Annotated in this window: 48 protein-coding genes and 2 pseudogenes (2 of these 50 cut by a window edge); 46 read left to right on the forward strand and 4 right to left on the reverse strand. The window is 39.9% G+C overall.

Features of this window, described 5'->3' with window-relative positions:
• From CZ382_RS16945 to CZ382_RS16965, 4 genes are all read left to right on the forward strand, one after another.
• Positions 1 to 1,212, forward strand: partial view of a M6 family metalloprotease domain-containing protein gene (locus CZ382_RS16945; protein WP_088052384.1) — the 3' portion only. The gene continues 1,032 nt to the left of window position 1, outside the view; only the last 1,212 of its 2,244 coding nucleotides appear in the window; its start codon lies beyond the left edge, outside the window; it ends in the stop codon at positions 1,210 to 1,212.
• Between the two features lie 110 nt (positions 1,213 to 1,322).
• Positions 1,323 to 2,795 carry a serine hydrolase domain-containing protein gene (locus CZ382_RS16950; RefSeq protein WP_235000465.1) on the forward strand — a complete coding sequence of 491 codons (1,473 nt, stop codon included), beginning with the start codon at positions 1,323 to 1,325 and terminating at the stop codon, positions 2,793 to 2,795.
• A gap of 367 nt (positions 2,796 to 3,162) precedes the next feature.
• A complete protein-coding gene (locus tag CZ382_RS16960; protein ID WP_088052386.1) occupies positions 3,163 to 4,284 on the forward strand; it encodes an endonuclease/exonuclease/phosphatase family protein in 1,122 nt (373 codons plus the stop codon).
• A gap of 170 nt (positions 4,285 to 4,454) precedes the next feature.
• On the forward strand, positions 4,455 to 4,898 hold the full coding sequence (locus tag CZ382_RS16965) for a hypothetical protein (protein WP_088052387.1): 444 nt from the start codon (positions 4,455 to 4,457) through the stop codon (positions 4,896 to 4,898).
• Between the two features lie 6 nt (positions 4,899 to 4,904).
• Here the strand turns inward: CZ382_RS16965 and CZ382_RS16970 are convergent, their stop codons facing one another.
• Positions 4,905 to 5,750: a helix-turn-helix domain-containing protein gene (locus CZ382_RS16970; protein WP_088052388.1), complete on the reverse strand. Its 846-nt coding sequence runs from the start codon at positions 5,748 to 5,750 to the stop codon at positions 4,905 to 4,907.
• 168 nt (positions 5,751 to 5,918) lie between these two features.
• Here CZ382_RS16970 and CZ382_RS16975 point away from each other — a divergent pair, with 168 nt between their 5' ends.
• The 6 genes from CZ382_RS16975 to CZ382_RS16995 all read left to right on the forward strand — a co-directional run bounded on the left by CZ382_RS16975 (position 5,919) and on the right by CZ382_RS16995 (position 12,555).
• Positions 5,919 to 7,268: a carbohydrate ABC transporter substrate-binding protein gene (locus CZ382_RS16975; protein ID WP_088052389.1), complete on the forward strand. Its 1,350-nt coding sequence runs from the start codon at positions 5,919 to 5,921 to the stop codon at positions 7,266 to 7,268.
• 243 nt (positions 7,269 to 7,511) lie between these two features.
• Positions 7,512 to 8,327, forward strand: a complete 816-nt coding sequence (locus tag CZ382_RS16980; RefSeq protein ID WP_407701328.1) for a carbohydrate ABC transporter permease — start codon at positions 7,512 to 7,514, stop codon at positions 8,325 to 8,327.
• 21 nt (positions 8,328 to 8,348) lie between these two features.
• Positions 8,349 to 9,230, forward strand: a complete 882-nt coding sequence (locus tag CZ382_RS16985; RefSeq protein WP_088052391.1) for a carbohydrate ABC transporter permease — start codon at positions 8,349 to 8,351, stop codon at positions 9,228 to 9,230.
• 9 nt (positions 9,231 to 9,239) lie between these two features.
• Entirely contained in the window at positions 9,240 to 11,411 is a 2,172-nt protein-coding gene (gnpA, locus tag CZ382_RS16990; RefSeq protein WP_088053516.1) for a 1,3-beta-galactosyl-N-acetylhexosamine phosphorylase, read from the forward strand.
• Entirely contained in the window at positions 11,401 to 11,568 is a 168-nt protein-coding gene (locus tag CZ382_RS23985; RefSeq protein ID WP_200809541.1) for a DUF6903 family protein, read from the forward strand. The genes gnpA and CZ382_RS23985 overlap by 11 nt, the downstream gene beginning before the upstream one ends.
• A gap of 84 nt (positions 11,569 to 11,652) precedes the next feature.
• Positions 11,653 to 12,555, forward strand: a complete 903-nt coding sequence (locus tag CZ382_RS16995; protein ID WP_088052392.1) for an ROK family protein — start codon at positions 11,653 to 11,655, stop codon at positions 12,553 to 12,555.
• 198 nt (positions 12,556 to 12,753) lie between these two features.
• Here the strand turns inward: CZ382_RS16995 and CZ382_RS17000 are convergent, their stop codons facing one another.
• The gene (locus CZ382_RS17000; RefSeq protein WP_088052393.1) at positions 12,754 to 12,951 is read right to left on the reverse strand and encodes a twin-arginine translocase TatA/TatE family subunit; all 198 of its coding nucleotides are present in this window, start codon (positions 12,949 to 12,951) and stop codon (positions 12,754 to 12,756) included.
• A gap of 523 nt (positions 12,952 to 13,474) precedes the next feature.
• Between CZ382_RS17000 and CZ382_RS17005 the strand changes: the two genes are divergently transcribed.
• From CZ382_RS17005 to CZ382_RS17030, 5 genes and pseudogenes are all read left to right on the forward strand, one after another.
• A complete protein-coding gene (locus CZ382_RS17005) occupies positions 13,475 to 13,849 on the forward strand; it encodes an ArsR/SmtB family transcription factor (protein ID WP_088052394.1) in 375 nt (124 codons plus the stop codon).
• A 2-nt stretch (positions 13,850 to 13,851) separates the two neighbouring features.
• Positions 13,852 to 14,721: an aldo/keto reductase gene (locus CZ382_RS17010; protein WP_196406289.1), complete on the forward strand. Its 870-nt coding sequence runs from the start codon at positions 13,852 to 13,854 to the stop codon at positions 14,719 to 14,721.
• A 1,328-nt stretch (positions 14,722 to 16,049) separates the two neighbouring features.
• Complete coding sequence (chbG, locus tag CZ382_RS17020; protein WP_088052397.1) at positions 16,050 to 16,784, forward strand: chitin disaccharide deacetylase; 735 nt, start codon at positions 16,050 to 16,052, stop codon at positions 16,782 to 16,784.
• A 35-nt stretch (positions 16,785 to 16,819) separates the two neighbouring features.
• Positions 16,820 to 16,980 (forward strand): annotated as a pseudogene (locus CZ382_RS17025) (PTS lactose/cellobiose transporter subunit IIA); the annotation flags it as partial.
• A gap of 11 nt (positions 16,981 to 16,991) precedes the next feature.
• Positions 16,992 to 18,326: a 6-phospho-beta-glucosidase gene (locus tag CZ382_RS17030; RefSeq protein ID WP_088052398.1), complete on the forward strand. Its 1,335-nt coding sequence runs from the start codon at positions 16,992 to 16,994 to the stop codon at positions 18,324 to 18,326.
• Positions 18,327 to 18,679: 353 nt separating this feature from the next.
• On the opposite strand, the gene CZ382_RS24345 is transcribed toward CZ382_RS17030, so the two are convergent.
• Complete coding sequence (locus CZ382_RS24345) at positions 18,680 to 18,958, reverse strand: hypothetical protein (protein WP_155554214.1); 279 nt, start codon at positions 18,956 to 18,958, stop codon at positions 18,680 to 18,682.
• 641 nt (positions 18,959 to 19,599) lie between these two features.
• On the opposite strand from CZ382_RS24345, the gene CZ382_RS17040 reads away from it, so the two are divergent.
• Positions 19,600 to 20,547, forward strand: a complete 948-nt coding sequence (locus CZ382_RS17040) for an ROK family protein (protein WP_327366152.1) — start codon at positions 19,600 to 19,602, stop codon at positions 20,545 to 20,547.
• A gap of 257 nt (positions 20,548 to 20,804) precedes the next feature.
• Here CZ382_RS17040 and CZ382_RS17045 read toward each other — a convergent pair.
• Positions 20,805 to 21,949, reverse strand: a protein-coding gene (locus CZ382_RS17045) for an IS3 family transposase (RefSeq protein WP_200809510.1) whose coding sequence is annotated in 2 segments (ribosomal slippage) — positions 20,805 to 21,691 and positions 21,691 to 21,949 — 1,146 coding nt in all. Because the reading frame shifts where the segments join, the coding sequence is not laid out codon by codon here.
• Between the two features lie 358 nt (positions 21,950 to 22,307).
• Here CZ382_RS17045 and CZ382_RS17050 point away from each other — a divergent pair.
• The 30 genes and pseudogenes from CZ382_RS17050 to CZ382_RS17195 form a co-directional block, all read left to right on the forward strand.
• On the forward strand, positions 22,308 to 24,107 hold the full coding sequence (locus CZ382_RS17050) for a sodium:solute symporter family protein (RefSeq protein WP_088052400.1): 1,800 nt from the start codon (positions 22,308 to 22,310) through the stop codon (positions 24,105 to 24,107).
• A gap of 56 nt (positions 24,108 to 24,163) precedes the next feature.
• Positions 24,164 to 25,165, forward strand: a complete 1,002-nt coding sequence (locus CZ382_RS17055) for a Gfo/Idh/MocA family protein (protein WP_088052401.1) — start codon at positions 24,164 to 24,166, stop codon at positions 25,163 to 25,165.
• Positions 25,166 to 25,497: 332 nt separating this feature from the next.
• Positions 25,498 to 26,762: pseudogene (locus CZ382_RS17060) on the forward strand (Gfo/Idh/MocA family protein).
• A gap of 178 nt (positions 26,763 to 26,940) precedes the next feature.
• Complete coding sequence (gene tnpA, locus CZ382_RS17065; protein WP_088052402.1) at positions 26,941 to 27,339, forward strand: IS200/IS605 family transposase; 399 nt, start codon at positions 26,941 to 26,943, stop codon at positions 27,337 to 27,339.
• Between the two features lie 11 nt (positions 27,340 to 27,350).
• Positions 27,351 to 28,463: an RNA-guided endonuclease TnpB family protein gene (locus tag CZ382_RS17070; protein ID WP_088052403.1), complete on the forward strand. Its 1,113-nt coding sequence runs from the start codon at positions 27,351 to 27,353 to the stop codon at positions 28,461 to 28,463.
• A 228-nt stretch (positions 28,464 to 28,691) separates the two neighbouring features.
• The gene (locus CZ382_RS17075; protein WP_088052404.1) at positions 28,692 to 29,684 is read left to right on the forward strand and encodes a LacI family DNA-binding transcriptional regulator; all 993 of its coding nucleotides are present in this window, start codon (positions 28,692 to 28,694) and stop codon (positions 29,682 to 29,684) included.
• A 459-nt stretch (positions 29,685 to 30,143) separates the two neighbouring features.
• The gene (locus tag CZ382_RS17080; RefSeq protein WP_088052405.1) at positions 30,144 to 33,422 is read left to right on the forward strand and encodes a TIM-barrel domain-containing protein; all 3,279 of its coding nucleotides are present in this window, start codon (positions 30,144 to 30,146) and stop codon (positions 33,420 to 33,422) included.
• A 219-nt stretch (positions 33,423 to 33,641) separates the two neighbouring features.
• A complete protein-coding gene (locus tag CZ382_RS17085; protein ID WP_230855996.1) occupies positions 33,642 to 34,358 on the forward strand; it encodes a GntR family transcriptional regulator in 717 nt (238 codons plus the stop codon).
• Between the two features lie 110 nt (positions 34,359 to 34,468).
• Positions 34,469 to 35,644 (forward strand): SIS domain-containing protein, encoded by a 1,176-nt coding sequence (locus CZ382_RS17090; protein WP_088052406.1) that lies wholly within the window; start codon positions 34,469 to 34,471, stop codon positions 35,642 to 35,644.
• Positions 35,645 to 35,745: 101 nt separating this feature from the next.
• Positions 35,746 to 36,228, forward strand: a complete 483-nt coding sequence (gene agaV / locus CZ382_RS17095; RefSeq protein WP_088052407.1) for a PTS N-acetylgalactosamine transporter subunit IIB — start codon at positions 35,746 to 35,748, stop codon at positions 36,226 to 36,228.
• A gap of 144 nt (positions 36,229 to 36,372) precedes the next feature.
• Positions 36,373 to 37,152 (forward strand): PTS N-acetylgalactosamine transporter subunit IIC, encoded by a 780-nt coding sequence (gene agaW, locus CZ382_RS17100; RefSeq protein WP_088052408.1) that lies wholly within the window; start codon positions 36,373 to 36,375, stop codon positions 37,150 to 37,152.
• Positions 37,142 to 37,957: a PTS system mannose/fructose/sorbose family transporter subunit IID gene (locus CZ382_RS17105; protein WP_088052409.1), complete on the forward strand. Its 816-nt coding sequence runs from the start codon at positions 37,142 to 37,144 to the stop codon at positions 37,955 to 37,957. Before agaW ends, CZ382_RS17105 begins: the two co-directional genes overlap by 11 nt.
• Positions 37,958 to 38,022: 65 nt before the next feature.
• Positions 38,023 to 38,439, forward strand: a complete 417-nt coding sequence (locus CZ382_RS17110; RefSeq protein ID WP_088052410.1) for a PTS sugar transporter subunit IIA — start codon at positions 38,023 to 38,025, stop codon at positions 38,437 to 38,439.
• 118 nt (positions 38,440 to 38,557) lie between these two features.
• On the forward strand, positions 38,558 to 39,706 hold the full coding sequence (nagA, locus tag CZ382_RS17115; RefSeq protein ID WP_088052411.1) for an N-acetylglucosamine-6-phosphate deacetylase: 1,149 nt from the start codon (positions 38,558 to 38,560) through the stop codon (positions 39,704 to 39,706).
• Between the two features lie 36 nt (positions 39,707 to 39,742).
• Entirely contained in the window at positions 39,743 to 40,675 is a 933-nt protein-coding gene (gene pfkB / locus CZ382_RS17120) for a 1-phosphofructokinase (RefSeq protein WP_088053518.1), read from the forward strand.
• Between the two features lie 22 nt (positions 40,676 to 40,697).
• Positions 40,698 to 41,684 (forward strand): tagatose 1,6-diphosphate aldolase, encoded by a 987-nt coding sequence (locus tag CZ382_RS17125; RefSeq protein ID WP_088052412.1) that lies wholly within the window; start codon positions 40,698 to 40,700, stop codon positions 41,682 to 41,684.
• Between the two features lie 221 nt (positions 41,685 to 41,905).
• Positions 41,906 to 42,487, forward strand: coding sequence for a hypothetical protein (locus CZ382_RS17130; RefSeq protein WP_088052413.1), 582 nt, complete (start codon positions 41,906 to 41,908; stop codon positions 42,485 to 42,487).
• A gap of 314 nt (positions 42,488 to 42,801) precedes the next feature.
• Entirely contained in the window at positions 42,802 to 43,509 is a 708-nt protein-coding gene (gene araD / locus CZ382_RS17135) for an L-ribulose-5-phosphate 4-epimerase (RefSeq protein ID WP_088053519.1), read from the forward strand.
• Positions 43,509 to 45,200: a ribulokinase gene (locus tag CZ382_RS17140; RefSeq protein ID WP_088053520.1), complete on the forward strand. Its 1,692-nt coding sequence runs from the start codon at positions 43,509 to 43,511 to the stop codon at positions 45,198 to 45,200. Before araD ends, CZ382_RS17140 begins: the two co-directional genes overlap by 1 nt.
• 24 nt (positions 45,201 to 45,224) lie before the next feature.
• The gene (araA, locus tag CZ382_RS17145; RefSeq protein ID WP_088052414.1) at positions 45,225 to 46,709 is read left to right on the forward strand and encodes an L-arabinose isomerase; all 1,485 of its coding nucleotides are present in this window, start codon (positions 45,225 to 45,227) and stop codon (positions 46,707 to 46,709) included.
• 128 nt (positions 46,710 to 46,837) lie between these two features.
• The gene (locus CZ382_RS17150) at positions 46,838 to 47,968 is read left to right on the forward strand and encodes a GntR family transcriptional regulator (RefSeq protein ID WP_088052415.1); all 1,131 of its coding nucleotides are present in this window, start codon (positions 46,838 to 46,840) and stop codon (positions 47,966 to 47,968) included.
• A 278-nt stretch (positions 47,969 to 48,246) separates the two neighbouring features.
• Positions 48,247 to 49,326, forward strand: coding sequence for a multiple monosaccharide ABC transporter substrate-binding protein (chvE, locus tag CZ382_RS17155; RefSeq protein ID WP_327365727.1), 1,080 nt, complete (start codon positions 48,247 to 48,249; stop codon positions 49,324 to 49,326).
• A gap of 79 nt (positions 49,327 to 49,405) precedes the next feature.
• Positions 49,406 to 50,941 carry a multiple monosaccharide ABC transporter ATP-binding protein gene (gene mmsA, locus CZ382_RS17160; RefSeq protein WP_088052416.1) on the forward strand — a complete coding sequence of 512 codons (1,536 nt, stop codon included), beginning with the start codon at positions 49,406 to 49,408 and terminating at the stop codon, positions 50,939 to 50,941.
• A gap of 3 nt (positions 50,942 to 50,944) precedes the next feature.
• Complete coding sequence (gene mmsB, locus CZ382_RS17165; protein ID WP_268811329.1) at positions 50,945 to 52,105, forward strand: multiple monosaccharide ABC transporter permease; 1,161 nt, start codon at positions 50,945 to 50,947, stop codon at positions 52,103 to 52,105.
• 262 nt (positions 52,106 to 52,367) lie between these two features.
• On the forward strand, positions 52,368 to 53,294 hold the full coding sequence (locus CZ382_RS17170; RefSeq protein ID WP_088052417.1) for an ArsR/SmtB family transcription factor: 927 nt from the start codon (positions 52,368 to 52,370) through the stop codon (positions 53,292 to 53,294).
• Between the two features lie 314 nt (positions 53,295 to 53,608).
• Positions 53,609 to 54,871: an extracellular solute-binding protein gene (locus tag CZ382_RS17175; protein WP_088052418.1), complete on the forward strand. Its 1,263-nt coding sequence runs from the start codon at positions 53,609 to 53,611 to the stop codon at positions 54,869 to 54,871.
• 116 nt (positions 54,872 to 54,987) lie between these two features.
• Entirely contained in the window at positions 54,988 to 55,908 is a 921-nt protein-coding gene (locus tag CZ382_RS17180; RefSeq protein ID WP_088053523.1) for a carbohydrate ABC transporter permease, read from the forward strand.
• An 18-nt stretch (positions 55,909 to 55,926) separates the two neighbouring features.
• Entirely contained in the window at positions 55,927 to 56,769 is an 843-nt protein-coding gene (locus CZ382_RS17185; protein WP_088052419.1) for a carbohydrate ABC transporter permease, read from the forward strand.
• 15 nt (positions 56,770 to 56,784) lie between these two features.
• Positions 56,785 to 57,192: a hypothetical protein gene (locus tag CZ382_RS17190; protein WP_088052420.1), complete on the forward strand. Its 408-nt coding sequence runs from the start codon at positions 56,785 to 56,787 to the stop codon at positions 57,190 to 57,192.
• A 25-nt stretch (positions 57,193 to 57,217) separates the two neighbouring features.
• On the forward strand, positions 57,218 to 57,671 hold the 5' end (the start) of the coding sequence (locus CZ382_RS17195; RefSeq protein ID WP_088052421.1) for a glycoside hydrolase family 2 protein. Its footprint extends 1,286 nt past the window's final position; the window shows 454 of its 1,740 coding nt (coding positions 1–454); the start codon lies at positions 57,218 to 57,220; its stop codon lies off the right edge, out of view.

Raw genomic sequence — 57,671 nt, forward strand, 5'->3', positions numbered from 1 at the left:
CCTTCCCATCATATGTTACGTAACAAGATAAAACAGGGATTTTTATCAGAGGATCAGTACCTGAAGATTGATCGTGATGAACTTGATGAAACTGGACCAGTGTTCGCGGATATTCTGGCACGGGAAATCCCAACCGGAAGTGAGTTTGGCCGAACTGGGCTGTCTGGTATTAACATTACGATGGAAGATTTAACGCCGGCAAATTCACTTGAAGATGATTGGCGTGCGGATATGCAACGTGGGGAAAAGTGGTATGACAACTACACGGTAGAGGTTGTCGATCGTGTTGGATTCGATTCCTTTACCCCTGATTCCGGTGTTTTGCTGGCCAAAACGAAAGATGAAGAAAGTGCACCAAATATATGGGTAGTAGATTCACATCGGGATGATATTAATAAGGTTGATTTTACCCGTCCAGATGGAACAGAGGCAATGTACTCCAAAGGGGATTACCGCCAGTTAGCTGATGCTTTATTTAAGGCCGGGACCAGCGAGGGTGTCGTTAGTGAGTATAAAGATGAGTATAACCGGTTGCATTTCTATATTTTGGATAAAAAATATGACGAGGAAGGTGCACTATCGTATCGGGTCGCTGTACGTCATATGGATGGTGCGGGAGACTATGCTCGTGGTGTAACCGTTAAGAATAGTAGAGATGAACGTACGACCCCAGGCCGTGTAGCTGTTCATCATTTTAACGTAACTAACACAGGTGAGGCGACGGACCTTATCCGACTTCAAGCGGAAACGGATGCTGGTTGGAAAACGCAGCTGCAGCACAACGTTATTGAAGTAAAAGCTGGAGAGACTGTAACCGTACCTGTATATGTGGAGATTCCGAAAGAAAAAGGTGATCAACCTGCAGAGCTTGTGTTTACAACTGCTTCGGAAACGGATTCCAATCAGACTGCAACGGATACAGATGTTTTATTGAACGATATAAGTGCACCTGGATTAAAAATGCTAGTTTCTTATTTTGCAGATAACGAGGAGATAACGGATCCTGATTCTGTACACGCTTTAAACCTTCACTTAACAGCAGTAGGGCAGTTTGCAGAACAAGGTGCAAATGAGAAGGTTGTGAAGCACATGAATGGGTTTAAGACCTTACTAAACAAACAGTTGGAAAATGGATTGATTTCAGAGGATGCTGCCAATGCCCTTCATGATTATGCTGACTTTGTAATAGCGGAATGGGAGATTGATGGATAGAATTGAGCCATTAAAAAAGAGAGAACCTTCATCTAGATTTAATTAAGCAACCCCCTCTTTTCGTTAGAGTTAGAAGAGGGGGTTCTATTTATACAAGGGAGGCGAAACCGTTGAAAAATAAAAGTCTTTTAACAATTGTATTTGGTATGATCCTATTTTTTGCCGTGTTTTCCCAGCAAAACGGCAAAACATTTGCAAAGGCAGCGGAGCTTGTACCAGGTGATCCCGTAAGTGTACAAATGCTTGAGCAGCCCCTATCCGATATTGATGATGAAATCGCAGAGGCAATGGCGAATAAGGAAATGCCGGGAGCAGTTGTACTTGTTGCCCGGGATGGAAAAATAGTGAAGCAAAAAGCATACGGCTACGCACTTCGCTATGCTGACTTGGATTTTACGGAAGTTGAGAACCCAGTGAAGATGGAAAGTGATACCATTTTTGATTTAGCTTCTATTAGTAAACTGTTTACCACGACTGCTGCCATGCAGTTGTACGAGGAAGGAAAATTTGAACTTGATGATCCTGTCGCGGAGCATATACCGGCGTTTGCGGAAAACGGGAAGGAAGATGTGACAATTCGTCAGCTTATGACACATACTTCCGGATTCACGGCATGGATTCCGCTTTATAACATGACCGATAACCGGGAGGAAGCAATTGATATTGTTTTAACCTATCCATTGAAGAACGAACCGGGTACCCATTACGAGTACAGTGATCTAAACCTGATTACTTTGGGAGCCCTGGTTGAAAAGTGGTCTGGCCAACGTCTGGATGAATATGTCGCGGAAAATATTACGGAACCGCTTGGTATGACGGACACGATGTATAATCCGCCAGCATCTTTAATCGACCGTATAGCTGCGACAGCGTACGTTCCTGGCAGGGGAATGGTCCGTGGTGTTGTTCATGACGGCAATGCGCTTGTCCTTGACGGTGTTGCTGGACATGCAGGTGTGTTTTCAACCGCAAATGATATGGCTGTTTTCGGGCAAATGATGTTAAATAAGGGAATCTATCAAGGTATTCGTATTTTGAATAAGGAAACAGTAGACTTAATTACGAAAAACCATATTCCGGAATTTCCTGGAGATGACCATGGCTTGGGGTGGGAGCTAAATCAGGACTGGTTTATGAGCGGCTTAGCTGAGCCAACAACAATGGGTCACACAGGGTTCACCGGGACGTCTATAGTAGTCAGCCCATCACAAAATTCGATAACCATTTTACTCACGAACCGTGTTCATCCAACAGATGTGACACCGTCTACGAATCCAATTCGCCAAGCAGTAGCACAGAAAACAGCGGATGCGATGTATGCGTGGAATGCCGAAACACTGCAAACACTTGTCACAAAACTTAAGGACAAGGGTGAATTAACGGAAGATTCCACACATCGGTTGAACGTCCATTTAACTGCGGTACATCGCTTTGAGGAAAAAAATAATGCGGAGAAAGTGCTAAAACATATGGAGGGCTTCATGTTGTTGCTGAACAAGCAAAAAGATAATGGAATTATCGACGAAGATACCTATCAGACGCTTAACACGGATGCAGCGTATTTGATTGGGAAGTGGCAATAGACCTTTTTAAAAGGGTGATAACACATTTAGCGCTTTTTACGCTATCGATGTTCGCGTTTCCGGTTACGGGAAACGCGAACATCAACAGTAAAGCTAGGAACATCAACAGTAAAGCTAGGAACATCAACAGTAAAGCTAGGAACATCAACAGTAAAGCTAGGAACATCAACAGTAAAGCTAGGAACATCAACAGTAAAGCTAGGAACATCAACAGTAAAGCTAGGAACATCAACAGTAAAGCTAGGAACATCAACAGTAAAGCTAGGAACATCAACAGTAAAGCTAGGAACATCAACAGTAAAGCTAGGAACATCAACAGTAAAGCCAGGAACTCGTTGTCTGACAATTATTACGGGAGGTGCTTTGGATGAAAAAATGGGCGTTCGTACTTATTTTTATGCTGTTGCTATTACCGCTGAATACGGTGTTTGCCAAAAATGACACACAAGAAGGCAGGGAGCTTACAGCCACGGTGGCAACGTACAATTTGCATGCCGGGATTGGGACGGATGGAAAGTATGATCTTGATCGAATCGCGGCAACGATCCGAGATATGGATGCAGAAGTTATTGGCCTGCAGGAAGTTGATGTGCATTGGGGTGACAGGAGCAATAACGAGAATACTATAAAGCTATTGGCAGAAAAATTGGACATGGAATATTTCTTTGCACCGATTTATGACTTTGATCCAGCGAGTGCCGGTGAGCCACGGAGACAATACGGTGTGGCAATTTTGAGCAAATATCCAATTGTAAGTGCGGCAAATCGCAATATAACGAGATTATCTACACAAGACCCTGATCCGGAACCAAAACTTGCACCAGGATTCCTGGAAGCACAAATAAATATCAATGGTGCAAATGTATGGTTTTATGTAACACATCTGGATTACCGGGGAGATCCAAGTGTTCGTGAAATGCAAGTGCAGGACATGCTTAAGGTAATGAGCGAGCATCAATACAATATTTTGGTCGGTGATATGAATGCTGCAGCTGAGGCTGATGAATTACAACCGCTTTTTCTTTGGTTTAGCGATTCATGGGCAATGACCGAAAGTGGTAATGGATATACCTACCCGGCTGCATCACCTGAAAAAAGGATTGATATGATTTTAGCCTCACCTAGAATGAAGGTGAATAATGTGCAGGTGTATTCCTCCCTTGCATCCGATCATCTGCCGGTTGCGGCTGATATAACCTTGGTCCGCGGCAGTCATTCGCTAACGACTGATGGGATGAAAATACTTGTCGAAGCATTTTTAGAAAATGATGAGATTGCAAGCGAAGAAGCTGCACACGCATTGACCATGCATTTGCAGGCTTTACATTATTATGAAAGTCACGGCATGAAAGATAAAATGATCAAACACTTGGGAACGTTTGCAGGATTGCTTCAGCAGCTAAAGATTAATGAAGCTATTTCAGAACATGCGTACACAACCTTGCAGGAGGACGCGGAGTATTTGCAGGAAAAGTGGGAGAGCAAGTAAAAACAAGACGCGTATTCACTACCCGTTTATGAAAAATCAGCGGGGAGGAAAATTATCCTCCCTGTTGGTAGACTGTTAGGGAGAAAGGAAGAAGTCCCTTTATCGAAAGCGGGAATTCGCTGATCGAAAGTGGGAAGTCGCCGATCAAAAGTGGGAAGTCGCTGATCGAAATGGAGAAATCGCTGATCAAAAGCGGGAATTCGCTGATCGAAAGTGGGAAGTCGCCGATCAAAAGTGGGAAGTCGCTGATCGAAATGGAGAAATCGCTGATCAAAAGTGGGAATTCGCTGATCGAAAGTAGGAAGTTGCCGATCAAAAGCGGGAAGTCGCTGATCGAAAGCGGGAATTTGCTGATCGAAATGGAGAAACCGCTGATCGAAAGTGGGAAGTCGCCGATCAAAAGTGGGAATTCGCTGATCGAAATGGAGAAACCGCTGATCGAAAGCGGGAAACCGCTGATCGAAATGGAGAAACCGCTGATCGAAAGCGGAAATTCGCTGATCGAAAGTGGAAAAGCGCTGATCGAAATGGAGAAACTGCTGATCAAAAGCGGAAATTCACCGACCAAAACCGAAAAGGTCGCTGATCCCAAAACAAGCAGCCGATCCAGTTAGCAGGTTCTATTTACCTTCCACCTCTTTCCCAGCTTTTTTCCGATATTTAGATGGTGTTTGCCCGGTTGCGCGTTTAAATGCCTGGGCAAAAAAGGATTGGGAAGAAAAGCCGATGAATTCAGCTATGTGGGCAATATTATAATTGGTTGTCTCCAGCAGAATTTGCGATTCCCTGATTCTGACCTGGTTTAAATATTCGATGGGGGAAATTCCGATATCCTTTTTAAAGGTATGGGCCAAATAATATTTATTAATATGTCCTGCCTTGGCCAATGTATCGAGTGTAATCGGATCACGGTAATTTTGATTGATATAATACTTAATGAAAGCAACTGCTTTATTGATGTTTTTAGGCTGCGTTTTTTCAATGGTAAATTTTTTGCCGCGACGCAATTTGACAATGAGTATTTCAATGATATTTTGGCAGATGACTTCATATTCATCATGATTATGCTGAATTTCATCCAATAATTTGTTAAGGTAGAATAGAATATCCACGCGATCACCTTGATACGTATACAACCCCATTTGTGAGTCCTTTTCCTCCGGGAGCGAGAAAGACAATCCTTCAATTCCCAATGCAATGTATTCAAGTGAATCCTGATGATTGGACTTTTCCGTATGCTCAACGTTTGGATTAATAATGACCAAATCGTTTTCTTTAACCGGGATATCATGATCCGGCAGTATAAAGGACCCTTTCCCTTTTACGATATAGAAAAGTTCCGTAAAGTGATGGGTATGTTGTGTGCTGTGCCACCCTTTGTCATATTCCGACCGTGTAACATACAAAAGTTTAAAAGGCATCTTTTTAGTAGAAAAATCCTTCATTTTATAAACCTCGTAGGACATTTTCACCCCTCCTTAATTAGCAAACTTTTCCCATAACTTTTATTTTATTGGTGTTCGACATAAAAAGCAAGATATATAAAAATCTCGACAAGATGTTTATTGTGAAAGCGTTTTAAGATGTGTACGATAAAAACGAAAAGTAAAATTAAAAATAGGGGGCACCCAATTATGAAGATGAAGAGTCTTTTATTTGGTATATCAATTATCTTGATAACACTTAGTTTAGCTGCATGTTCGGGTAAGGATAACAGCGGATCCAAGAAATCTGCTGATGGAGCAGCAGGATCGGAAACGACTTTACATGTTGCTGCTTTAGAATCGGCATATGGTCCGGATATGTGGGATGAGATCGTTAAATCCTATGAAGCTGCTAATAAAAATGTCAAGGTTGAGTTGACCGTTAAAAAGAACCTTGAAGAAGTAATCCGGCCAAATATGCAGGCAGGCGAGTATCCGGATGTTGTTTTACTGGCAACTGGCAGACCTGAAGCACTTACTGAAACGTTAATTAAGGAAAACGGATTGGAAGATATTACGGATGTTCTCGGGATGGATGTGTCTGGTGAAGATGTAAAGGTAGAGGATAAATTACTGGATGGGTTTACCGATACACTTGCTACCAATCCGTACGATGATGGCAAAACGTATTTGGCACCGATGTTTTATAGCCCGACTGGATTGTTCTATAATGCTGGATTATTTGAAGAAAAAGGCTGGGAAATTCCGCAGACTTGGGATGAAATGTGGGAATTGGGTGATAAAGCTGCCGAAGAGGGGATTTCACTCTTTACGTATCCGACAACCGGATACTTTGACACATTCATTGGTTCCATGTTGTATGCTTCCGGTGGTCCTGAATTTTTTAATTCTGCAATGACCTATGAAGATGATGTTTGGGAGTCGAAAGAAGCAACACAGGTATTTGAAACGGTTAAAAAGTTAGCAGATTATACGCATCCCAATACAGTTGCAAACGCCAATCCAAATGACTTTACCAAAAACCAGCAAATGATTTTGGACAATAAAGCATTGTTCATGCCGAATGGGAACTGGGTTGTTGATGAAATGAAGGATGCCCCAAGAGCAGATAACTTTGAATGGGGGATGATGCCGATTCCTGCATTTAAAGATGGTGGAGACCGGTACGCATTTACCTTCTTTGAGCAAATGTGGATTCCGTCTGCTGCTGAAAATAAAGATGCCGCAAAGGATTTTATTACGTACATGTATTCAGATGATGCAGCTCAGGCGTTCTTAGAAGCTGGTGCAGTACAGCCAATTAATGGTATGACCGATCAATTGGATGGCCAAAAGCAAACCTTCTATGGCATCTATGAGGAGGAAGGAGCACTTCCGGCTATGGGGACATTTGCTTCAACTAAACCTGTTCCGGGAGTCAACATGGGAGATACATTATACGGTTCAATTGATAGTTTAATGAGCGGTGATATTTCCTATAAGGAATGGCAAAAAAACGTTGAAGAAGCTAGTGACAAACTAAGACCAGCTATGAATTAAGCCGTTTCTAGTGTTTATATCTGATGATAAAGTTAAACGGTGAGAAGTTATGTCTCACCGTTTTATTCCGTCATCATCAGCTCCGGTGCACCCAGCGGCCAGTCTGGCAGGGTGCAGTGAGCCAGCTGCTGCCTAGAAATCCACTTTTGTAGAAAGAGGTGAAGTTTTTTGAGTAAAAAGAAGTCCAGGAATCTGTTTATTGGCGTATGTATTGCGCCGGCATTACTATTACTGATTCTTTTTATGGTGGTACCGACAATCGAAGTTTTCCGCATGTCGCTTTATCAATGGGGTGGGTTTTCGAATCATCAGCAATTTGTAGGTTTTGATAATTTCAAAGTTTTGTGGAATGATATGAACTTTATTCGTTCATTTCAAAATTCCATTTTACTAATCGTGATCGTAGCCCTTGTAACCCTGGTTATTGCACTCTTTTTTGCGGCTGTTTTAACAAAAGAGAATGTGCGAGGTGGAAACTTTTTCCGGGTTATATTCTACGTCCCTAACATTCTATCGATAGTCGTAATTGCCGGTATCTTTTCGGCTATTTACGACCCGTCAAGCGGATTGTTGAACAGCATTCTTGATGTATTCAGTTTGGAAAGCTTGCAGCAGATGTGGCTAGGCAACCAGGATATCGTTATCTTCAGTGTTGGGGCTGCTTTGATCTGGCAGGCAATTGGTTATTACATGGTGATGTACATGTCGAGTATGGCTAGTATTCCAGCAAGCTACTATGAAGCGGCTTCACTGGAGGGCGCAAGTAAAATGAAACAGTTTACTAGTATTACATTGCCGCTCATATGGAATAATCTGCGTACCACATTAACATTCTTTATTATCAGTACGATTAATTTGAGCTTCTTGCTCGTTAAAGCGATGACAGGCGGAGGGCCTGATGGGTCAACAGAAGTCTTCCTGTCTTATATGTACGATCAGGCTTATGGAAATTCGACATATGGTTACGGCATGGCAATCGGTGTCGTTGTCTTCCTTTTCTCATTTGTCCTTGCCGCCATTGTTAGTCGCATTACAAAGCGCGACGTCCTGGAGTATTAAGGAAGGAGGTTCTACTATTTCATGAAAAAATCAAAAGGTCTCAGCACAGATACACTTGTTAAACTGTTTATTTATGTTGCTTTAATTGCCTTGGCCATTTCGATTATTGTGCCAGTCGCATGGGTTTTTATGGCTTCCGTCAAGGGAAATTCGGAATTCTATGGGAGTCCCTGGACGCTGCCGGATGGTTTTCATTTTGAAAATTTTATAGAAGCATTTCAGGCGGCAAAAATGGGGGAATACTTGCTTAATTCCGTAGTTGTTACCGCCCTGGCTTTATTGATTTTGCTAGTTGTGGCTTTGCCCGCAGCATATGTGCTATCCAGATTTAAATTTAAGGGGAGCAATTTTCTTAATTCCTTTGTAAAAGCGGGTCTGTTTATTAATGTCAGCTATATTGCGGTACCAATTTTTCTCATGCTGCTGGATTGGGATACGGTTATCAAAGGTATATTGGGGGATGGTTTCTTTTTAAACAATCGATTTATGCTTGCCCTTATCTATGCTGCCACAGCACTGCCGTTTACAATCTATCTCTTATCCAGCTATTTTGAGACATTGCCATCTGATTTTGAAGAAGCAGCAAGCATTGATGGTGCGGGATATTACCGGACGATGTTCTCGGTTATGCTGCCAATGGCAACACCAAGTATTGTGATCGTTATTCTCTTTAACTTTCTGTTGTTTTGGAATGAATATATTTTGGCACTGACGCTAATGCCTGGGGGAAATCAAACGCTCCCGGTTGGGCTGTTGAACTTGATGGCTGCTGAACGATCGGCAGTTAACTACGGACCGTTATATGCCGGCATGGTAATCGTCATGATGCCTACATTAATTTTATATATCATCGTTCAAAAGCGGTTGACACAAGGTATGACTGTTGGAGGAGTGAAAGGATAGGTGCAGGAAATGAAGAAGTCAAAAGGGAGAGTTACGCTGCCAAGTGAGCAAAACTTCTTGGAGGAAACAAAAGAACTGATGGAACGCTGGGGAGCAGATGCACTCCGTGACAGCGATGGAACGAAACTCGACGATGAAATAAAACAACTGGATGCAAAAATATATACAACTTATTTTGTGGCGCGCAGCCACAATGAATTTGCCGAGCAGCATCCAGAAGAAGTACAGCAGCTGTATCTGATGTCACAGTACAATACCGCGAAGGATACAGAACTGGAAATCGCATTTATGAACGGGTATTTTACCGAGCAAATCGAGCCTGATTATATACATGACCCTAAAGTTTGGTGGGAGGTCATCGACCGGACAACCGGGGAAGTAGTTGATACGGATAATTGGGAGGTCAAAAAAACTGCGAATCTGCTGCTGATTCGAAATGCAGTACCTTGGCACGAATATACGGTTTCGTTTTTAGCCTATATGAAATGGGATCCGACACAAATGTACAACCATATAACGAATGACTGGGGAGATAAACCGCATGAAATTCCATTTGATGCCCGCCAGCCGCATTCGAATCAGTTTATTAAAACCTATTTAAAAAAATGGCTGAAGGAAAACCCGGATACAGATGTCGTCCGATTCACCACCTTTTTCTATCATTTTACATTGGTATTCAATCATTTAGGCAAAGAAAAATTTGTGGACTGGTTTGGATATGGAGCAAGTGTATCTGTAGCTGCATTGGAAGCATTTGAACAAGAAAAAGGGTATCGGTTAAGACCGGAAGATATTGTTGACCAAGGCTATTACAATACAACGTTTCGGGTCCCATCAAATGCCTATTTGGATTATATGGACTTTATTCAGCAATTTGTTGCGCGGGAAGTAAAGGAACTGGTGGAGTCGGTCCACGAAAGTGGCAAGGAAGCCATGATGTTTTTAGGCGATAACTGGATTGGAACGGAGCCATATGGTAAGTATTTTGCGGAAACAGGAATCGATGCGGTTGTCGGAAGTGTCGGCGATGGAACAACATTGCGAATGATCGCCGACATCCCGAATGTAAGATATACAGAGGGAAGATTTTTGCCTTACTTTTTCCCAGATACGTTTTACGAAGGTAACAACCCAGTAATTGAAGCGAATGAAAATTGGCTGACTGCCAGAAGAGCACTGATGCGCAAGCCGCTTGACCGGATTGGCTATGGTGGATATGTAAGTTTAGCCTACAAATTTCCTGACTTTGTTAATTATGTCGAGCATATTACGGATGAATTCCGTGATATTTACAGCAAAATCAAGGATGTGAAGCCATATGCCGGAATCAAAGTTGCTATCTTAAATGCCTGGGGCAAACTGAGAACGTGGCAGTCACACACAGTAGCACATGGGAAATGGTACAAACAAACCTATTCGTATCATGGTGTTTTGGAAGCACTCAGCGGTTCTGCTGTAGATGTTACGTTCATTCGTTTTGATGATGTGATCGAACATGGCGTTCCTGAGGATGTGGATGTCATCGTTAATGTGGGCGACGCTGGTACTGCCTTCTCCGGTGGTGAGCGATGGCTTGATGAAGCATTGACCGCAAAAATAAGAGAGTGGGTATACAATGGCGGCGGTTTTATCGGTATTGGAGAACCAACCGCATGCCATCATGAAGGGCGTTATTTCCAGCTTGCCAATGTATTGGGCGTCGATAAAGAATTAGGCTTCAGTTTATCAACAAATAAATACTTTACAGAAGCGGTCGATTCCCATTTTATTGCAGAAGATAGTAATGGGTATGATTTTGGCGAAAGTATGAAAAACATCTATGCATTATGTGATGAAACGGAAATTATTGAGTACACTGACGGGGGAATCCATCTTTCCAGTTCCCCATTTGGAAAAGGTCGCGGTGTATATATCGCCGGTCTTCCTTTCAGTCATGAGAATACACGGTTGCTGATGCGGGCATTGTTTTATGCAGCACATAAGGAGGACCAATTTAAAATTTGGTATGCTTCCAATATACATTGCGAGGTTCATGCATACCCGGAAATTAAAAAATATGCAGTAGTTAACAATTCAACAGAAAAACAAGTCACCGATGTCTACGATGGTTATGGTAAAAAACATAGCGTGAAATTGGCACCAAGTGAAATAATATGGGAGGAATTTTCAGATGAAGGATAATATCTTTCGGATCTTAAAAATTGTCTTCTTTCTCTTTTGCATGTTTTTAATTATTAACGGACAACGGACAGTTGGCAGGATGGAGTTGTTCACCCAATTAATCGGCCTTGCCGGACTACTGTTTTTGCTTTGGAATTATAATCGGAAGTTTACTTGAAAATGGGTAAAAGGGCAAAACCTTGGGGTAGGTCTGGTTTGCCCTCCCTTTTGATTTCTGGAAAAAATGAAGGTAGGGATTTAGATGAAGTATGCAATCGGAATCGATATCGGCGGAACAAAAATTGCCTCCGGAATCGTCAATGAAAAAGGGGATTTGATCCAAAAGGAAGTAGTAAAAAGCGACCCTTCTGACAAAGAGCGGATGTTTTCACAAGTCATCACATCTGTGGAAGCTCTCTTAAATCATTCCAGTATTCCGGCTAATGAAATTTATGGGATTGGTGCAGGAATTCCCGGAAAAGTTGACCGGGAAAACGGTATTGCTGTTTTTCAAAATAATTTGCCATGGAGTAATTTCCGATTTGTCAATCGAATACAAGAAGCGCTGCAGATTGATAGGGTTGTCATCGATAATGATGTCTACATGGCGGCATTTGCCGAGTGGAAGGAAGCAGGTCTAGGGGAAAAGGAATTATTCGTTTACATAACCATAAGTACAGGAATTGCTTGTGCGATTATTCAGGGAGGGCAATTTATTCGCGGGGCGGGCTTTGCTGGTGAAATTGGTTTAGTTCCGGTATATGCGGGGGATCGGGGTAAACATTTGGAGCGACTTGAATGGACTGCCTCGGGTCCTGCTGTACAGGCCCGTGCGAGAGAAGAATATGGGGATGATTCCTTAACAGCGAAGGAACTCTTTTCAGCATTTTATAGTGGCGATGCTAAAGTAAAACAGCTAATTGATGAAATGGCATCATCACTTACGCATGGCGTTTACATGATCCATAGCTTATTGGATCCGCATAAAATTGTTTTTGGCGGAAGTGTTGCGACGCACAATCCTTATTTGCTAAATGTAGTAAGGGAAAAATTGGCTAGTTATTTGATTGAAGAACAGAAACATATTCTGGATGAGATGGACATTAGCAGGTTGGGTAATGAGCAAGGGGTTATTGGTGCGGGGTTAAGGGCACTTGAACTTTAATTATAGGGATTTTGTTTTTTGCTATAAGCCGCGTTTCATATAATAATGAGTGTAGTGACACGCACTTTTTGTATAGCTCTTAAAAATACACTAGAAAAGATGAGTTTTGTTTCCTCTCTTCTAGTGTATTTTTATCACGCATTATCGGGCTGTAATACCCCCACCGAAAGAAGAAGTTCCACTTTATCTTTGGTCATTTTATGGCTTTTCCTTTTTCTTGTTCGCCAAGTTATCTTCGTCACCATCACTGATCAAATCACTGGCTGATTGCTTAAATTCATTTAATGTTTGGCCGGCAGCCTTACCGATTTCCGGCAGCTTCCTGGGCCCGAAAATAATCAGAGCCAGAATGATAATGAGAATTAAGCCCGGAATGCCGATATTAGCTATCCCCATAAGGTTCACCTCTTTACCGAATTTCTAAAACGTACGGTTAGTTTAACCTGTTTGCTTTTGTTTTATCCAAAGAGCGTTTGGCATCAATTTTTAACCAGTAATTCACCACTGTCCAACAAAAATAAAGTTGCATAATTTTAACGAGCGAAAGCCGCATTCTTCCAACCCAAATTGCGGCTGCCTTAAAAATAGTTGTTTAATTTTCATGTTCGATTCCCGTTACGAACAGAATTTGTGATAAAAAAGTTGTAAAAAACTGCTCCACAATCGCGCCCTTTTGAGGAACATCCTTATTGTAACAGAAGTGTCTTTAATACCAACGAATGGCAGGTTTGGTAGCTTCAAAAGTCAATGATCTCGATTTTCTTTCTCGATGTGGCTTAAAAATAAGAACCGTGATATTCTTATTTCGTCGAAGGAATTAATTCATTAATCCAATTGAAAAAAGCAGCTACCGAAGACATTGGAGAAGAGGATTTTATTGGCTTAAAAATATAAACTATCTTATGGGGAGAGGAAAAAAATGATTAATCATGGAGACGGAGAAAATCTGGTAAACAAATTCAATGAAAATCAGGATATATTGTTTGCAATCGGAGATCAAACCAGGCAAGCCATCCTTATTACCCTAATGCAAGGACTACAACATCCCGGTATGCGGGTGGGAGAGATTACGGCAAAAACACATCTTTCACGCCCAACTGTATCCCATCATTTAAAAATCTTGAAGGATGCACAGATCATTAGTGTGCATAAAGTTGGAACCATGAATTATTATCACCTGGACTCCAAAAGCAAGTTCAAGTCACTTAAAGGTCTCATCGATCAGATTGAGGAAATGTTCTTGAAATGTGAATCAGACACTATCCTATATCAGGCCGAAAGGAACGGGGTATGAAAATGACTGTAGAAACTAAGACAAATGAAGCGGTTAATGGCGTGAAAATCCCTCAATTGGGTTTCGGGGTGTACAAAATTAAGAAAAAAGAAGAGTTTGAAAGGGCGATTCGTGAGGCTATACGGGTAGGATATCGCCATTTTGATACGGCAAAAATTTATGGAAATGAAAAAGCATTAGGAACAGCCATTGAAAAAAGTCAGATTCCCCGAGAACAATTTTTCATCACTTCTAAAGTGTGGAATACGGATCACGGCTACAAAGCGACCAAGAAGGCGTTTGATCAAACCTGTAAAAAGCTGAATGTAAGGTATCTGGATATGTACCTCATCCATTTTGCTTCCTCTCACTATCTGGAAACATGGAAGGCAATGGAGGAACTATACATGGAGGGAAGGATCAAGGTCATTGGCGTTGCGAATTTTGAAATTCAACACCTTGAAAACATCAAGAAACATTCCGAAATCCCACCGATGATTAACCAGATTGAAACGCACCCGGAGTTCCCGCAAAATGAACTTCACGACTACCTCAAGAATCATCACATCTTACATGAGGCTTGGGGACCTTTAGGACAAGGGAATAAAGCGTTATTAGAACATCCAGAGTTAAAAATCATTGCCCGTGATCATCAGAAAACGGTAGCCCAAGTCATTCTACGTTGGCATCTACAACGAGGCATTATTATTATTCCAAAATCATCAAATCCAAAAAGAATTAAGGAGAACAGCGAGATTTTTGATTTTGTGTTAACCCATGAAGAAATGGGGAAAATCAGCCAACTCAACACGGGAAAAAGGTATTCGATAAACCCCACTGGTTACATGATTCATCCATTTTACAATAGATTGATGAAAATTTTCATGAAGTAGGCCAGTATATAATTTTAATGCCATTACAGATTTGAGCGTTTTTCTTTTTCAAGAAAAACGCCCACTTCAGGAAGAAATTTATTCCTGAAATGCGCCCAATAAATGAATAAATGTTCCTCTTTAACCCATTATCTTAAACGAAAATATCTCCAAATAAAAAGTATCATTGTACCAAATGAAGACGGGGAACCAGCTATCCCCTTCGCCATTTATGCTGATGGAGTTGTGGTGGGGTTTTTGATGTATTCTTAAGTTATAGGAAAGTATAAAAATTTAGGTTGCGTTAATGTCACTTTCTGCGAGAGCCACGTCCGGCTCCAGCGCCCAGCAACTAGCAAACTTCACACTTCTCCACTACGATAAGTCAACATCGGTTCGCTTCCAGCTCACCGTGTTTCCTTTATCTCATTGCGAAGTGCTCCAGTTTGTACGTTGCTAAACGGGCGCTTGCGCCTTTGTTCTGATATATTGGATCATGAATCATTTGAAAATGAAATTTTTTACAGGGAGATGGGCTAATCATTTTTATTCTCCTCTCCTAAGACAAGTCACTTCCAAACATAGTCTAAAACATTCCAAGTATCATTACCATTATTCTCAAAATAGGGTACATAAAATATTCATCAATGCTAAACTCTTCTCTCCCTGTGATCTCTAATCCTTGTTCCGCAAAATGGCCCAGATTCTGGAGGATTAAGGATATGAATTATACAACTTTATTACGCTTAACCACTTTTTATAGTAAGGTGGTAGAAGTGAAGGTTGTTTTCTTTGGCTACATTCTTTCTTCAACCTTGTTTAAGTCAGATTGACCATACTTGCTTTTAGAGATATATTTCAAAATAAAAATACATTTCCCACGGAATACCTTCACGTAATGAGATATCGATAGAGAATCGCAGCTCGAATTTCCGATTTTAAATAAAACCTATTTTGGTGAATAGAATTGATCATATGCGAAACAATCGAATGACAACTATATTGAGAGAACTAAATGTCAGCAAAATTTCCAATAACATGTGGATACTTGCTAATGTTATCTAGGTAGCTCACAGAACAGTCAGGAATGATATAATGGAACTAAATAGTGTTATCTCTAAATATGGAAGCAAGATCAAATCAATGCAAGGGATTGGATATAAGCTAAGCTTGAAGTTTTGGCCCACTAGATGTTTCTTAAATTGTTTCAACGGGTTTTTTAGGACTGACTGTTTACAAATAGATCCAATCCCAATTCTTTCTGAAGAGCGAGTTGGAATGGCAATGATTTGAAAATGCCGCGAATCATTAGTTGTAAATAATCAGGAAAAGTAGAGAGGGTGTGGGATATGACAAAGTTAATTATCAATGCGGACGATTTTGGTTATTCCAAGGGCGTTAATTTGGGAATTATTGAAGCGTATAAAAATGGTATCGTAACATCAAGTACAATGATGACGAATATGCCGTTTGCCGATGATGCTGCAGCACTCGCTAAAGTGAACCCTGGGCTCGGAGTAGGTGTACATCTTGTATTAGACTGTGGATTTCCGGTTAACAATAATGTACCTTCCCTCATCGATAAAGAGGGAAAGTTTCGTAAAATCGATGGAATGAGTTGGAATGCCGAGGAAAGGGATATAGAGAAAGAGTATACAAGTCAAATCGAAAAATTTCTTTCATTTGGTCTAGTTCCTACACACCTCGACAGTCACCATCATTTACACGGTCATGAAAAGGTGTTTCCTATTGTAGAAAAGCTGGCAAACAAGTACAACCTGCCAATTCGAAATGTAACTAATCACTCAGGAGCAACCCAGTTGAATATGGTTCAGTATTTTGACCAACGTTTTTATGGGGATCAATTAACATCTGATGTTTTGTTGAAAATACTAGATAAAGTAGGCTCATATGATTCAGCAGAAATTATGACACACCCGGCGTATATAGATGAAGCTTTGCTTTCGGGAAGCTCCTATGCTCTACAACGTGCCAGAGAATTAACTATACTAACGGACAAAAAGATACTTCAGAACATTTTAGATAAAGATGTAGAGCTCGTGACGTATAGGGATATAGGATGATAAGTATTTTTTGGAGTCACTTAGATGTGTCTTGCAAGGCACATAGATTTCAGACTGATTTAATTTAGGGGGAGCAAGAGGGGAAAAGAAAGAAGTAAGATTACTGCTTGTGCATGCGCAGGATCATTTGATGAATGCGATAACAGTTATTGATCTGGCTGGAGAGTTAATCGCTATTCAGAAAAAACTTGCTTAGGGGGATCAACTATGAGTAAAAAAATCAAAATTGCAACAATCGGTGGAGGCTCCAGCTACACACCGGAACTTGTCGAGGGATTTATTAAACGATATGAGGAGTTTCCGTTATCAGAGTTGTGGTTAGTTGATATTGAAGAGGGAAAAGAAAAATTGGAAATTGTCGGGAACCTGGCTAAACGTATGATTGCTAAGGCTGGACTGCCAATCGATGTTTATTTAACACTAGATCGCAGGGAAGCATTAAAAGACGCTGATTTCGTTACTACTCAATTCCGTGTAGGGCTGCTTAATGCACGGGCAAAAGACGAGAGAATCCCGTTGAAATATGGTGTCCTTGGTCAGGAAACAAATGGCCCTGGCGGATTGTTTAAAGGGTTACGGACTATTCCGGTTATCTTGGACATTTGCAAGGAAATGGAGGAATTATGTCCGAATGCCTGGCTTATTAATTTTGCTAATCCAGCGGGAATGATAACGGAGGCTGTACTGCGTTATTCAAATATTGAAAAAGTAGTTGGGCTTTGCAATGTGCCGATTGGTATGGAAATGGGTATTGCGAAATTATTAGATGTGGATCATTCCCGTGTTCGCATTGACTTTGCCGGGCTAAATCACATGGTTTATGGTTTGGATGTTTATGTTGATGGTGTCAGTGTAAAGGAACAGGTGATGGAAAAATTAACCGATCCTGAGAACAGCAGCTTCGTAAAAAATATTGAAGGTCAGGGTTGGGAGCCGGAGTTCTTACGGGCGTTAAATGCACTGCCATGTCCGTACCATAACTATTATTATAAATCCAAAGATATGGTCGATAAGGCCTTGAAAAGCGCTGAAACAGAAGGTACTCGTGCTGAAGTGGTGCAAAAGCTTGAGAATGAACTATTTGAATTATATAAGAACCCTGATTTGGTAATTAAACCACCACAATTAGAAGAGCGCGGCGGTGCTTATTATTCCGATGCTGCAGTGCGATTGATTACCTCTATTTACAATGATAAACGGGATATTCAGCCTGTAAACACGATGAACCGTGGTGCAATTGCCAGCATTCCGAATGATTCAGCGGTAGAGGTAAGCTGTATTATCACAAAGGATGGTCCAAAGCCGATTACCGTCGGAGATTTGCCAGTTCCTGTTCGTGGACTTGTTCAGTCAATTAAATCATTTGAACGTGTAGCGGCTGAAGCGGCAGTAACTGGTAATTATAATACAGCAGTTCTTGCGTTAACGATTAATCCACTTACACCATCTGATACGATCGCTAAACAAATCGTTGATGAAATGCTTGATGCGCATAGAGAATATTTGCCACAGTTTTTTAAAGAGACTGTTGAAACAAAATAGAAAAGACAATAACGGTTCTAGTGCTGTGTGTATTAGTAGCCGTTATTGTTTTTTTATGAAAATAACCGCCACTAATTTGTTATATTAAACTCCAATTAATTGAATAGATTTCGAATAGAATTTACTCGGAACTTCTCTAATTTCTTTTATCCATTCTGATGGCCATTCTTGTGGTAACAGTATTTGATCGCCATCTCCGTCTAGTAATGTTCCTGTTTTGATATATTGCTTTTCAACTCTACCTATGTTTAAAACCTTACCCTTTGGAACTTCTATTACAGCTTCATACTGTCTAGTATTTCCTCAACAGTATTTTATTTTTGCGTTTATTCTATTACCACCTGAACTAGTAGTTACAATGCCCCATTAGCTCTTGCTCCACCACCAAAAGATCTATAAAAAGTTATGTTTTCTTTTGTTACTACAGTTCTATAAACGCTGTCTGTAAATGACTCACTTATCCAATCAGGTAAATCCTCTTTTTCAATTACTTTTACTTTGTCATCAATATTAGTAGAATACTTACCAAATTTACCATTATCTGTCCGCTTAATCCCTCCCATATTCCTCTCGTTTCCCCACAAACTCTCTGCCTTCAAAATCAACTGATATTTATAGCGTTTTTGCTTCAATCTACAGCGAATCCCGGACAATCTACAGCGATTCTGGCTCGTTCTACAGCGATTATCCATCAATCTACAGCGCACCGCTCAAGTCTACAGCGTTTTTACTTTAATCAGCGCATAATCTGGCATATTAGTATTAATTATATAAATTTTAAGGAATGGCGATCTCCAAGTCCAGCTGCTTAGTGGCTTGTGTACAACACCCGCCTCCATTGGATAAGACAACACCTATGCAGGGTATGCTGCGTTAATAACCGGCGTCGAACTAGCTTACATCCAGCAGATCCGGTTCTTTTTAGATGATTTTACTTTCAACAATGGCTATAGACTTGTTCTTAGATCTTCGTAGATTGTTCACTGACTGCTTCTAGTTTATCATGTACCAAGTTTACCCTGATTTATTTTCATCACTATCAAGAATGCCCTCTCTTTTTCCATCCTTTCTCTTTATAGTAGTTCACCCAATTTTGGACAATACTTTTCCATTATACCGAATTTTTATTCAAGTTTTTATAGACAAAAATATAACTCCGTGATATTATTAAAAAAATTAGTAAATGTTTTATTATATTTATTTACTAAATAATTTATTTAATTTTTGAAAGCGCATTCTAGCTTGATTTATGAAATAAGAGGTGAACAACTTGGTGTATGCATTAGGTGTTGATATAGGTGGTACGAAGGTTGCGTCTGTTGTGATTAATCAGCAAGCTGAAATATTATATCGATCAGAGGTTAAAAGCAACCCGACAGATAAAGAAGCAATGTTTAAACAGGTAGTTTTAAGTATTGAAAAGGTCCTAGCGAAATCGCAAATGGAAAAAAATAACATGATAGGAATGGGGGTAGGAGTCCCAGGGAAAGTAGACCGCCATAATGGGATTGCTGTATATCAAAATAACCTGCCCTGGCATCACTTTCCGATAGTTAAGCGGTTACGTGATTACTTTTCGATAAAGAATATAACCATTGATAATGATGTCTACATGGCGGCATTTGCAGAATGGAAGCAGGCAAATGTAAACGATCAAAATACTTTTGTATACATAACGGTGAGTACTGGAGTGTCCTGTTCCATTATTCATCAGGGGTCATTTGTACGCGGGGCAGGATTTGCGGGGGAAATTGGATTGTTCCCGGTTCTGGCAAAATCCTCTCTAAATGGGATTGCTAATTTAGAAAAATCCGCGTCCGGTCCGGCAATTCAGAAACTAGCTGAAAAGAACTTTAAAGATAGGAAAATTTCAATAGCAGATTTTTTTCAGGAATATCATAACGGTAACGCCATTGCGCTTTCTGCAATGGATGAAATTGTTGAGTCATTAGCTCATGGTATTTACTCCATCATTTGCTTATTGGATCCACATAGAATTGTATTTGGCGGAGGAGTAATGAATAACAACCCATTTCTTTTAGATTTGCTAAAGGATGAACTCCAAAACTACTTAATACCTGAACAGTTTGGGATTCTGGAGAGGATGACACTAAGTATCTTAAAAGAAAATGCGGGAATTGTTGGGGCTGGTTTAAAAGGGGTGGAGAGCCCTGTCCATATAGCTGAACCATTGCTGAAAGGGGGAGGACCTATGTCGTAACAATGGTTATTAGATAATTAATAAACATTTATGTTAATGGGTTACTTCAAAAAAGGCCACTCATTTTCGCTAATATATGTAGTGCATGTATATGCGATTAACCATATTATGGATCTATGTCAAGAAATTGGACACTAGAAATGGTGAATTTTTTAAATTCCTACCGCGCTCCGCTTGCTTCCCTCTCTGTTAAAATAAGGGGAAAGAACGCCCCTTCTTTTAACAGAGAGGCTAGTACGTTTTTCTATAAAGCTATCTTACCTTAGATACATTTTTTCATACGCCATTGGTGCCATATATCCAATGGTCGAGTGAATTCGCTTGAAATTATAAAACGTCATGATGTAAGAGAAGATATTACGCTTTGCTTCTTCTCTGGTTTGATAATTCTCATGAAAGATTAATTCCTTCTTGAGCACACTATGAAACGACTCGATACATGCATTATCATAACAGTTGCCTTTCCGGCTCATACTTGTGATGATATGATGTTTTCTTAAAAGCGCCTGATACTCCTTCGCTGCATATTGGCTGCCTCTATCTGAATGATGAATCAACCCTTCTTGCGGCGTTTGCTGGCTGATGGCTCTTTTTAATGCAGTGAGTGTTAATTCTTTGGTCATTCGATGACTCATTGCCCAACCAATAATTCGCCTGGAAAACAAATCCATGACGGTCGCTAGGTAGAGCCATCCTTCTTTGGTCCAAATGTACGTGATATCGCTCACCCATACTTGTCCTGGCTTATCTACCCGAAAATTTTGGTTTAATAGATTTGGATAGACAGGGTGCGAATGCTTCGAGTTCGTTGTCGCCTTATATTTCTTCACCGTTTTAGAACGTAAGCCATTTTCCCTCATGATACGAGACACCGTTTTTTGAGAAACAGGTATCCCTTCACCACGTAAAACCTGGGTGATTTTAGGGCTTCCATACCTTCTCTTCGATTCAATAAATACACGTTTGATTTGGGACGTCAGTTTTTGTTTGCGTTTGGCTCGATCGCTGACAGGACGATCTCTCCACTCATAATAACCACTCTTGGAAACACCTAGTACTTGGCACATCTTCTCTACACGAAATTCGTGGCGGTGTTCTTGGATAAATACATAAATTATCTCTGGTTTTTTGCGAAGATGCCCATAGCCTTTTTTAAAATAGCTACCTCCTCTTCCAAATCCCGAATCCGTTTATCTTTTTCATATCCAGCTTGATCTTTAGGACTTCGATTCCCACTTCCTACAAAACTATCCTCTTGGTCCTCCTTATACTTAGCTACCCATTTTTGCAGCGTCTGTGGGACTAAATCTAATTCCCTTGCCACTTCTGCTGTTTTCCTACCGTCTTCGGCTACCAGTTTCACTGCGTATACTTTAAATTCTTTATCATATCGTTTGGCCATCTTAGACACTCCTAGAGATTATTATATTTAGTATAAAAATCCCCATTTGTTATGTCCAATTATTAGACTAACATCATTATACTGTGGTTTTGAATAGTGTTTTTTAGAAACAGCTTTTTTTGGGGACTGATCATGTTAATTAATTACTAAGTAGTTAGGGGATGATACCAGTAAACTTTGAACTTAACATTACTTTCAAAAGGGATTAAATATAAAATGAAAGCGGTATAACCAAAGTTTCGAAAGTTATTTACTAACTTAAAACGTTCGGAAATTTGTAAAATTATCCTAACAATATCTTTTTCCTATCGTTTTTCATAAATTTGCAATTTAGAAATTTTACGGGAGGTTGGTTAAAATGAGTGTAGAAAATTGGATTGTTCTTGCTACCATGGGTGCTTACCTTTTGTTTATGTTATGGATTGGTCGGAGAACTTCCCATAGTGTTAGTGATTTAGATAGTTATATACTTGCGGGTCGAAATCTTTCTTGGCCAATGCTGGCAATGACATATCTTGCGACGGTGGCTAGTACAGTACAGCTTTTAGGACAACCGGGCCTTGCTTATGAGAACGGTTTCTCTTTGTACTTTTGGGAAAAGGTTGTAGTTATTACAGTTATTATTCTATTTGTGGTTCCTTTGGCTAGACGATTAAGGGGTTTGAAAGTTTCGACTCTTGCGGATATAGCTTTAGCTAGATTTCCGGATAGCAATCGAATACATTATATTTTAACAATTACACAAATTATTTGGGGGATTTTTGTTGCAGCTCTTTCTGTTTTTGGAGGTTCATTATTAGTCACGACAGTAACAGGTATCCCGTTACCTGTATCACTGGTAATTATCGTTGGTGTTACCTTAGGTTACACTATCCTAGGAGGTCTTAGTGCTGTTGTGGTCACTGATGCTGCACAATGGGGCATTATTATAATCGGATCTGCTATATTTCTTCCTTTACTATATTTAGCAGTTGATCCGTTTACCACATTTTTTGCACAGTATCTTGGAGCTGACGGTTTCTCTTTAACACAGGCAGCTTCTAATACAAATATCGAACCGGGCTTTACAGATATATATACTTTACCAGTGGCCCCGTTAACCGCCATTGCTTTTCTTATAACATCAGGAGGTTTACCTGCAGTAGATCCCAGTTATGCACAAAGGCTGTTATCTGCTCGCAGTGAACGGGAGGGTCGAAAAGGGTTATATGTTTTTGCAGGAGTTTATTTGTTACTTATGACTCTAATTTTAACGGTCGGAATGTACGGGGCTGGGTTAAGACCAACCCTTGAAAATCCAGACCAAATTTTACTGGTTATGGCTCAAGATTATTTGCCGCTATTCGGAAAGGCATTATTTCTTACAGCTGTCGCAGCGGCAGCAATGTCAACCGTATCTTCTTATTTAAATGTCACAGCTGGTTTAATTGTTAAGAACCTTATTTTAGAATTAGTGCCCGGTCTTTCACAAAAACGTCAAATTTTTTGGGCGCGTATAAGTACTGTGATTGTAGCGGTAGTAACCTTGTCGTTTGCACCTATAGCTACTACTGGCCTTGCTGTTGCAGCCGTAGCGGCACAAATTATATTAATTGCGGCAATGGGGCCGCTCATTTATCTAATCTTATTTTGGCGAAGACTTACTGAAAGGGCCGCTTTTTGGGGGACATTAATAACTGCTGTAGCAACATTTATGCTTGTAATTGTTGTAGGAGGCCCTGACGCAGCTGTTTTAGGACCAGGGTTATTTGGGTTACCGGTGCTATTCTGGGGATTTATGATTGCTGCAATTACTTTTGGTGGTTTAAGCTTCTTAGAACCATATTCGCCACATAATCTATCACCTAAATTTCGATCTGTTTTTGAGAGAAATTCCCCAAAGGTGATGCTTTCCAATCGGGGATTAATTGGTGTATGTGTTATGTGGTTGGTGTTGTTTATACCTTGGGGATACATGAAGCTTTCAGGAACCCATTCCGCGTTTCCTTTCCTAGGTGGCAGCTTTTCATGGTTTACTGATATTTTTTTCTTAGTAGCGGCTTTTTTAGTTTTTGGTTTAAGTATTTATTTAATGACACGTTTAGTTAAGTTTTTGCGGAGAAGCAACTATGACAAGGTTACGGAAGAGGTTGAAAATCAACGAATCAATCAAGGGTGATCATAAGATATCTTAATTTAGTAATTTTCATGATATAAAAAAGGAAGGGGATTTAAATGATTAAATTTGGGATAATTGGTATGGGAACAAGAGGGCAAATATATGCAGACACAATTAAGCAAAGTGGTACAGCAGAAGTTGCTGCAATTACCGATATAAATGAAGAAAGTTTAGAAGTAAATATGGAAAAGTATAACACAAATGGGTACACCAAATTTGGGAAAATGTTTGAAAAGGAAAAACTTGATGCAGTAATTGTCGCTACGCCTGACTTTCTTCACAAAGATCCAGTTGTTATTGCTGCAGAAAAGGGAATTCATGTTATGGTTGAAAAACCATTTTCGACCGATCTTAAAGAGGCGACTGAAATGGTTGAAGCAATTAAAAGAGGTGGGGTAAAGTGTTTAGTTGGATTTGAAAACAGATGGAACAGCCCTTTTGTAGCAGCCAAAGAGACGGTAGATAATGGTGATTTAGGGGAAATAGTTACGTTAAATAGTAGATTGAATGATACTATTTATGTTCCAACAAAGATGCTTAAATGGTCGTTAAATTCAACGCCTGGATGGTTTTTATTGTCGCATTCTATTGATCTTGCATGTTGGTTAAAAAACGTTAAACCAATTAGAGTATTTAGTGTTGGTACACGTAAAAAGCTAGTATCAATGGGGATTGACACTTACGATTCCATACAAGCAACAGTCGCTTTTTCAGACAACACACATGCTACCTTTACTTCTAGTTGGATATTACCGGAAACCATGCCGTTACTATATGATTTTAAGTATGAAATAATCGGTGAGAATGGAAGCTTGTATGTCGATTTACATGATCAAATGGTGAAAAAAGCCACCGGGCGCTTTGAGCATGTACACACACTTGGTACGCAGATTAATGGAAAATTAACTTCGGCACCAAGTCAAATGTTACTTTCATTCATAGATAACATTCGATATGGCACAGATCCTATTGCTGGGCCGGAAGATGGTCTATTGAATACCAAAATTGTGAATGCATTGCACAAATCTATAGAAGAAGGAGAAATTCAAGAAATATAAAATTAAGTTAATTATTTTCCCTTGGCTCTAAAAAAAGTAGACTAAATTAGAAAAGTTCCATAAAAGTTCTTTAAGTGCGTGTTCAAAAAGTCGCCGAATTGGGTCTTGAAGGTAGAGGCGGCGTAGCTCCCGGCACCGAGCTTGAGGCAGGACGTACTGACCTCTACGTTCCCCACAGGACGTGGGCGGTTTTAGTAGAAGATCCTTATTCCCCGTACATGAAGAGCGGAGAAGCAAGCGGGCGACACGATTCGCCGCTTATCATTTAGTGACTTTTTAAACATCTAATAGAAATATAGATAAAATAGTTTCAGTTTCAGGGGAGTGATAAAATGCAACCAAAGACAGCAGTAGTAATTGGCGCAGGTGATCGCGGTGCAAGAGCATATGCGCCTTATGCCTTGGAATATCCAAATGAATTAAAAATTGTAGCAGTAGCTGAGCCCAATGCCGAGAGAAGGGATAAGTTTCAGGAAGCGTATTCCATTCCCCAAGATAATTGCTTTTCCTCATGGCAAAACATGATGGAAGGGGGGAAATTGGCTGACATTGCCATCATCTGCACACAAGATCGATACCACTTTGAGCCAACAATCAAAGCATTGGAATCAGGGTATCATGTATTACTTGAGAAGCCAATGTCGCCTGATCCGAAAGAATGTATCGAGATGGAAATTGTTGCAAAGAAATATCAGCGCCAGTTAACGATTTGCCATGTACTGAGATATACAGATTTCTGGTCAACGATAAAAAAAGTCGTTTCAGAAGGACAAATAGGAGAGATCGCATCTGTCCAATTGAACGAAAATGTCGAGATTATGCATATGTCACACAGTTTTGTGAGGGGGAACTAGAACACAAAGAGAAGTCCAGTCCTATGATCTTACAGAAATCCTGTCACGATATGGATATTATTAGCTTTATCATGGACAAGAAATGCGAGCGAATTAGTTCTTATGGTTCGTTGCTGCATTTTAAAAAAGAAAATGCACCGATTGGAGCTCCGGAAAGGTGCTTAGACGGGTGTCCTGCTGAACGTGAGTGCCCATTTCATGCAGGCAGGTATTACCTTGGTGAAGGAAGAGGCTGGGCCAAGAAGTTTACCGAGGATCACACGCGTGAAGGAATCATTAAGGCATTACAGGAAACGCCTTATGGAAGATGTGTCTATCAGTCCGATAATAATGTAGTCGATCACCAGGTTGTAAATATGGAGTTCGAAGGTGGTGCAACCGCTACCTTTAGTATGTGTGGCTTTACCCGTGAGCAAACAAGGATCGTCCAAATCATGGGCACAAAAGGAGAAATAAGAGGAAACATGGAGGAGAACCGTATTTCTATCTATGATTTTCTTACAAAGCATGAAACAGTCATTCATTTTGACCAGCCTGTTGGGGGCCATAGCGGTGGTGACAAAGGTATTATTCGATCCTTTTTATGGGAAATCGATAATGTAGATGTCACGAAAAGTATTTCTTCGGCTAACATTTCGTTAAGAAGTCATTTAATGGCTTTTGCGGCAGAAGAATCGAGATTGAATCAAGGGAAATCAATTGAATTAGATGAATACCATAATAGTTTTCAGGTTCATTATTAAAGTTTGGGATAGTTTTAACGTACTTCCGAAAGAAGTCTCCCTCTTCAAGCGTGTGAAGGGCGTAGCCCAACGGTAAGGGGGAGATGAATTTCGGTTGGGTGACAGCCCAAAGGTTTTTTTGCCTTTTTTGTTCAACATGGTATAATCAGTATTATAAATTATGAAGGTTGATATAACAATGAGTTTAGATAGTAATAATCACTCAGTATTCTTGATGTATTACCATCTTGTGTTAGTCGTGAAGTATCGAAGGAAAGTAATAGATGATACCGTTTCAGACTATGCCAAAGATAAATTTGTGTCATGGAGTGAAAAATATAATATCACGTTAGTCGAATGGAACCACGATATCGACCATATACATATCTTGTTCAAAGCACAACCCAACAGTGAATTATCAAAATTCATCAATGCCTATAAAAGTGCCAGTTCAAGGCTTATCAAGAAGGATTTTCCCCATGTTCGTAAAAAGTTATGGAAAGAAATGTTTTGGACAAGAAGTTTTTGTTTGTTGACGACTGGTGGTTCACCTATTGAAGTGGTGAAAAAATATATGGAAACTCAAGGGATAAAGTGAGGTGATGTGATATGGCTAAACAAAATAAAGCGTACAAGTTCAGATTGTATCCAACAGCTGAACAGGCCTTGATTATACGCAAAACATTCGGATGTGTTCGTTTCGTCTACAACAAGATGTTAGCTGAACGTAAAAGAACTTATGAGTTATGGAAAGAGGATAAAGATGCCTTAAAAAAGGTGAAGCCCCCTACTCCCGCCAAGTACAAAAAAGAGTATGAATGGCTGAAGGAAGTAGATTCATTAGCGTTAGCGAACGCACAACTCAACTTGGATAAGGCATATAAAGCATTCTTCAAAGGGAATGCCAAGTTCCCAAAATTCAAAAGTAAACGACACAAGCAAAGCTACACAACAAATGTCGTAAACGGTAATATTCAATTGTTGGATGGTCATATCAAATTACCTAAAATAAAAATGGTCAAAATCAAGCAACATCGAGAAATTCCTTCGAGGTACAATATCAAATCTTGTACTCTGTCAATGACTGCATCAGGAAAATACTATATTGCTATTCTTACAGAATACGAGAAGCAGATTGATAATAAGGAAATTGAAAGCGTTGTTGGATTAGATTTTGCGATGGATGGGCTATTTGTCGATAGTGAGGGTGAGAAAGCCAATTACCCTAAGTTTTATCGACAAATGCTTGAAAAATTAGCAACAGAACAACGTAAACTTTCTCGTAAAAAGAAAGGGTCTTCGAACTGGAATAAACAACGCATTCAGGTAGCTAAAATTCAAGAGAAAGTTGCCAATCAACGCAAGAATTTTCTTCACCATCAATCAAAAAAATTAGCAACTAAATACGATGCCGTTGTGATGGAAGATTTAGACATGAAGGGAATGTCACAAGCGCTAAGGTTTGGCAAAAGTGTCGCTGATAATGGTTGGGGAATGTTCACCTCTTTCTTACAATATAAACTAAAAGAACAAGGGAAACAACTTATCAAAATTGACAAATGGTTCCCATCCACCAAAACTTGTTCAAATTGTGGTTCAGTAAAAGAAGTCAAGTTATCTGAACGTACCTACCAATGTACTTGTGGTCTAAGTATCAACAGGGATTATAATTCAGCACTCAATATCAAAAAAGAGGGCATTCGCTTATTAGCAAGTGTCTAATAAAAATATAAACTTTTGGAACAAGAGGGTTAGCTTGGTCAATTTCGTCAGCTACCAAAAGTGGCGATTACCCAAGAAGCCCCCACTTCAAGCAACCCGTAAGGGTGGTAAGTGGTGGGAGTAGTTCACTATGGTGATTTTCCAATATAAATAGCTATTGTAATAAAGGACATGGTAGAATAACTATATAATGACATTAGGAATGGTTGGAAAAAAGGGTGATTTTCATTGGCAACAATTAAGGACATTGCACAGAAAGCAGGGGTTTCACCCGCAACAGTCTCACGTGTGCTTAATTATGATGCGAGCTTATCAGTAGCAGATGATACAAAGAAAAAGATTTTTGAAGCTGCTGAAGAACTTTCCTATCGAAAGCGTCCAACTAAACGGTATTCTAACAAAAAGATTGCTGTTGTTCATTGGTATACAGAAAAAGAGGAATTGAATGATCTTTATTATTTATCGATAAGACTTGGTATTGAAAAACGCTGTAAAGAACTGGATATGAATGCGAATATCTATTTTTTTGATAATATACATGAAATTCCCGCCGATGATATAGAAGGAATTATCGCTGTTGGAAAGTTTAGTGATAAACAAGTTAAAGAACTAACCAAAATCAACCCGGCAGTAGTATTTGTTGACTACTCCCCGGACGAAGATAAATATGATGCTGTAGTGATTGATTTTACAAAGGCAACCCAAAAAATTGTCGATTATTTTATGGCAACGGGTCATCAACAAATTGGTTTCATTGGTGGCAGAGAATTCTTAAAGGGGCAAACCGTACCGCTGGAAGATTTGCGGGAAAAGGCATTCCAAAGCTATATGAAAGAAAAAGGGTTATATGATGAGCGATTTGTATATATAGGATCCTTTTCAGTCGAGGATGGGTATCATTTGATGAAGCAGGCAATAGCAGATCTTGGTGACCAATTACCTACAGCCTTTTTTACGAGCAGTGATGTGGTGGCAATTGGCAGCTTACGGGCATTGCATGAGGCTAAGATTGCAATTCCGGATCGGGTGAGCATTATTGGTCTTAACGATATGTCTGTTTCCAAATACGTATACCCATCATTAAGTACGATTAAAGTATACACAGAAATTATGGGAGAGACAGCTGTAGATACACTGTTGGAACGGTTGGAAGGCAGGAGTATTGCAAAAAAGGTGTTCATTTCAACCAAACTCGTTATCCGAAAAAGTGTCAGATCTTGAATGGTCTGGCACTTTTTTTGATATAAATAGAGTCGCTTGTTCTAATTCCCCTAACGACTGTATTAAGCGTTAGAGGAGATTTTTCGTTCCAATTTGTTAATAGGTACAATAAGCATAGTAAAGGAAATCTATCATTATCCATGCAGTATTAGTAAAAAAGTAGCATTTGGTTTTGAATAGAAATACCCTTTTAAATTTTCGTAAAACAATTTATGCTTATATAGCAACTGGTTATAACCAGATGAATTACATTGTACTATTTTGGAAAAGCCATGGGAATCGGAAAATAGGTTAATAGCTGCAAGGATGGTTTGATGTCAGCAAACAGGCAGGCGTTTTTCGGGTTTTCAAAGAGAGGAGGTGCTACAGCCTAAAACTGATTATGTAGCCTATTTTGTAATGCAAGCGATTGTCGAAATGAAATAGGAAAATTAAAAAACAAGGGGCGTGTTAACGAATATGAAGAACTATTTAAAAGTCTTCGTTTTCAGTGCTGTTCTTATGTTTGCGCTTACTATTATAACACCAGACAGCTCTGCAAAAGCGGAAAAGCAGGATGAAACCGTGATCGGCGACCTTACAGACTTTGCTGCTGAGGAGAACACGTATACACTATCTGCCGGAGATGCGAAAGTTCGTGTAAAATTCTATAAGGACGATATGTTTCGTATCTGGCTTGCCCAAGATGGGAAATTTACCGATCCTGCCGGGGATGAAATTATTGTCAAAAATGAATTTCCGGAGCTGACAACGGACTGGTCGGATGAAGGGGATTATTATCGTGTTAACACCAAAGATGTAACATTACGGATTTATAAAAAACCATTACGATTCGAGCTGTACGAATCAGACAATAAAACATTGGTGTGGAAGGAAACAAAGGGATTATCTTGGAATGGTGAGGAAACAAAGCAAACATTAAGCCGTGATGAAAAAGAGCAATTCTTTGGCGGCGGCATGCAAAACGGCCGGTTTACGCATCGGGATGAAACAATCGAGATTTCAAGATCTACTAATTGGGAGGATGGCGGACATCCAAATGCTGCCCCTTTCTACATGAGTACAAACGGGTACGGTGTTTTTCGAAATACATTCGCCCCAGGGTCTTATTCGTATAAGGATCCAGTAGTGACGACACATAAAGAAAATAGATTTGATTCCTTTTATTTTTATGGACCTGGACTGAAAGAAATACTGGATGGGTACACAGAGCTTACCGGAAGACCATTTATGCCACCATTATATGGGCTTGAGCCTGGTGATGCTGATTGTTACAATGACGAAGGCCAGACGACTTTAGATGCATTGGAAGTCGCTGATGGCTATAAAGAAAACGATATGCCAGCTGGATGGATGCTTGTGAACGACGGGTATGGTTGCGGCTATGAGGATCTTGAGCAAGTAGGCACGGAATTGAGAGATCGTAACATAGAAATGGGATTATGGACAGAGGATGGCTTGCCGAATCAGGAATTTGAGGTGAATAAAGCAGGCGTACGTGTACGAAAACTCGACGTTGCATGGGTAGGTCCCGGTTATCAGTTTGCACTGGACGCTGCTCAGGAGGCATACGAAGGAATTGAACAATATAGTGATGCACGCGGCTTTGTTTGGATGGTGGAAGGCTGGTCCGGAGCGCAACGTTATGCTGTTCAGTGGACAGGTGATCAATCAGGATCATGGGAAAACATTCGCTTTCACATCCCGACCATTGCAGGTTCGGGAATGTCAGGACAGGCATTCACAACGGGAGACATTGATGGAATCTTTGGCGGGAGCCCCGAGACGTATGTAAGAGATTTACAATGGAAAGCCTTTAATCCGGTGTTGATGAGTATGTCAGGCTGGGCTGAAACAGATAAACAGCCTTGGCGTTATGGTGAACCCTATACCTCGATAAACCGGAAATACTTAAAACTGAGGCAGCAGCTTTTGCCATACATTTATACGTATGCTGCTGAAGCACATCAAAGTGGTGTCCCTTTAGCTAGATCAATGGTATTGGAATATCCTGACGATCCGGTAACATGGGATACAACAACGCAATATCAATACCTGTTTGGTGAATCCCTGCTTGTAGCACCGGTATTTGAAGATACGGATAAACGGGATGGTATTTATCTCCCTAAGGGAAAATGGATCGACTATTGGAGCGGGGAAGTCTATAATGGTCCACGCATGGTAAATGATTATCAAGCACCATTGGAAAAACTGCCATTGTTTGTCAAAGCAGGTGCGATTGTTCCGATGTGGCCTGAAAATAATTCCTATAAAGAGTTGGCAAATGATCATCCATTGATCGTTGATATCTATCCTGAAGGAAAAAACAGTTTTACCTTATACGAGGATGATGGTGTTACGCGTGCGTATCAGGAAGGTGCTTTTGCGGAACAAAAGATTACGACCGATGCGCCGGAAAATGGAAGTGGAAATATTGAAATTACAGTTGGTGCCAGTAAAGGTGAATATGAGGGCAAACCAGAGCACAGACCGTATGAGTTTACGATCCATACGAGTAAAAAACCTGCTAATGTTGGAATCGGAAAAGGTAAGAAATTAAAGCAATATGAGTCAAAAAATGAGTTTTCGGAAGCAAGTGAGGGTTGGTATTATGACGAAGCTGACCGTAACGGTGTCGTTCACGTAAAAACCGCGTCTATGGCAACGAATAAGTCATTCACGATGACGGTTTATGGCTCAAGTAGTGTTGGAGAAGGTGAGGGTGATCCAGCTGCATTGTTACAATTGGATGTACCTGATGAAATTGAAGCCGGAAATTCCTTTGATGTGACTGCCAGCTTCTTAAATGGATCGACCAAGAAAATGAACGATGTGCAACTTTCTCTAAATCTGCCTGAAGGATGGAAGGCCAATGGAGCAACAGATGCAACGTTCGATAAGGTGGATACGGGCCAAGAGGTTACAGCCACGTTCTCCGTCACACCGCCTGAGGATACTGAAGAAGCTAATTATGACATATCTGCACAATCAACTTTTAAGCAAACGGGCAGTGACTATTCTGTTAACGCTAATGCGGATATTTTTGTAACGGATCCTTATAAAATAAAACAATCGGAAATGACGGCAACAGCGACGAGTGAACAATCAGGTTCTGATTCAGCTGAACATGCTATTGATGGAAAAAAGAGCACGATGTGGCATACCGATTGGTCCGGGAATGATAAATTGCCCCAATCGATTACGCTGGACTTGGGAGGCACGCATGAAATTAGTGAAGTCACGTATTTACCAAGACAATCTGGTACAAACGGGATTATTACAGATTACAAGTTGTATGTAAGCACAGATGGGGAAAATTTCACGGAGATAGCAAGCGGGAAGTGGAATAACGATAAAACCGAAAAAAGAATTGGTTTTGATCCAATTGAGGCAACACATATTAAATTGGAAGCGATAGAAGGTGTTGGCGGATTTGCTTCCGCTGCAGAATTAAACGTTTTTGTTGCAAAACAACAAGATGTAAGCATTTCATCAATGCTGGAAACGCTCAATAATCATCGTGAAGATGTCGTTTCAGAAGATGCCTACCGCTTGTTGGAGACGCATTTGAAAGCAGTGAGACGTTATGAAAGTCAGGAGAAGGCAAAGAAAATAGTTAAACATATGGAAGGGTTTAAGGATTTGCTTGAACATCAGCATAAAGAGAAGTTAATTTCTGACAACGTATTTGCTATTCTCCGTGACCAGACTGGTAAGTTGATTAAGCACTGGAAATAGGTTTCTAATTCCCTTGTGGCGATAACTTGCCACAGGGGAATTTTACTGCTGAATTATTTTTGCTCTATACATTTCATGGACTTAAAGGTATATTTGTAATGAAACAGCAGCAGTAGAATCCCTTTACATTTTCGTAATCGTGGTTTATACTAAAATCAACTGGTTATAACCACTGTAATTCATAATAGAATTTGGAAACAGGAGGTGGCAGCTTACTAATTGGATAAGTATAGCAAAGTACCACTGTATTTACAGCTTATGGAGGAATTAATTAAAAAAATCGAAGCCCAACAATACACGGAACATGAAAAACTGCCTTCCGAACGTGAGTTGTGCGCGATCTATGATTTAAGCAGAATTACGGTAAGACAGGCTTTACAGGAATTGGAACGTGAAGGGTATATTTATAAGCTTCATGGAAAAGGTACGTTTGTTGCACCGAAATCGTATAATCAGGATTTGGTAAAACTTTATAGTTTCACCGAGGAAATGAGACAAATGGGTAAGCGGCCGACAACCCAAGTACTCTCGTTTCAAGAGATGGCGGTGGATGAACGGCTGGCAGGAAAGATGGGATTGGCCCCTTTGGATGAGGTGTATCAAGTTGTTCGTTTACGACTTGCGGATAATGAACCATTGATGTATGAAACATCCTATTTGCCGAAAAAAACATTTCCCAATTTAACGGAAGCAGAATTCAATAAACGGCCAATGTATGATATCTTTCTGGACGATTACCAAATGGGTGTAACAAAAGCAATTGAACGTTTTTCTGCCACGAGTGTACGCCAAAAGGAAGCGGAGCATTTACGTATCGTAACGAACCAACCTGCGATGCTGATCAAACGTTTTGCTTATCATAATGAAAGCCTGATTGAATATACTATTAGTGTAGCCCGTGGAGATAAATTTGATTATACAGTGGAATTAACTTAATAAACTCTATTAACTCATTTAATAGAGTTTATTAAAGCGATAACTGGTTATGACAACATAACCACAAATAGAAAGAAAATACTAGAATACAGCAAGATGGAGGATGGCAAATGTTTAACCTGACAAGTGAAGAGTTGAAAAAACAGGAAGCAACATATACAGCAAATGAAATTCACCAACAACCTGACGTGTGGCAGGAACTCGTTTCAACGATTTTTCAGCAGAAAGAGTCGTCACGTGGATTTATCGAATCGATCTATCGTAAGCATGACAATACAAGGGTAATCTTAACGGGTGCCGGTACATCGGCATTTATCGGTGACATTCTTGTTCCGGAATTACGCAAACAAACAAATGGAAAAGTACAGTTTGAAGCAATCCCGACAACAGATATCGTTTCCAACCCGAATGAATACCTTTTAAAGGATGTCCCTACCATTATGGTTTCATTTGCCAGATCTGGTAATAGTCCAGAAAGTATAGCAGCCGTAACGCTTGGGGAGCAATTTATTGATAACTTTTATCAAGTCGTTATTACCTGTAATAAAGATGGGGAATTAGCGAAAAACATAAAAAATGATGATAATGCCATTACGATTTTGACACCGGATAAAGCACATGACAAAGGGTTTGCCATGACAAGCAGTTTTACGTGCATGATTATTACGGCGTACACACTGTTTACGCCTAATGCTTTTACTGGTAACAAGGCGAAACAAATTATCGCAAACGGGGAACGGTTAGTCGATTCGGTTGCGGATCATATTGATGATATTTTGCAATTTGATTTTCATAGACTTGTTTACTTGGGCTCGGGGCTGCTCGGTCAGCTTTCACATGAGGCTTCATTAAAAATGCTTGAGTTATCAGCTGGTAAAGTTGCCGCAACATATGAATCTTCCTTAGGCTTTCGGCATGGTCCTAAATCGATTTTAGATGAAAGGTCGGTCGTGGTTTTATTTATGTCTCAAGACGCTTATACCAGAAAGTACGATATGGATATTTTGCGGGAGCTGGCAGCAGATAAGTCGGAAATGAAGGTTATTGCACTTACCGAGAAGAAGGATCAGGAAGTAGAGGAGCTTGCCGATTGGACGATTACGGTAAATGATAGCCAAGCTTCATTTACGAGCGATTTTCAGCTTGCATTATTATATATCATTTTTGCCCAAGTACTGGCATTGAAAAAGTCGATTCAGCTCGGTATTACACCGGATAATCCTAGTCCCGACGGTCGTGTCAATCGTGTCGTACAGGGTGTAACGATTTATGAATACGATCAATAAAACTCAAAGAATCGCGTGGCACTACTTTTAGTGTTGCGCGATAGCAGTAAAAGCCATTTTACTACCGTTTACAAAATTAAAAATGCAAAGGGATGAGAGATATGACAACAGCGCCAAATATTTTACTAACAAGAATTGATAATCGTTTGATCCACGGTCAAGTAGGTGTTACGTGGGTGAATCATTTAGGTGCTAACTTAGTAGTTGTTGCGAACGACAAAGTTTCAGAAGATGATGTCCAGCAGAGTTTGATGGATATGGTTTTACCCGATGTTATTCAAGCTCGTTATTTCTCATTGCAAAAGACAATTGACATTATTCATAAGGCATCACCGCGTCAGAAAATATTTTTAGTAGTAAAAGATGTGCATGATGCATTGAAGTTGAAGGAAGGTGGTGTTCCAATTGACCATTTGAATATCGGAAACATGCATTATGAAGAAGGAAAAAAGCAAATTTCCTCGACTGTATCGGTTGACGAAAAAGATATCGAAGCGTTCAAACGGCTGAACGAACTCGGTGTAAAACTTGATTTGCGCAGAGTTCCGGATGAAAAGGGACAAAATATTTTGGACTTGTTTTAAAAGGATAGTTGAAATCAGCTACCTCGCTGATTTCTTCCAATCCGACCTCTAGCTTCCGACCTCTAAAAAAGACGATATCAGCGTTTTTCTTAACGGATGCTAGATTAATAGATTACATTACATTCTTTAAGGGAGGTTTAACCAATGTTACTTGAGGCAATATTGATTGCACTTTGGGCAGGGATTATCGGGATTGATTTGTATGTCGGTCTGACACATATTCACCGTCCAGTAGTGACAGGGCTTGTCGTTGGTTTGATTCTAGGCGATGTAACAACAGGCTTAATGGTAGGGGGAACACTAGAATTAATTTGGATGGGAATGGTGCCACTTGCTGGTGCCCAACCACCGAACGTAGTTATTGGCGGCGTTATTGGCACCGCTTTTGGTATCATTGCCGGCCAGGATCCAAATGTTGCCGTTGGAGTGGCAATTCCATTCGCGGTTGCAGTGCAAGGATTGATTACACTATTTTTCACAGCCTTCGCACCCGTCATGCATAAAGCCGATCAGTACGCATTAGATGCCAATTATAAGGGGATAGACCGAATAAATTATTTAGGTGTAACGATTCTCTTTGTTTTTAATGCCTTAATTGCTTTTTTACCTATTTACTTTGGTGCAGAAGAAGCGGCCGCATTTGTCGAAACGGTGCCGCAATGGATTATTGATGGTCTATCTGTTGCTGGGGGAATCATGCCGGCAATCGGTTTTGCGATGTTATTGAAAATAATGATGAAGGTCGAATATGTCATGTTCTTCATCGTAGGATTTGTTTTGGCAGCATATTTGGAAATGCCGATATTGGCTATTGCGTTAATTGGTTTGGCCATTGCCTTGTATGATTTTTATCAAAACAAAAAGAAACAAGGTCCAACGAATACACCTGCACCTCGAGAGGAGGAAATAACCGATGGCATCTAATGTATATGAAGATCAAACACCAGCACCGGATTTACAGCCGAAACAACTGCGTCATTTAGTATGGCGATCGTTATTCCTGCAGGCATCTTTCAACTATGAGCGGATGCAGGCTTGTGGCTGGTTATACTCGATCTTGCCAGGACTCCGCCACATTCATAAGAACAAAAAAGACTTAAGTAAATCAATGAAAGATAATATGGAGTTTTTTAATACTCACCCATTTCTTGTTACGTTTATCATGGGTGTTATTCTCGCAATGGAACAAAAGAAAGAGGATCGTGAAGCCATTCGGGGAATAAAAGTTGCGACAATGGGCCCGCTTGGCGGGATTGGGGATGCGCTATTTTACTTAACATTACTGCCGATCACTGCCGGAATTGGTGCCTCACTCGCAGTAGATGGAAATGTTCTCGGGCCGTTCGTATTTATCATTGCATTTAATGTGATTCATTTTGGTGTTCGGTTTGGGTTAATGAGCTATGGGTATAAAACGGGTGTTAAAGCAATTGCAAAATTAAAAGAAGGTACAAAGCATGTGTCACGTGCTGCCTCTATTGTTGGTTTGACAGTAGTTGGAGGATTAATCGCAACATATGTAGCATTTAACGTCACATATGTCTGGAAATCCGGGGAAGCAGAATTGAAAGTGCAGGAGGATGTATTGGATCAAATTATGCCAGCAATGCTTCCATTGGCCTATACCTTGCTGATGTACTGGTTATTGAAAAAAGGTCGTTCACCACTAATGTTAATTGGCTTGACAGTAGTTGTTGGATTAATTGGCTCCTACTTTAAAATTTTATGATCATAGGTGGGGTTTCTCTTTCGTATTCAGAAACCCCCTTCTCTAAATGAGAAAGGTTGGATAGCATGATTGGAATGATACTAACAGGGCATGGGTCTTTTCCAGATGGGATGCTAACATCAGTACAATTGATTACAGGTGAAGTGAAACAGGTTGAAGTTATTCCGTTTGAAGAGGATCAAGAAAAGCTGCAAGCAGAATTGGAGAAGGCAATTGATAAAGTAGATACTGGTTCTGGAGTTGTTTGCTTTGCCGATTTAGCTGGCGGTACACCATTTAATGTATGTTCCCGCTTGGCGGCAACGAAGGGAAATGTTCGTGTGATTGGCGGGACAAATTCACCAATGCTATTAAGTGGAATATTCCAACGGGACCTTCCTATTGATGAATTTGTCGAGAAGGTCTTAGTTGAAGGGAAGGAAAATATCAAGCAGTTTAAGGTCAAACAAAAACAGACGGCAAAAGGTACAGATGGGATTTAATCTTTTTTCACTTTAGAAAAATTTAGGATTTTATAGGATTAAAGTATAAGAAAAACTTCGGCACCCGCTAGTACAGAGAGGCAAATGCCGAGTTTTTCTAAAAAGGAAGCATAAAACAATGAACTTTTACATCAAAGCAGACCGATTTCTACTTGATAATAAAGAGGTCAATGATCAATATTTAGAAGTGTGTAACGGACGGTTTGGATCATTTGTTGATACGGTTTCAACGGGTGATAAAGTAGTTGACTGGTCCGGCTATACGATTGCACCGGGCTTGTTCGACACCCATATTCACGGAATCAACGGGTACGACGTGATGGATGGGACAGAGGATGCTATCAAGGAAATTTCGAAAGCAATCCTGCGGTTAGGTGTAACCAGATTTCTGCCGACCACACTGACGTCAAGCAAAGCGGATTTGGACTTGGCGATTAAATCGGTAAGCCAAGCTGTTGCACAGGGACTGCCGGGTGCACAGTCGGAAGGGATTTTTCTGGAAGGTCCGTATTTCACGGAAAAACATAAAGGGGCACAAAATCCTGGGTATTTTCGTGATCCTAATTATACGGAATTTCAGCGTTGGCAAAGGCTTTCCGACGGGGCGATTGTCAAAATTGCTCTAGCACCGGAACGCGCTGGTGCGCTGGAGTTTATCCAGCAAGTTAGTAAGGAAGGCGTTTTAGCAAGTATTGCCCATACTGATGCCGACTATGATTGCTGTTGTGCTGCGGTTGATGCAGGGGCACGGAATTTTGTACATTTGTTTAATGGGATGTCAGGGCTGCATCATCGCGAGCCCGGTGTTGCAGGTGCGGCATTAACCGACTCCCGTGCGTTTGCTGAGCTGATTTGTGATGGGCACCATGTACATCCTGCTGTGGCAACGTTGGCGGCGCAAGTGAAGGGTGAAAAATTGCTGCTAATTACGGATTGTATGCTTGCTGGGTTAATGCCAGACGGGAATTATCATTTAGGTGAATTTCCGGTTGTGATGCAAGATGGTGTTGCCCGAACAGAATCCGGCTCCCTTGCCGGCAGTACGCTTAGGCTGATTGATGGTGTTCGTAATTTGCATCAATGGAGCAAACGTCCGTTATATGAAATTTGGCATCGTGGCTCCCTATCACCGGCTGCAAGTTTAGGGCGAGATATGGAGCTTGGCAGTATTGCAATTGGAAAGCTGGCAGACTATGTGGTGCTGGACGAAAACATGACCGTACAAGCAACAGCGGTTGAAGGTGAGATAAAGTATCAAAAAGCGTAATAAATGGAAGTTGTACTGGTTTGTGAGGTGACTGGAATGATTTTAACGATAACCCTTAATCCTTCTGTTGATATCAGTTATAAGCTCGATCATTTTTCCATTGACAATGTCAATCGGGTACGTGATGTATCAAAAACTGCGGGTGGTAAAGGGTTAAATGTGACTAGGGTATTAAAGCAACTTGGCGAAGAGGCTGCTGCAACAGGTTTTTTAGGCGGTAGCTTAGGGGACTTTATCCGTTCCGAGCTGAGTGATTTAGGGATTCATGACTATTTTATCGGGATTAAAGAGGAAACGCGAAACTGTATTGCCGTTATTCATGAAGGAAAACAGACGGAAATATTGGAAGCGGGTCCTACCGTTACGGAAAATGAGGCCGTGGAATTTTTGGACAGACTGGCAGAATACGTAAAAAAGGTGGACTTGGTTACTATTTCGGGGAGTTTACCAAAGGGCTTGGCGGATAATTTTTATAATAAAATCATGGAGATAGCGGGAAGTAAAAATACACCGGTTTTATTGGATACAAAGGGCGAGCTTTTGGGGAAAACACTCGAAGGTAAGGTCAAGCCATTTTTGATTAAGCCAAATCAGGATGAGCTGGCTGATTTATTGGGAGAGCAGCTGAATGATCAAAAGCGGATTATCGATGCATTAAGACTGCCGATATTTGCCGATGTGAATTGGGTTGTCGTTACAACCGGAGCTAAAGGTGCAATGATTAAACAAGGCAGTCATTTTTATCGGGCAATGGCACCTGAAATCAATGCCGTAAACCCTGTAGGATCCGGGGATTCGGTGATTGCCGGATTTGCTGCCGGGTTGAAACGCGGCCTGACGGATGAGGAATTGATCCGATTTGGACTAGCAATGGGCGTATTAAATGCAATGGAAGAAAAGACAGGACATATCAATACAGCAAAAATTGATTGGTGTATGAAACAAATAGAGGTAGAAGAGCTTTCATAATTTCAGGCAGGAGGACAAGCAGATGAACTTATCACCGGGAAAAAAACGCGGACTAGAACTAATTTCGAGTGACAATCATGTTATTTTAGCAACAGCAATGGATCAGCGGGGATCACTAGGGAAAATGATCCAATCGTTTAACGACTCGATTTCCTATGAACAAGGATTGAGCCAGTTCAAAGAGGGGGTCAGTGAAGTACTTGGCAATCAATCATCCTCCTTACTTCTCGATCCTGAATATGGATGGGATGCTGCAAAAAAATTAAATAAGGATATCGGTTTAATCATGGCGTATGAAAAGACAGGTTATGATGCTACGGAAAAGGGGCGCCTTCCGAATTTGGTCGATCACTATGCCGTTCAGGATTTAGTAAAAGCTGGTGCAAGTGCTATTAAACTGCTCGTTTATTACGATCATCAGGAAGAAGAGGAAATCAACAACATGAAAACGACACTGATTAAACGTGTCGGGGACGAATGTAAACAAAATGATGTTCTCTTCATATTAGAGCCTGTTTCCTACAGTGCCGAGGGTCTTGATTCGAAGGGTACTGAATTTGCCAAAAGGAAACCAGAAATTGTCGAATATTTTATGGAGGAATTTTCAAAGGATGAATACAGCATTGATGTCTTAAAGGTAGAAGTTCCGGTTTCCATTTTCCATATTGAAGGATATGAGCAATACGATAATTATCAGCCGGTTTTCAGTAAGGATGAAGCGGTGGAATTTTACCGTACTTGTTCAGAAAAAAGCAGCCTGCCATTTATCTATTTAAGCGGTGGCGTGACAAATGAACAATTTATTGAAACATTGCGTTTTGCCAAAGAGGCAGGTGCTAAATTTAGCGGCAGTCTTTGTGGACGGGCAATTTGGAAGGAAGGCGTGAAGCCGTTTGCGAAGGATGGCAAGGATGCGTATTATGAGTGGCTTGAAACGACAGGGGCGGCGAATCTACAGAGGGTGATGGATGCGATTAGGGAGAATGCGACGCCTTGGGATGAGTTGTAGGAATTAGATGAGTGAAAGGGGAAAGCTCCGGTTTGTGTGGCCGGGGCTTTTTATTGCATCATGTGCCTGAATGGTTTGACAGCTTGGAATTGATACGGCCCTTGAAACTTGTGCAATTCAGGCAAGCCGGGGATTAGCATTTGAGAAAAAATCCTTCAAATATCGACATTAGCAGTTCGGAAATATGTTATACTGGACGAAAGGAATAGGAGGTGAGTAGATTGGAAAAAGAAGATAAGATCATCGGTATGCTGGAGGCCATTACGGAAAGACTTGATAGTATGGATAAACGCTTTGACGGCATAGACGCACGGTTTGGCGAAGTGGATAAACGCTTTGACGGCATAGACGCACGGTTTGGCGAAGTGGATAAACGCTTTGACGGCATAGACGCACGGTTTGGCGAAGTGGATAAACGCTTTGACGGCATAGACGCACGGTTTGGCGAAGTGGATAAGCGCTTTGACGGCATGGACTCACGCTTTGGCGAAGTGGATAAGCGCTTTGACGGCATGGACTCACGCTTTAGTGAAGCGGACAAGCGAATGGAAGGATTTGAGCAAAAGCTGGAAATGCAAGGGGAAACGTTGAAAGAACATGGACAAATTTTGCGTGCTTTACGGACTGGACAAGAACACTTAAAAGCAGAAATTGATGGTATGAAGATTTCAAATGCAAAGGAATTCGGTTCGTTGAAAGAGGCGCTGGATGATCATTCCGTAAAATTGGAGCTTGTGCGAGAAGACACCTGGGCAAATAAAGTGGACATACATCGTATTAAGACAACAATGGGCATGAAATGACTACTAGATTACCTGCACATAAAACACTTCAATAAAATTTTTCCTCATATTATAGGGTGGACAGATGTTCATCCTTTTTTTATGGTTTAATTTTAAATTATCTTCCTTCTTGATGATACTACTGATTGGGTCAGTTTTGTGCTTAATTAAAAATTTGCTATTTCTACAAGGGGATTGAGATTTGGTATCCACTTTAAAATAAAAAATGTTAAAATAATTTCTTGTATTGATTGTACGTACGAATTATATTATTATAAAGATATGGTTGTTATCTTATACGTACAAGGTGCTTTTCGATGGAGGGTGGGGTAAGTATGCTAGAAGATTTAAAACAGGTTGTTCTTGAAGCAAATTTGGCATTACCGAAGCACAATCTAGTAACTTTTACTTGGGGTAATGTAAGCGGTGTCAGCAGAGAAGAAGAATTAATTGTTATTAAACCAAGTGGTGTTCCGTATGAAAAGCTTAAGCGGGACAATATGGTCGTTGTTGATTTTAATGGTGATGTGGTGGAAGGGGAATTAAATCCTTCATCAGACACGCCGACACATGTTGTATTGTACAAAAACTTCCCAAACATTGGCGGCGTTGTTCATACACATGCACCATGGTCGACAAGCTGGGCCCAGGCTGGGAAGGACCTGCCAGCGTTAGGCACAACCCATGCCGATTATTTTTACGGAACGATTCCATGTACAAGACCGATGAGCGACGAGGAAATTCTTGGAGCGTATGAACGGGAAACGGGTAATGTCATTGTGGAGACATTCAACCATATTAATCCCGTGGAGCTGCCAGGCGTGCTTGTACATAGTCATGCACCATTTTCGTGGGGGAAAGATCCAAACCAAGCGGTGCATAATGCCGTCGTGTTGGAAGAAGTTGCGAAAATGGCCATCCAGACCTATCAAATTAATCCTGATGTGCCATCGATTAATCAGGCTATTTTAGATAAACATTACCTCAGGAAACACGGTGCAGATGCATATTACGGTCAGAAGAAAAATGGGGTGAAAAAATGATGGGAGAGAAATATACCATTGGTGTGGACTATGGAACAGAATCAGGGCGGGCAGTTCTTGTTTCGCTAAAAGATGGCAGGGAGATTGCCGACCATGTGACACCATATCCGCATGGGGTGATCGATGACATGCTGCCGAATTCATCTATAAAACTGGAGCATGAGTGGGCGTTGCAGCATCCGACCGATTATCTGGAGGTTTTGAAACAATCGATTCCAGCTGTAATGAAAGCCTCTGGGATCAATTCGGAAGATGTTATTGGCCTGGGAATTGATTTCACGGCATGTACAATGCTGCCAATCGATCCACAAGGTAATCCGCTTTGTTTTAATGAAGAATTGAAAAACAATCCGCACAGTTGGGTGAAGCTGTGGAAGCATCATGCAGCCCAGGATGAAGCGAATCAAATTAATCAAATTGCTGAAACCAGAGGCGAGGAATTTTTACCACGGTATGGTGGGAAAATTTCATCGGAATGGATGATCGCAAAAATATGGCAAATCCTAGACGAGGCCCCGGAAATTTACGAGCAAACCGATCAGTTTGTTGAAGCAACGGACTGGGTGATCTCAGTTCTTACAGATAATTTATTGCGCAATAGCTGTACGGCAGGTTATAAAGCAATTTGGCATAAACAGGATGGATATCCAGGCAAAGCGTTTTTTCATGATCTTGATCCAAGGCTGACAGACTTAGCTGAAACAAAACTGCGCGGTGATGTGGTACCACTAGGGACTAATGCAGGTGGGTTAACGGAAAAAATGGCAGCGCTAACAGGTTTGCCACAAGGAACTGCTGTTGCTGTTGGGAATGTCGATGCACATGCTTCGGTTCCAGCAGTTGGTGTGGTAACCCCTGGGAAAATGGTGATGGCGATGGGGACGTCCATTTGTCATATGTTATTAGGAACCGATGAGAAACAAGTAGAAGGTATGTGCGGTGTTGTCGAGGATGGAATTATTCCAGGGCTTTATGGATATGAAGCAGGGCAATCAGCAGTCGGGGATATTTTCGCCTGGTATGTCAATCAGGGGGTACCAGCATATGTACATGATGCTGCAGAAGAGGAAGGAGTCAGCGTTCACCAATGGCTGGAGCAAAAGGCGGCATATTATATGCCTGGCGAAACAGGATTATTGGCGCTGGATTGGTGGAATGGAAACCGATCCGTACTGGTTGATACGGAACTAAGTGGGTTACTAATTGGTGCGACATTGCAAACCAAACCTGAGGAGATTTATCGCGCGCTACTTGAAGCAACAGCATTTGGTACCAGAAAAATTGTCGATGCATTCCACGAAAATAGTGTGCCTGTTGACGAATTGTATGCTTGTGGCGGTCTGCCGCAGAAAAATAAATTATTGATGCAAATTTATGCCGATGTGACGAACCGGACAATTAAAATTGCGGATTCCAAGCAAACCCCGGCATTGGGTGCGGCCATGTTCGCTGCAGTTGCAGCCGGAGCAAGAAATGGCGGTTACGATACGATTTTAGAAGCAGCGGAAAAGATGGCGCGAATCAAGGATGAAATTATTACCCCAATTCCGGAAAATGTAGCAGTCTATGAAAAAATCTACCAGGAATATTCGAAGCTACATGATTATTTTGGGCGCGGTGAAAATAATGTCATGAAGCGGTTGATGGCACTAAGAACGGTTACCGATAATCCAGTGAATCTAGTAAACTAGTCAAAGAAAATGGGAGGAAATTAAATGCTAACAATTAAACCTTATGAATTTTGGTTCGTCACCGGAAGCCAGCATCTATACGGAGACGATGCACTTAAGGAAGTAGATGATCATTCCAAAGTGATTACGGAAAACTTAAATGAAAATGGTAACTTGCCATTTTCCATCACTTTCAAAAAAGTACTTACAAACGCTAACGCTATTCATTCCTTAATGCTTGAAGCAAATCGTGATGAAAAATGCGCTGGGGTTATTACGTGGATGCATACTTTTTCACCAGCAAAAATGTGGATCGCCGGACTAAAAGCGTTGCAGAAGCCGCTCATGCATTTGCATACACAGTTCAATCGTGATATTCCTTGGGATAAAATTGATATGGATTTCATGAATTTAAACCAATCCGCCCATGGGGATCGTGAATATGGATTTATCGGTACACGTTTGAACATTCCGCGCAAAGTAGTTGTCGGACATTGGGAAAATCCTGATGTTACCACGAAAATCGGGAGCTGGATGAAAACAGCAGTAGCCGTTATGGAAGGTACTAACATCAGGGTAGCCCGCTTTGGCGACAATATGCGAAACGTTGCGGTTACTGATGGGGATAAAGTGGAAGCACAAATTAAATTTGGCTGGACAGTTGATTATTACGGCATAGGTGATTTGGTAGAGGAAATGTTAAAAGTATCCGATGAAGAAATTGAGGAGCTGTTTGAAGAATATAACAAGTTGTACGAACTGCCTGATGAAGCAAATGAGGCAGGACCAGTACGGGATTCCATTTTGGAACAAGCACGAATTGAGCTAGGCCTTAAAGCATTTTTGTCAGAGCGGGGGTATAATGCGTTTACGACAAATTTTGAGGATTTACATGGGATGAAACAATTGCCAGGATTAGCAGCCCAGCGGTTAATGGCAGAAGGTTATGGTTTTGCGGGTGAGGGCGATTGGCGTACGGCAGCATTACTACGAATGATGAAGGTTATTTCCGGTAACAACGGGACATCCTTTATGGAGGATTATACGTACCACTTAGAGCCCGGCAATGAAATGATCTTAGGATCGCACATGTTGGAAGTTTGTCCAACTGTTGCAGCAACGAAACCAAAAATAGTTGTCCAGCCACTTGGAATTGGCGGGAAAAGTGATCCAGCTCGATTGGTGTTTGATGGACGGGGCGGTAAAGCGGTTGTTGCTTCACTTATTGAACTAGGGGGAAGATATAGACTTGTTGTTAATGAAGTGCAGGGCGAACAGGCAACCAAAGCGACACCACATTTGCCGGTTGCGAAAGTTCTATGGAAGCCTAAGCCTTCATTAAGCGAAGCAACCGAATCGTGGATTTACGCAGGTGGAGCGCACCATACAGTTTTTTCATTTGATGTAACGATAGAGCAATTATATGATTTTGCCGATATGACAAATATTGAGTGCATCGTGATTGACAAGGATACCAAATCAAGGAATCTTCGGAATGAATTAAAATTAAGTAAGGCCGTTTGGAATTAATTTTTTATTATGCAGGGCTGTGCTATATAGCTCTGCATTAAATTTTGGAAATAGGTAAATGTGTATTTTTATGTTAAGCTTAACTTATACGAATGAGTATAAGTGTATAAACGAGCTGAGGTGCATTTATGGAAACGAAATATAACATTGTTAAGCAGGCAATTAAATCAAAAATAATGGACGGGACATATACGTCAAATCAAAAAATTAGTTCAGAAAGTGAGCTGATGAAGGAGTTTGGGGTTAGCCGTCATACGGTTCGTCTCGCAATTGGTGATTTAGTAACACAGGGCTGGCTATATCGTGAACAAGGATCAGGGACGTTTTGTGCAGACAGGTCAACTGCAAATGATGGTCAGAATGTGAGTAGTCAAAAGAATATAGCGATTGTTACGACCTATATTTCCGATTATATTTTCCCTTCAATTATAAGAGGAGCTGAGTCGAAGTTAAGCGAGGAAGGATATCAAGTGAGTATTTTCAGTACGGATAATGATCATGAGAAGGAGCGGCAAATCCTGGAGAAAATACTTGTCCATAAATTTGATGGCGTCATTGTGGAACCGACGAAAAGTGCCTATTCCAATCCCAATATCAAATATTATTTAAATCTCGAACGCTTGTCCATACCATACATTATGATTAATGCTTATTACGATGAATTAGAGCCGATAAGCATTGTCATGGATGATGAACAGGGTGGATTTATGCAGACGGAGCATTTGATTAAATTGGGGCATCAAGAGATTATTGGGTGTTTTAAAACCGATGATCTGCAAGGAACCAAGCGGATGAAGGGATTTTTAAAGGCTCATAGGAAGTACGGAATATCGTTAAACCCTAAAAATATCATCACATATGATACGAAAGGCAAGCATACGAAGCCGGTTGAAGAATTGACGAAAATGCTTGCATCCAGAACAAATTCTGTAACAGGAATCGTATGCTATAATGATGAGCTTGTTATTAAGGTGCTGAATGTATTACGTGAAAAGAAAATTAATGTTCCAGGCGATATATCTATTGTTGGTTATGATAATTCCGTGTTAACTGATGTGTCTGAAGTGAAATTAACGTCGATTGATCATCCCAAAAGTACAATGGGCAGGGATGCTGCTAGTACAATTATTGACTTGATTAAATTGAAATCGCATCATAAAAGTAATGGCTCACTGCCTGTTGAATCGGTTATCTATAAGCCGGAACTGATGATCAGAAATTCGACAATGGATGTAAATCATGAGAAAATTACCTCTTAAAGGCAGGGCATCTCGTTTTCGTACGAGATGTTTTTTGTTTATTAAGAAAGATTTTTAGAAATCTTGTTGCCAAATAGCACTTTATATTTTATAATAAATGTACGTACAAGATGGGTGATAACTGTTCCTATATTGTACGAACGATTTAGGTGATAGCTAGAATTTGTGTGTAGTTAGATATAATATACATAGTTTGCTTATTTTATGGGTTTTGTGTAAGCGCTATCTAATGCTTTCTGACTATGCAGCTTATTAAATTGAGAAAAGGGGGAACCAAAGTGAAGAAGATCAGTTGGGTATTGCTAATGTTTGTTCTGGTAATTGCCATGGTGGGTTGTAGCAACAGCACTGGTGGAGAAGATGGAGGTGACAAGAAGACGGTTGGTATTGCCATGCCTACAAAATCATCTGAGCGTTGGGTTAAAGACGGAGAAAATATGAAAAAGGAATTTGAGAATTTAGGTTACACGGTAGATCTGCAATATGCGGAGGATGTTGTTGAAAATCAATTGTCACAAATTGAAAACATGATTACAAAGGGTGTTGACATTCTTGTTATAGCATCCATAGATGGGGAAGCTCTTACCGATGTGTTGGAACAAGCAAAGAATCAAGATATTCCAGTAATTGCATACGACCGTTTAATAATGAATAGTGATCATGTAAGCTATTACGCAACATTTGATAACTTTCAGGTAGGTGTTCTTCAGGGTGAATATATTGAAGAGAAGTTGGGATTAAAGGAAGGGAAGGGTCCATTTAATATTGAATTATTTGCAGGATCACCTGATGACAATAATGCATATTTCTTCTGGGATGGTGCCATGTCAATACTGCAGCCATACATTGATGAAGGGAAGTTGGTCGTGCAGAGTGGACAGACCAGTTTTGAGCAAGGTGCAACGCTGCGCTGGGACGGATCAAAAGCACAGGAAAGAATGGACAACTTGTTAAGCGCCCATTATTCCAGTGAAAATATAGACGTTGTATATTCACCATTCGATGGCATTAGCCGGGGAGTTATTTCTTCATTAAAGGCAGTTGGATACGGTTCGGATAATAAGCCAATGCCGATTGTCACAGGACAGGATGCGGAGTTATCTTCCATCAAATCAATAATAGCTGGTGAACAAACCCAAACAATTTTTAAAGATACCAGAGAATTGGCCAAACAGGCCGTAAACATGGCTGACTCCGTACTTAAAGGGGAAGAACCCGAAGTTAATGATACGGAGACATATGATAATGGAGAAAAGGTGGTTCCTTCTTACTTACTGGCACCTATCTCAGTAGATATCGACAATTATAAAGAGGTTTTGGTAGACACGGATTACTATACGGAAGACCAATTAAAATAAAAATACTCGGTGATTTAGCATGTGCAGTGTGCATTGCTAAATCACCGAACTTACTCCATACACAAAGGGTGTGATTAACATGGCTGAATCCATATTGGAAATGAAGGGGATAACCAAGACGTTTCCAGGTGTTAAGGCGTTGGATAATGTGAATTTAAGTGTTAAACCTGGCGAGATTCACGCTCTGATAGGGGAGAATGGGGCTGGCAAATCTACATTAATGAAAGTTTTAAGTGGTGTCCATCCATATGGAACGTATGAAGGCGATATCTTATTTCAGGATACCATATGTAACTTTAAGAACATTAATGAAAGTGAAGAACGCGGTATAGTGATTATCCATCAAGAATTGGCACTAATACCTGAATTATCGATAGCTGAAAACATATTTCTTGGTAATGAACAAGCTGTTAAGGGCGTTATTAATTGGAATGAAACAATAATTGAAACAAGAAAGCTATTAAAAAAAGTGGGGTTAAAAGTAGATCCACAAGAACTGATTAAAAATATTGGGGTAGGTCAGCAACAGTTAGTTGAAATTGCGAAGGCACTTTCAAAAAAAGTAAAATTATTAATTCTCGATGAACCGACTGCAGCGTTAAATGAAGATGATAGTGAAAATCTTCTAAATCTCCTCTTGGAATTCAAAAAACAAGGTATGACATCCATTTTAATTTCGCATAAATTAAAGGAACTATTCAAGGTGTCAGATAGTATAACCGTTTTACGGGATGGACAAACAATTCAAACCTATCATTTGAATGAAAACCAAATTACAGAAAATAAAATAATTAAGGATATGGTTGGGAGAGATTTAACAAATTTATTTCCGGAACGTAACCATGAAATTGAAGATAAAGCCGTTTTTGAAATTAAAAATTGGTCAGCCTTTCACCCGATCGATTCAGGAAGAAAAATATTGGATGATGTTAATTTATATGTTAAAAAAGGCGAAATAATTGGGATCGCAGGGCTAATGGGCGCCGGACGGACAGAACTCGCAATGAGCGTTTTTGGGAAATCCTATGGTAAAAAAATATCAGGCCAACTGTATAAGGATGGAAAAGAAGTAAGATTTAAAAATGTAAATGATGCAATTAAACATGGTGTAGCATATGTATCCGAGAATCGGAAGGAATACGGGTTAATTTTAATCGATAGTGTTAAAGATAACATCACGCTTGCAAACTTAAAAAAAGTTTCAAGCAAAAATGTGCTTCAAAAAGGTAGAGAAATTGGTGAGGCAGAATCTATTAAATCAAAAATAAACATTAAAACTCCTACCATTCAACAAAAAGTTTTGAATTTAAGCGGTGGAAATCAACAAAAAGTTGTTCTGGGGAAATGGATATTTACGGATCCGGATGTATTAATCCTTGATGAGCCCACAAGAGGGATAGATGTAGGAGCGAAATTCGAAATATATAAGATCATCAATGAGCTTGCCGAATCCGGGAAGAGCATTATTATGATTTCATCTGAGTTGCCTGAATTGATCGGGATGTGTGATCGGATTTATACACTAAATGAAGGAAAAATAACAGGTGATTTTGAAAAAGATAGAGTAGATCAGGAAAAGTTAATGACGTATATGACACACAGTTGGAGGTCTTAAAAAGTGGATGGAATAAAAAATCTAATTAATAGTAATGTAAGAAGATTTGGGATGATTATTGCTTTGGTGGGCATTGCAATTTTGTTTCAATTTTTAACTAATGGCATTCTATTAACACCGTTGAATATCACAAATATTATTATGCAAAATAGTTATGTTATCGTACTGGCAATTGGTATGATGTTAATTATTATAACTGGTGAAATTGATCTTTCGGTTGGATCAGTTGCGGCATTTATCGGGGCTGTATCCGGGGTGTTATTAGTATCGTGGGATTTGCCAGTTTTCGCTGGAATCTTGTTATGCCTGGTTTTTGGTGCAATTATTGGTGCGTGGCAAGGTTTTTGGGTTGCTTACGTTAATATTCCTTCATTTATTGTAACACTAGCAGGCATGTTGATTTTCAGGGGATTGACTTTAGTCGTTTTGCAAGGTCAAACGATCGCGCCGTTTCCTGACAGTTTTCGAAGCCTAAGTTCCGCCTTCCTACCAGATATTTTTGGTGGAGAAGGAGAGATTCAACTATTTACGATAGTCGTAGGAATAGTATTATCAATTATATATATCATTAATGAATTGAGGATACGAAGAACGGATCTAAAGTATAACTTTAAAACGACAACGCTTCCTTTATTCATTGTCAAACTTATTCTTTTTACAGCTGTTATTAATGTGTTTACATATGTACTGGCACAGTATGAAGGTATTCCTTATGTTTTAATCATATTATTGGTATTAATTATCGGATACACATTTGTTATGAATAAAACGGTTACAGGAAGACATATTTATGCCGTCGGTGGTAATGTAAATGCAGCACAATTATCTGGTGTTAAAACAAAGAAAATGAAGTTTTGGGTATTTGTGAATATGGGTGTTCTAGCTGCACTCAGTGGTATGATATTTGCTGGGAGATTGAATGCTGCTACACCTCAAGCCGGTAATTTATTTGAACTGGATGCAATTGCTGCAGCGGTTATTGGTGGTGCTTCCTTCACTGGGGGTGTTGGGACAGTGTTTGGAGCGGTAATCGGTGCACTAGTCATGGGAGTATTGAATAATGGAATGTCCTTGATGGGGATTGGGATAGACTGGCAACAAGCGATTAAAGGGTTGGTGTTGCTTGCCGCTGTGGCCTTTGATGTTTTAAACAAGAATAAGTAGGATTTTTTAATAGAAAAAATATAAAGAATAATACTAAATTGTATGGAAAGCCCCTGGTCTAAAAACCAAGGCTTTTTTGTTGTGTCTCCGACATGGGGGCGACCGTCATGTCTGAAGGAAGTCGGCGGCAAATTTCTGCCAAAGGTATTACAGAATTAACTTACGAGATTCATCCAATATAATTAAAAAAGATGGATATTTATCACTTTTTTGTTTATATTAGATTAATGAGTAAAAGGAATGATTATAGGGAGGAATAACTGTGCTGGAGTTATCAATAAATAAATTAAAAGAGTTACAGAAGGTTGCCCATGCGTTGTCATCCGATGAACGGTTAAACATTATTAGTCTATTAAATACAGGTAATATGAACATACACCAATTAGCCACTACTTTGAAGATACCTGTATCAACCGCCGCATCCCATGTTAAAGTATTGGAGGAATCGGGTCTTATTTTGACAGAGCTGCGGCCGGCAAGCAGAGGAGCAATGAAGGTTTGTACACGAAATTTTGATGATATCCATATTCAACTAAAAGCAAGTCCAAGTCAGAACAGTGACAAGAAGGTATTTGCTTTAGAGATGCCAATTGGGCAATATGTTGACTTTGATGTCGCTCCTACTTGTGGAATGGCAGATCAAGAAAATTTTCTGATCCCGGAGGATGAACCAGTTCACTTTTTCAACCCAGTACGTTCTCGCGCCCAGATAATTTGGACAAGAAAAGGTTTTTTTGAATATAAATTCCCGCTTATTGTTCCTCCTGAGACAAACGTTAGCAAAGTAGAGTTTTCGGTTGAAATCTGTTCGGAAGCCCCAAATCATGATCATAATTGGCCATCTGATATTACGATATGGGTTAATGGAATTGAAATAGGAACATGGACAAGCCCTGGAGATTTCGGTGACCGTCCAGGAAAACTAAACCCGGAATATTGGGCAGAGTCAACTAGTACACAGTACGGGACGTTAAAGACATGGAAAGTAACGAACAAGGAAACTACTATCGATGACGTTCATCTTTCTAACGTTACAGTAGATGACTTAAATATTTTAGATAGAAATTATTTATCATTGCGGATTGGGATTAAGGAAGATGCCATCCATAAAGGTGGAATCAATCTCTTTGGTAAAAAATTTGGAGACCACGAACAGGATATTAAACTTAGAGTAGAATTTTCCAAATAGAGTATAGAGTAGTACATTGATAAAAAAAAGCTATCCTTAGCGTATGGATAGCTTTTTTAATACAACAAAAAAACTGAAATAAATCATAAATTTTAAAAATAATATTGACAAACCTCTGCTGTAAGCGTATTCTTTAATAAAATAAACAAAAAAACAAATTTATTACATATATTTTGTATACTTAAAGAGTTCATTTATTAACTAATAAGTTAACTTAATTCATTTACGTTAAGGGGGGATATAATCCTTATTAACAGTTAACAGTTAACAGTTTTAGTAAGTTGATGAAAAAATTAAATTAGGGGGCAGTAAAAATGAGAAAACTAGGTCTATTATTTATGGCAATGATTCTTGTTGCCGTATTATCCGCCTGTGGCAGTGATTCTTCCGGTTCAAGTTCTGGTTCAAGTAAAGAAATTGTCTTTTGGAATCCATTCACAGGACCGGATGGTGAAAATATGAAAAAAATGGTAGATGAATATAACAAATCAGATCCAGAATATAAAATAAAAAATATTTCCCTAAAAGAGGGAGATATGTATACAAAAATTCAGACGGTAGTTAATTCTGGGGAAAATATTCCGGATTTGATGATTGTTCATGCAGAACGTATTAAACAGTATGTAGATAATGAGATGTTAACTAGTTATGATGATTATTTAAGTGATTACCCAGAAATAAAAGAAGAAAATTATATGCCAGAAGCATGGAAAATTGGAGATTTAGATGGATCTAGATACAGTATTCCTCTTGATATCCATTCATTCGTAATGTATTACAACAAAGATCTAGTAGAAAAATATGCTCCAGGGGCACTTGACGATAATATTGTTACGTTTGATGAACTTGAAGCTGCCGGGGAAAAATCACAGCAGGATAAGATTACTAGCTTAGGAGTTACGTGGGTTAAACCGAATTTTCTTTCCTTGTACGCACAAAATGTTGGGAAGTTAACGGAAAATGGTATAGACCCAACCATTGATAACGATCAAGCAAAAGCAACATTCCAAAAATGGATTGATTTATATGAGTCACAGGTTACAAACAAAGATGGGGAAGACCCTGCGCAATTATTCCTTCAAGAGAAATTAATCTTCTATCCTGAAGGAATCTGGATGAATAATAGTTTAAAAGATGCAAAATTCGAATATGGATTAACCAATGCACCACAACTTACGGATGATAAGAGCAAAATGGTCAATTGGTCTTCATCCCATCAATTTGTTATGTTTAACAGTAAAGATCGTTCGGATGAGAAAGCTAAGGGTGTTGTAGCTTTTATAGATTGGATTCGTGACAACTCACTAGAATGGGCAAAAGCAGGACAAAACCCAGCTTCACTTAAAATTCTTGATGATCCAGAATATCAAAAAATGGCTCAATCATTCTTATTGAAAGATCTTGAAGTACAAGCTTCACTGAAGATCTTTGACTATAAATACAATGGGTATGTTTCAGAAGAGCTGGATGCAAAGGGTCTTGATATTATATTTGGAAAAATTCCTGTCGATAAAGGACTTGCTGATATTCAAAAAACACTAGAAGATAAAATAGCTAAGGATGCTTCAAATAAATAGAAAGCGAAGAATTAAACGTAAAGCAATGGAAGCTGTTTCTATAAAAATAAACTAGAATGCAGCTTCCATGAAATAATTATTCTGGAGGGGTAGCAGTGGAAGTACCTGTGAAGTCTATGGAGCCACAGCCACAGCCAAAGCCAAAGACGAAGATAAAACCGTCCAATAGAAAGTCTGTGAATTGGACTCCTTGGGTTTTTATTACACCACATTTGTTGATCTTTAGTGTTTTTTTTCTAGTGCCGATTATTTATGGGATTTACATTTCTTTTACTAGTTGGGATTTGATTGGGAAAGCAGATTTTGTCGGATTAGCGAATTACAAGGAGATCTTGTTCCAAAAGGATTCATCCTTTTATACACAATTCCAAAACGGATTTAAAAATACATTCATTTTTGTCATTTTATCTGTTCCTAGTTGTATAATCGTACCGCTATTGCTGGCTAGTGCTTTAAATGCCAAACCAAGATTTCATAAGTTCTATCAATCTATTTTTTACATGCCAACTTTATTTTCTATTTCCGCTGTCGTGATTATCTGGACCTTAATGTTTAATGTGAATCAAGGACCTATCAATAATTTCCTGGGTGAATCAATTCTTTGGACTAGTACTCAGCCATATGCCTGGGCAGCTATTGTGATTTTAACAGTGTGGTGGTGCATTGGCGGCAACATGATTATTTACCAAGCCGCTTTGAATGGTGTACCTAGAGATCTTTATGAGGCTGCATCCATAGATGGAGCTAACGCTGTTCAAAAGTTCTTTAAAATTACACTTCCAAGCATTCGTGGGCCAATACTTTATACAGTAGTTATTACAACCATTGCTCAATTTAATGTATATGGTCAGCCTTTGATGCTTACGGGAGGAGGTCCAGCTGACTCTACACGAGTTTTGTTAATGGATATTCAACAGAATGCCTTTGGATCTGGTCAACCGATTGCGGGTATCGCATCAGCCATGGCCATTATCCTTGGTCTATGTATCATGGTTGTAACGTTTATTCAATTTCTCTTTTTACGGAACAAAGAATAGATGTGGGGTGAAGAATGAATGAAATCTAAACTACTGTCTTTTCCTAAATTAGTAGCTTTTTTATTTCTGCTATTAATGGCAATTATATGGGTTATCCCGTTAGTATGGGGTCTAGTAACATCATTTAAGGATGATATGGAATTTCAGACGATGGGTTTTAAATTTTTGCCCGTTGAATGGGTAACCACTAACTACACTTCACTTTTAGTAGATAACTATAGTACACCATTGTTACAATGGTTCTTTAATTCATTAATTATATCTGTTGTTCATACGCTATTAGTTTTAGTCGTAGTCTCTTTAGCTGCATTCGCTTACGGTCGATTACGTTTTAAAGGCCGTAATATTATTTTTATGTTTTTAATGGCTACAATGATGTTTCCAGCTGTTGTTAACTTAGTCCCTTTGTATAAAATTGTTGATACGCTTGGCTGGGTTAATTCTTATTGGGCAGCAATTGTTCCCGGGGCTGCTGGGGTTTTTAATATTTTCCTGGTAAGGCAATTTTTGGCGAATATTCCGCTCGAATATGATGAGGCGGCAAAAGTAGACGGTGCCGGGGATTTTCAAATATTTTTTAAAGTTGTCTTGCCACAACTAAAACCTATTTTAATGGTTGTTGCCTTATTCAGTTTTACAGGTTCGTGGAATGACTTTCTATGGCCATCCATTGTTTTCAACGATATTGAAAAAATGCCGATAACTGCAGGACTTCAGTTATTACAAGGAATGTACATATCACAACCGACTATACTCATGGCTGGAGCTGTAATAGCTATTATTCCGACGTTTATTATATATTTATTCGCACAAAAGTATTTTATACAATCAATGTCGCTTTCTGCTGGTATAAAAGGTTAAAAAGGAGCTGTGAGAATGTCTAATAAAATGGAAAAAACTTTAGTTTATATTGCATCTGGCTGGCAGCTATTAGATGGACTCATAACTATCTTTATTTATGGACCTTATATAAGGCAAAAAGGGTCACATACTGCTGAATTATCTTTTGTGGAAAGAGAAGGGTTAAACTCTCTCTTAGGGAGTATTTATAGCGTTGCTTCTATCTTCGGGATTTTACTCATTTTACTAGGTTTAATAACTATTTATCTAACAAGGACCTATTTAAAAAAAGGCATAGTACCTAAGAAGGTTCCCATTTGGTTTCTGATATGTGGTATATTTTCATATTTTACGATGGATATAATCAGTTTAATTCTGTATATGGGAGCTGGAATTATTATACTTGCGAAAAATCGCTCATTAAAAATTCATGAAAAGTTTTAAATGATCAACCTAAGGAGGAAACAAAATGAAAGAATTACATCCAAGACCACAGTTTACCCGAAATGATTGGGAGTCACTTGATGGTGAGTGGCAATTTGCATTCGATGATAAAAATATTGGGGAAGTGAATGATTGGTCAAATGGTATTCCGAAAGATAAAACTATTCAAGTTCCATTTAGCTATGAAACAAAAAAGAGTGGTATAAAGGATCCTTCACATCACCCAGTTGTCTGGTATGAACGCACAATTAACATGGCGCACGATAAAAATGTATTGCTTCATTTTGAAGGAGCGGATTATGATACAACACTATGGGTTAATGGATTAAAAGTAGGGAATCATCAAGGAGCTTATACTGCTTTTGTATTTGATATTACCAACTATGTACATCAAGGTGAAAATCAAATAGTTGTTAAAGTGGAGGATTCGATCGATTGTGCCCAACCGCGTGGCAAACAAAGATGGTTAAAAGATAACT

This window comes from Virgibacillus dakarensis (genome assembly GCF_900155625.1).
Classification (GTDB): Bacteria; Bacillota; Bacilli; order Bacillales; family Amphibacillaceae; genus Lentibacillus_C; species Lentibacillus_C populi.

Bases quoted from the DNA above. Each gene is read 5' to 3' on its own strand.
- CZ382_RS16960 (WP_088052386.1), top strand. From the start codon at position 3,163: ATGAAAAAATGGGCGTTCGTACTTATTTTTATGCTGTTGCTATTACCG.
- CZ382_RS16965 (WP_088052387.1), top strand. From the start codon at position 4,455: ATGGAGAAATCGCTGATCAAAAGCGGGAATTCGCTGATCGAAAGTGGG.
- CZ382_RS16970 (WP_088052388.1), bottom strand. From the start codon at position 5,750: ATGTCCTACGAGGTTTATAAAATGAAGGATTTTTCTACTAAAAAGATG.
- CZ382_RS16975 (WP_088052389.1), top strand. From the start codon at position 5,919: ATGAAGATGAAGAGTCTTTTATTTGGTATATCAATTATCTTGATAACA.
- CZ382_RS16980 (WP_407701328.1), top strand. From the start codon at position 7,512: ATGGTGGTACCGACAATCGAAGTTTTCCGCATGTCGCTTTATCAATGG.
- CZ382_RS16985 (WP_088052391.1), top strand. From the start codon at position 8,349: ATGAAAAAATCAAAAGGTCTCAGCACAGATACACTTGTTAAACTGTTT.
- gnpA (WP_088053516.1), top strand. From the start codon at position 9,240: ATGAAGAAGTCAAAAGGGAGAGTTACGCTGCCAAGTGAGCAAAACTTC.
- CZ382_RS23985 (WP_200809541.1), top strand. From the start codon at position 11,401: ATGAAGGATAATATCTTTCGGATCTTAAAAATTGTCTTCTTTCTCTTT.
- CZ382_RS16995 (WP_088052392.1), top strand. From the start codon at position 11,653: ATGAAGTATGCAATCGGAATCGATATCGGCGGAACAAAAATTGCCTCC.
- CZ382_RS17000 (WP_088052393.1), bottom strand. From the start codon at position 12,951: ATGGGGATAGCTAATATCGGCATTCCGGGCTTAATTCTCATTATCATT.
- CZ382_RS17005 (WP_088052394.1), top strand. From the start codon at position 13,475: ATGATTAATCATGGAGACGGAGAAAATCTGGTAAACAAATTCAATGAA.
- CZ382_RS17010 (WP_196406289.1), top strand. From the start codon at position 13,852: ATGACTGTAGAAACTAAGACAAATGAAGCGGTTAATGGCGTGAAAATC.
- chbG (WP_088052397.1), top strand. From the start codon at position 16,050: ATGACAAAGTTAATTATCAATGCGGACGATTTTGGTTATTCCAAGGGC.
- CZ382_RS17030 (WP_088052398.1), top strand. From the start codon at position 16,992: ATGAGTAAAAAAATCAAAATTGCAACAATCGGTGGAGGCTCCAGCTAC.
- CZ382_RS17050 (WP_088052400.1), top strand. From the start codon at position 22,308: ATGAGTGTAGAAAATTGGATTGTTCTTGCTACCATGGGTGCTTACCTT.
- CZ382_RS17055 (WP_088052401.1), top strand. From the start codon at position 24,164: ATGATTAAATTTGGGATAATTGGTATGGGAACAAGAGGGCAAATATAT.
- tnpA (WP_088052402.1), top strand. From the start codon at position 26,941: ATGAGTTTAGATAGTAATAATCACTCAGTATTCTTGATGTATTACCAT.
- CZ382_RS17070 (WP_088052403.1), top strand. From the start codon at position 27,351: ATGGCTAAACAAAATAAAGCGTACAAGTTCAGATTGTATCCAACAGCT.
- CZ382_RS17080 (WP_088052405.1), top strand. From the start codon at position 30,144: ATGAAGAACTATTTAAAAGTCTTCGTTTTCAGTGCTGTTCTTATGTTT.
- CZ382_RS17090 (WP_088052406.1), top strand. From the start codon at position 34,469: ATGTTTAACCTGACAAGTGAAGAGTTGAAAAAACAGGAAGCAACATAT.
- agaV (WP_088052407.1), top strand. From the start codon at position 35,746: ATGACAACAGCGCCAAATATTTTACTAACAAGAATTGATAATCGTTTG.
- agaW (WP_088052408.1), top strand. From the start codon at position 36,373: ATGTTACTTGAGGCAATATTGATTGCACTTTGGGCAGGGATTATCGGG.
- CZ382_RS17105 (WP_088052409.1), top strand. From the start codon at position 37,142: ATGGCATCTAATGTATATGAAGATCAAACACCAGCACCGGATTTACAG.
- CZ382_RS17110 (WP_088052410.1), top strand. From the start codon at position 38,023: ATGATTGGAATGATACTAACAGGGCATGGGTCTTTTCCAGATGGGATG.
- nagA (WP_088052411.1), top strand. From the start codon at position 38,558: ATGAACTTTTACATCAAAGCAGACCGATTTCTACTTGATAATAAAGAG.
- pfkB (WP_088053518.1), top strand. From the start codon at position 39,743: ATGATTTTAACGATAACCCTTAATCCTTCTGTTGATATCAGTTATAAG.
- CZ382_RS17125 (WP_088052412.1), top strand. From the start codon at position 40,698: ATGAACTTATCACCGGGAAAAAAACGCGGACTAGAACTAATTTCGAGT.
- araD (WP_088053519.1), top strand. From the start codon at position 42,802: ATGCTAGAAGATTTAAAACAGGTTGTTCTTGAAGCAAATTTGGCATTA.
- CZ382_RS17140 (WP_088053520.1), top strand. From the start codon at position 43,509: ATGGGAGAGAAATATACCATTGGTGTGGACTATGGAACAGAATCAGGG.
- araA (WP_088052414.1), top strand. From the start codon at position 45,225: ATGCTAACAATTAAACCTTATGAATTTTGGTTCGTCACCGGAAGCCAG.
- CZ382_RS17150 (WP_088052415.1), top strand. From the start codon at position 46,838: ATGGAAACGAAATATAACATTGTTAAGCAGGCAATTAAATCAAAAATA.
- mmsA (WP_088052416.1), top strand. From the start codon at position 49,406: ATGGCTGAATCCATATTGGAAATGAAGGGGATAACCAAGACGTTTCCA.
- CZ382_RS17175 (WP_088052418.1), top strand. From the start codon at position 53,609: ATGAGAAAACTAGGTCTATTATTTATGGCAATGATTCTTGTTGCCGTA.
- CZ382_RS17180 (WP_088053523.1), top strand. From the start codon at position 54,988: ATGGAGCCACAGCCACAGCCAAAGCCAAAGACGAAGATAAAACCGTCC.
- CZ382_RS17185 (WP_088052419.1), top strand. From the start codon at position 55,927: ATGAAATCTAAACTACTGTCTTTTCCTAAATTAGTAGCTTTTTTATTT.
- CZ382_RS17190 (WP_088052420.1), top strand. From the start codon at position 56,785: ATGTCTAATAAAATGGAAAAAACTTTAGTTTATATTGCATCTGGCTGG.